Below are 56,446 nucleotides of genomic sequence, written 5' to 3' on the forward strand. Positions count from 1 at the left end.
CGGCGCCCGGGTGCCGGTCACCGATCCGGGCGGCCACCGCCTCGGCGGCCGCCGCATCGAGATCGGCCACCAGCACCCGGGCACCCGCATCGACCAGTTTCGCGGCCAGTGCCGCACCGATGCCGTTACCACCGCCGGTGACCACCGCCACCTTGCCTTCGACCTGCACATCCACTCCTCGTTGGCGGTTCACCCAGCTGCGTGAGACACTTAGGGAGTGTGTCTCACCGGAGCGGGGCTGTCAACGGGGCACCACCGACGGATCGCGCCTGCCCAGCCGGAAGTGAGGAGTCAGCGAGTGGGTGAATCTACGGAACGCCGCCGAGCAATCGATGCGGCGACACAGCTGTACCTGTCAGGCCGGGCGCTGGACATGTCGTCACTGGCCGCCGACCTCGGCATCGGCCGGGCAACGCTGTACCGCCACGTCGGCAACCGCGACGACCTCCTCGCCACCGTCCTCGCGGAAGCAACCGAACGCACCTGCCGAAGGGCGATATCGGCCGCCGCCGGCACCGGCGCCGACCTGGTCCTGGACACAATCGAGCGAATGATGCGCGGCGTCGACGGTTCCGAGCCGCTGCGGGCACTCACCCGGCGCGAACCCACCGTGTTCATCCGGCTCGCCCTCATGCCGGGCGCCATCGCCTCGATCTCCACCGACATGCTGGCCCGGCTGCTCACCGAACAGGCCGAGGCCGGACACCTGGAACTCGCCCTCCCGGCCCCCGTCCTCGCCGCAGCGATCGTGCGCATCAGCGACGTCCACCTGTACGCCCCGCTGCTCGGCGGCGATCACGCCGAGATCGACACCGCCCTCGATCTCGTCGCGCTGCTGCTCGGGCAGCCGCGGGCGCACCCGGCGGCCGAGCCCGACCCGGGTGGTTGACGGTCCGCCATCTGCGGGCCCGGTTCAAGCGAGTCCCAGACCCGTATCGGTCGGCTCGATCGGCTTCACCGGCGGTACGACCGACTCCGCCCCGGCAGCGACGGGCAGCGCGGTGTCGACGGCGAGGCCCTTCTCCGCGGCGGCGGTCCGGATCGCATCCACGACCAGGAGCAGGGCGGCACGCCGGGCCGTGTTGGTGCGATAGGCCAGCGACACGGTGCGGGTGAGGACATCGCCGAGCGCAACGATGTCCACGCCGGTCGGCCGTAAGGCGAGACCCAGATCCGACACGAGCGTCACGCCCAGGCCCGAAGCGACCATGGCCATGGCGGTCGCCTGCTCCTCCACTTCGTGATCGATTCGCGGGGCCAGTCCGGCCGATTGGAACGCCAGCCGAGCCGAGTGCCCGAAGTGGGAGCGCGCGGGCGCGAGGATCCACGGGTGGTCGGCGAGTTCGGTCAGGGTGACCGTGGCGGAGGGGACCGCTCCGGACGGAACGGCCGCGTAGATCCGCTCGACCGCGATGACTGCGCGGGTCAGGCTGTGGTCCCAGGTCATCGGATAGTTGGAGTAGTCGATGACGAAGGACAGGTCGAGAGTGCCGTCACGGACCGCCGCTGCGGTCGCTTCCGGGGCGAGCTCCTTGGTCCGGACCAGGATGCCGGGGTGGGTGCGCGCCAGTGCGGTCAGCGCGCCGGGGAGCAGGCCGGACGCGACCGAGGCCCACACACCGGCGGTGAGCTTCGCCGTGACGGCTTCGCCCGCTTCCTCCAGCGCCTGTGTGGCACGTTCGACCGAAGCGAGGATTTCCTCGGCGTGCTCGGCGAGCAGAACTCCCAGGTCGGTGAGCTGCACTCGTCGTCCCCGGCGTTCGAAGAGCCGGGTGCCGACATCCCGCTCCAGCTGCGCGAGCTGCTGGGACACCGCCGACGTGGTGTAGTGCAGAGCCGTCGCCGCCGCGGTGATCGTCCCACGCCGATGGAGCTCGCGCAGCATCCGGAGCCGGGTCAACGACAGATCCATATCCCCGAGCCTAGACGTTGCCGAAGCAACTCCCGATCGTTGTGCAGCAGCCGCGGCCGGATGGTTGTGCAGGAACCGTGAACACTGCCGTGAACGAACCGTAAATGGACGCAGCCAGGGGTTTCACCGCAGTCTGGTGGTACCGGACGCGAGCCACCGGCCGGGGGTCGACGAGGACCGGGTGAGAGAACACGCGACCCGCAGTTCCTCTCGATCACAGTGGCCCACGTGAGAACGATGAGGAGGTAGTCGCCGTGACGACGATGCAGAACCCGGCCGGGGGAACCCCGCAGGTGACCGGGCAGACCGTTCCGGCCGTCCCCGTGGCTGCGCCTGTTGCCCCGGCGGTGCGGCGCAACGAGCCGTATCTGCGTCTGCACTGGACGGACTCGGTGACCGGTGCGGTCGGCTACCTGGTGGTGCACACCCTCCGCGGCGGCCTGGCCACCGGCGGCACCCGCATGCGGCCCGGGTGCACCTTGACCGAGGTCGAGGACCTGGCCCGCGGCATGGCCAACAAGACCGCCACGTTCGATCTGCCGATCGGCGGTGCGAAAGGCGGCATCGATTTCGATCCCAAGGATCCGCGTGCCCTCGGCGTGCTGGAGCGCTTCTGTGAGGCCATGCGCCCCTGGATCGACTCGCACTGGGTGACCGCCGAGGACCTCGGTGTCCCGCAGCACCTGATCGATGAGGTGTTCGCCCGGCTCGGGCTGGGGCAGAGCTACCACGCGGCGATCAGCCGGGCCGACGACCCGGAGGCCGCCCTGATCCGGGTGCGCAACGGCCTGACCGCCGCAGTCGACGGCGGGTTCCTGCTGGGCGACGTGATCGGCGGCTACGGTGTCGCGCATGCCTGCCTGGCTGCCGCGGTGTCGTGGGGCCGGGCGCCGGCGGAGACCACCGTCGCCATCCAGGGCGTCGGCACCATGGGCGGCGCAGCAGCTTTCTACCTGCACGAGGCCGGGATGAAGGTCACCACCGTGGCCGATGCCGCCGGCACCCTGCACAGCCCCGACGGACTGGACATCCCGGCACTGCTGGACCTCCGCGACGGATTCGGGGAGATCGACCGGTCCCGGCTGCCCGCCGGAGTCCAGCAGCTGCCGCGCAACACCGTCCTCGGCGCCGACGTCGATATCCTTGTCCCGGCGGCCATCTCGTACGCGATCACGCCGGACAACTCGTTCGACGTCCGGGCACGTGTCGTGGTCGAGGCTGCCAACGCCGCCACGACTCCGGAGGCGGAAGCCATGCTGGCGGCCCGGGGAATCGCCGTCCTGCCGGACTTCGTGGCCAACGCCGGCGCGGTCGCCTGGGCATGGTGGCTGCTGCTCGGGGAGGTCGACGACAACCCGCAGAACTCCTTCGACCGGCTCCGCAGCGTCATGCACGACAAGGTGGCCCGGCTGCTGGCCGCATGGACCGATCTCGGGGCCACTCCGCGGGAAACCGGCCACCGCTGGGCCGACGTCCCGCCACCGGTCGCGGGACCGGTCCTCATCCCCTGAACAAGAAGTTCGTCCAAAGCCGCTGAGCTCGTCCGACCCGCGATGGTGCCGGGCGGAGACGATATCGACGAGGAACACCTTGCATCGAGATGTGCGGCACAGCACCGCCGGCGACGCACAACCGCGCACCTCGATGCAGGGTTACCCCGGGAACTCCCCTGGCCAGGACGGCACCGATACCCTGCCTGCAACCGGCAGGTCAGCGCAGCCGGGCGGTCACCAGGTCGGCCAGGGCGGTGGCGCCGGCCGCATTCGGGTGGTACGGGACGAGCTCGATTCCGGCTACCGAGGTGACGCCGGTCAGCCAGGGGTGCGGGGAACACGGGGAATGGCCGGCGGCCGCGGCGGCGGTGTCGACGAGCAGGGCCCCGGTGTCGGCTGCGGCGGCGCCCGTGGCCTGCGCCATCTGTTCGTAGATGCGGGCCGACGCCGCGGCGGTCCCGGGGTCGACGGGCGCCGCCGCGCAGGTGGTGGCCGCCGGGTCCAGCACCGGAAGGTGCTGGACGAGCACGATTTCGGCGCGTGGTGCCCGAGCTCGGACCTCGGTCACGGTGTCGGCCAGAGCGTTGCGCAGCGCCGCGTAGGCCGCCGGATTCGGCGTGGCGGCGGCCGGAGCGCAGAGCACACCGGCGATATCGTCGCGGAACGGCAGCTCGGCCGGCAACTGTCGCACCGGGCAGCTGCCGCGCAGCAGATGCGGAAGGTAGCCGAGGTCGTTGCTGCCGACTGTGATGGTGACCAGCGCCGTATCGGCGGTGACGGCGTCGATCTGGGGCGGTACCGGCCTCCCGCCGAGCGGTGGGACCTGCCGGTTGCGCAGCACATCGGCGGTCCTGGCGCCGGCACACGTAGCATCCACCAGGTGCAGGCCGAGTCGCTGCGCCACCTGCCGCGGGTAGCTGCGTTCCGAGCGGCCGCAGGCCAGGTCCGTGACCGGAAGGATCCCGGTACCGGCCGCGGTGGAACTGCCCAGCGCGACATAGCGGCTGCCCGGCGAAATCCCCGGCGCAGCGTGCGCTGCGACCGCCGGTCCGGCGATCAGCGCCACCGATGACAGTAGAGCGAGCACATTCCGCCAGGCCATGACGTCCCCTCTCGCGCCGTGCAGTCCACCGGCGCCGGAAAATTCGGATGCAGCACCGAGCAGACGGACCGTAGCATCACGCCCATGACCTTGCGGGCGATTCCGGCCTCGATGGATCCGGCGGTGGTCGGCACCATCGATGCCGATCTCGACCGGATCGAACGCGAGCGCGACGTGACGGTGCTGCTGGCCGTCGAAAGCGGGAGCCGGGCCTGGGGATTCCCCTCCCCCGATTCCGATTACGACTGCCGGTTCGTGTACGTGGCACGGCCGGAAATCTATTTGTCGCCGTGGTCGACGCGCGATGTCATCGAAACGCCGCTCACCGAGGTTTTCGACGTCAACGGCTGGGACCTCGCCAAGGCGTTGCGCCTGCTCGTGAAGGGCAACGCGGTGATCGTGGAGTGGCTGATGTCGCCGATCGTGTACCGCGGCGAACCCGAATTCCGGCGGCGGTTCCGGGAACTCGCCACGGAGATCGCCGACCGCGACCGGATCGCACGCCACTACCGGCATCTGGGCGAACGGCAGTGGCGGCGGCTGGGCGAGGGCGAGGTGTCGCTGAAGAAGCTGTTCTATTCGTTGCGGCCGGCCATGGCATTGCGCTGGCTGCACGAACATCCGCGCGCGGCGGTGCCGCCGATGCATCTGCCCACGCTCATGGAGCAGTGCGAACTGACACCGGAGTTGCGCAGCGCGGTCGCCGAACTCACCGACCGGAAGTCGGCCACTCGCGAAATGGGCGCCGGCCCGGTGCCGTCGTCGGTGGCCGAATTCGTCGTCGCCGAGTTCGAACGGGCAACGACCCGGCACCCGGAACGACCCGGCGATCCGGAACGGGCCCGGACAGCAGCGGACCGCTTCTTTCGTGAGTGCGGTCTCGCCGCCCAACCCGCGATCCGATCTTCGGGCGCCGCATGCCCCCGACAGTAGCGTCCGGCTCCGGATGTGCGTCGCTTCCGCGAACGGCACACCACGGTCCGGGGCCCGCCGGGTCGGATGAACGGCTACGGTCGTAGGCCGATTCAGTCCTCGGGATCACCGGTGTGACCGGCGAGCAGCCGGGCGAAGGGCGTCACCGAATCGATCGTCGTCCCGGAAGTGCGCTGCCGGACAGAGGTATCGGACAGGAAACCGGGGACGGCCACCGGTTCGGCAACGACCAGTGCCGCTAACTCGGCGGCTGCTCGCCGGACCCGCTCGCCCAGTTCGGTCGAGGCGAAATCTTCGGTGGCGGCAAAGACCCCGGTCGGCACCACGACGGCCCGGAAGTAGCCGAACAGCGGGCGCATTGCGTGCTCGAGCATCAGCGAGTGACGCGCGGTACCCGCGGTGGCCCCGATGAGCACCGGCATTCCGTTCAGTGCCTCGGGATCGAGCACGTCGACGAACATCTTGAACAGTCCACTGTAGCTCGCGGCGAAAACCGGCGTGACCGCGATCAACCCGTCGGCGGCCGAGATCTTGTCCCGCGCGGCGGAGACCGCTGGAGTCGGTATCCCACCCGCGGCCGTCGTAGTGGCGAGTTCGGCCACCAGCTCACGCAACTCGATCACGTCGAACTCCACCTGCTCGCCACGGGCGCCGACCGCCGCCGACGTGGCGGCGGCGAGCTGATCGGCGAGCAGCCGCGTCGAAGACGGCTGCGAAAGTCCAGCACTGAGGACAACGACGGTACGGGGCATCGGTCAGCCTTTCGTGGTTTCGATGAGCCGGGCACGGGCCGGTTCGACCAGGTGGTGGGGCGCTTCCGGACCGGCAGCCACCAGGGTGGGGTGGGTCGGCGGATCGCTGGGCACGTGCGCCGGCCGACGCGATTCGAACTCCTTGCGCAGCACCGGAACGACCTCGCGGCCGAGGATCTCGATCTGGTCGAGAACCGCCGCCAACGGCAGCCCGGCATGGTCAATCAGGAAAAGCTGACGCTGGTAGTCACCGGCATAGTCGGCGAACCCGAGGGTCCGGTCGATCACCATCTCGGGGGTGCCCACCGTGAGCGGCGTCATCTCGGTGAACTCCTCGAGCGACGGACCGTGCCCGTAGACCGGCGCGTTGTCGAAGTACGGGCGGAACACCCGCTTCGCTTCGGCCTCGGTTTCGGCCAGGAACACCTGCCCGCCCAGGCCGACGATCGCCTGCTCGGCGCCGCCGTGACCGTAGTGTTCGAACCGCTGCCGGTACAGCTTCACCATCCGGGAGGTGTGCTGCCGGTCCCAGAAGATGTTGTTGTGGAAGAAGCCGTCGCCGTAATAGGCGGCCTGCTCGGCGATCTCCGGCGACCGGATCGAGCCGTGCCACACGAACGGCGGGGTGCCGTCCAGCGGTGCCGGGGTCGAAGTGAAGCCGTGCAGCGGGGTACGGAACCTGCCGTCCCATTCGACCGACCGCTCGCGCCACAACCGGCGCACCAGGTGGTAGTTCTCCACCGCAAGGGCCAGTCCGTCGCGGATGTCCTTGCCGAACCACGGGTACACCGGGCCGGTGTTGCCGCGGCCGAACATCAGGTCGGCGCGGCCGTCGGCCAGATGCTGGAGCATGGCGAAGTCCTCGGCGATCTTCACCGGGTCATTGGTGGTGATCAGGGTGGTCGCCGTGGACAGGATCAGCCGCTCGGTGCGAGCGGCCAGGTAGCCGAGCATGGTGGTCGGCGACGACGGAACGAACGGCGGATTGTGATGCTCGCCGGTCGCGAAGACGTCCAGGCCGACCTCCTCGGCCTTGGCTCCGATGGCGACCATGGCCTTGATCCGCTCGGCCTCGGTCGGGGTACGCCCGGTGGTCGGATCGGTGGTCACATCACCGACGCTGAAAATTCCGAACTGCACTGCAACCTCCTCGACCCAGCTAAAACGGACCGTAGTCCGATTATTTCGTTCCAGTCAACGCAGAGCGGCCACGATTTGTTCCACGCCCTGCAGACCCCCGGTCGGTCCCTTAAAATCGCCACAGACTATTCGCCGATCCGACAACGTGTTCGGCTGTGAACCCCCGGAGCATTCGATGTTTTCTCGATGGATCACCACCGCATGCGCGGCGGCCCTGACGACCGGCATCATCCCGTTCGGCGTCGCCACCACCGCCCACGCCGACCCGAACGACTGCCCCGACCTACAGGTCGTAGCGGTCCCCGGCACCTGGGAGACCTCCGAATCCGAACCCGGTCGCGGGATGCTCGCCGCCGTCGCCGACAACCTCCCGGGTGATACCCGCACCGATTACGTGTCCTATCCGGCCACCGCATTCCCCTGGGAGGGCGAAGTCTACGGCCGCTCCAAGCAGGAGGCCCTGGACAATGCCCGTGGCCTGCTCGAATCGGTCGCCCGTGCCTGCCCCGGCACCGAATTCGCACTGCTCGGTTACAGCCAGGGCGCCGATGCCGCCGGCGACCTCGCCGCCGAGATCGGCACCGGGCTCGCCGCGGTATCCCCCGACCGGGTGGTCCTGGTCGGCCTGATCGCCGACCCTCGCCGATCCCCGGCCGACAACCTGATCGGGCCACCCGTCCCAGGCGCCGGCGCCTCCGGCCCCCGCCCGACCGGATTCGGCTGGCTGACCCCGGCCACGTTCACCTTCTGCGTCGAGGGCGACCTGTACTGCGCCATGCCGCACGGCGATTTCGCCGGCCGTTTCGCCGGGTTCTTCACCCAGCTGTCCAATCCCGATCCGGCCCGGTTCGACTCCTATCAGCGGCAGGCTTCGGAGCTGGTCGCCGACGCGCTGGCCGCCGGTGGCCTGGGCCTGCTGTCGAATCAGCTCAACCGCGAGGCCTACGAGGAACGCAAGCAGCAGATCGACGAGTTCCTGGAGTCGGGTGTGCACACCAGCTACCCGCATTACGTGATCGACTCGGGCGGTGCAACACCACTGACCTGGCTGCGTCAGCGGCTCGTCGAAGCGGCCCTGGCATAGTCGCCCGGCCGGACGTCACACGCTGCGGTCGCAGGTGAGTGCGGCTTCCACGGCGATCGGATCGCCGTCGGCCTCGATCCGGACCCGGTCCCGGCCGAAGGCATGCAGGAGCAGTTCGGCCGGGGTGCCGCTGAGCACGACCTGCTGGTCGCCACCGGGAATCGAGATCCGGTCGCCCGCCGGGTTCACCAGGTCGACCGCGACCGGGCAGTTCCGGTAGGACATCCGCGCGATCCGACCCAGCAGCTTCCACAACCGGGCCTGGTCGGAGTCGGACAGGTCCCGCGGTTCCCATTCCGGCGCCGCACGCCGGACATCCTCGTGGTGGACGAACATCTCGGACAGATTGGCCACGGCATCCACCGGCCGCAGCGGCGACCACCACGGCGGGCCGGTGCGCACCTGCTCGACCAGCTCCGAGAAGGGCCGCTCCGCGGTGGCCTGCTGCACCCGATCCAGCCGGGCGGCGAATCGGCGGATCAGGATGCCCGGTGCCGCGTCGGGCCGGCGTTCCCGCACGACGAGATGTGCGGCCAGATCCCGCACCGTCCAGTCACCGCACAGGGTGGGTGCCGCCGGACCGGCCGCGATCATCGTCTCGGCCAGTTCCCGGCGTTCCCGTCGAGCCATACTCATCGTCCGACCCTAACACCGGCCGGACGTGCACGAACGGGCCGAAGAACTCGACACCGCCGGAATCCAGCTCTTCCACGAATCCATGCCCTTCACGGCGCGACTCGGCATCGAAGTCGTCGAACACGGACCCGACCTGGTGTGCAGCCGGCTGCCCTGGGACGAATCGCTGTGCACGGTGCGCGGGGCCCTGAACGGTGGCGCCCTCATCGCGCTTGCGGACTCCACCGGCGCAGTCTGCGCCCACCTCAACCTTCCCCCGGGTACCCGGGCTACGACGACCGTCGAATCGAAAACGAACTTCCTGCGCGCAGTCCGCTCCGGATACGCAGCCGCCACCGCCCGCCCCCTGCACACCGGCCGTTCGCTCATCGTCGTCGAAACCGAGATCCACGACGCTGCAGGCGAACTGGTGGCGAAGGTGACACAGACACAGGCCGTCCGGTGAGGACCGTGCCTACACTTGCGACACCATGACCGGTGCCAGACCACTCCTCTACCTGGACGTCGACGGACCACTGATCCCGTTCGGCGCGCATTCGCAGAACCGCCCCCCGGCACCCGGGTTCTCCGCCGCGACGAATCCTCTCGTGCACCGGCTCGATCCCGAGATCGGTCGGCGGCTCGCCTCGTTACCCGTCGAGCCGGTGTGGGCGACCACCTGGGAGTACGACGCCGAGGCGATGATCGGCCCGCTGCTCGGCCTGCCGAAGATGAACGTCGTCGAGTGGCCCGAGGTTCCGGACGATCACATCGACCGATGGTTCGGACTGCACTGGAAGACCCGCCCGCTGCTGGACCACGCCGCCGGGCGGGCGTTCATCTGGATCGACGACGAAATCGGCACCGGGGACCGGGAGTGGGTGACGCGCCGGCACCGTGGCCGCGCGCTACTGCTCCGGGTGGACCCCCGGATCGGATTGCAGCCGAGTGATTTCGGAGTTCTTCACACGTGGATCACCGAGAATGGTTCGGCCTGACACGCTTCACTGCCTCCGGGCAGGATCGGCCCGCGGGGTGCGTCCGGCTGCCACTCGTGGGAGGCCGGTCGTGCCGCGCCGATGAGTGCACCGGCGCGGCACGCCGAAATCAGGCGGAGGGGTGTTTGCCGCCGCTCATCGCCTCGACGGCGAACAGCAGTGCCACGGCGGCGATCACGGCGATCACGAAGCCCCAGAAATTCAGTTCGGTGATCGAGCCGACGCCGATCAGGCTGGCGATGACGCCCGCGATCAGCGCGGCGCCCATACCGACCAACAGGGTCATACCCATGCTGATGTTCTCTTTGCCGGGCTTGAGCAGCCGGGCCAGGACTCCGATGACCGCGCCGATGATCAGGAAACCACAGATCTGGACGATGGCATTGAACATGGGTCGAACCTCCACGTAGTACCGAGGCGGTGTGCCGCGGATTCCCCTTCGATGATTTCGTCCGGAACGCTCCGGGACCAGGGGTCGAAGCACCTGCGATGCCCAACCGTGTCCCGCCCGTCATCGCATCGGTGCGAGAGCCTGCTGCCGGGGTCACGATTCGGACGACGCACAGCTGCCAAGGGACAACTCCGCCGGACCCGCATCAGGGCAGCGGAACCGTCCAGCGCAGCGTCGTACCACCGGTTTCGCCGGGCCCGACCGTGCAGCTGCCGCCGTACCGTTCGGCCCGGTCGACAAGGTTCGCCAGGCCACTGCGCCGATCCGGGTGCTCGGGAATGCCGATGCCGTCATCGGCCACCTCGACGGTGATCATGTCGCCGACCGTTACGGTCACGGCCAGTGCGGCGCCCTTGGCATGCCGGACGGCGTTGCTGGTCGCCTCCCGCAGCACCGCCTGCAGATCATCCGACAGGGGCGGGGCCAGGATGCTGAGCGGGCCGGCGAGCCGGATCGAGGTCCGCAGATCGGAGTCGGCGGTCATCTCCAGCAACATCCGGTGCAGGCGCTGCCGCAGCGACGGCGACTCCGCGGCAGTGTTGCTCTGCAGGTCGAAGATCGAGTGCCGGATGTCCTGAACGATGGCCTGCAGTTCGTCGACCGTCTCGTTCAGCCGGGTACGTACCTCCGGTGTGCGGGCACGTTGCAGTGTCCCCTGCAACGACATTCCCACCGCGAAGAGCCGCTGGATGACGTGATCGTGCAGATCCCGCGCGATCCGGTCCCGGTCGGACAGCACATCGAGTTCGCGCATGCGGCGCTGGGTATCGGAGAGCCGGATGGCCAGGGCGGCCTGTTCGGCGAAGGCGGCGACCAATTCCTGTTCGGTCGTGTCCTGTTGCGGTGCACCACATGCCCGCGCCGTGACGAGCACCCCGATCGTGTGCTGGCCGGCCCGTAGCGGGATGGCCAGAACGGGCCCGATATCGGTGCGGGCCGCGAGAATCGAGAGATCGGCGGCGGCGATCTCCATCGGTTCCGGGCCGTCATGGAACGCTGCCCCCACACCGGTGTCGTCGAGCCGGATCGTGCAGCCGAGTGACTGTTCTGCCTCGATGCCGGCCGCGGACCGGACGATCAGTGTGGTCACTTCTCCGGGCGGGGTGTCCGGGTCGTCGGGCAGCGCCAGCAGGGCAGTGCTCGCCCGGGACAGCCGCAGCACCTGGTGGGTGATCTGGTCCAGGATGTCGTCGGCAGCAGCACCGGCGAGCACTTCGGCGGCGATGTCCCGGGTCGCCTCCAGCCATTCCTGGCGTCGGCGCGTCTGTTCGTAGAACCGGGAGTTCTCGATGGCGATACCGGCCGCGGCGGCGAGCGCCTGCACGATCACCTCGTCGTCCTCGGTGAACTCCCGGCCGCCCCCCTTCTCGGTCAGGTAGAGGTTCCCGAACACCTCGTCGCGAACCTTCACCGGGACGCCCAGGAAGCTGCGCATCGGCGGGTGATGCGCCGGGAACCCGACCGAGGCCGGATGGGTCGACAGGTCGGTGAGCCGGAGCGGCTTCGGTTGCTGGATCAGCAGTCCGAGAACCCCGTGCCCACGCGGCAGGTCCCCGATCAGGCGCCGGGTGCGCTCGTCGATTCCCTCGTAGACGAATTCGGAGAGTCCGCCACCGAACCCCTCGGTCGTTTCCCGGACACCGATGGCTCCGTAGCCGGCGTCGACGAGTTCGATGGCGGCGTGCACGATGGATCGCAGGGTCTCGTCCAGGTCGAGCCCGGAGGTAATGACCAGCATCGCCTCGATGAGCCGGTCCATCTGGTCGCGCACACCGGCGATCAGTTCCAGACGATCCTGCACTTCGTCGAGCAGTTCCCGGAGCCGGGACTGCGACAGTGCCTCGCGGAGGGCCGCCCGGCTGTAGGAGCCCGGCTGCACCGGCCGACTAGCCATAGTTGCGATTGTGCCATCGCAGGGCGGTCGAGTCAGGTCTTCGTCTGCGATATTGCTGTTCCCCTGTGGTGTTGTTATTGCTCGGTGCCCGCCTCGAGCCGGGCGGCCAGCACCGCCGCCTGGGTCCGCCGCTCGACACCGAGCTTGGCCAGCAACCGGGACACGTAGTTCTTCACGGTCTTCTCGGCCAGATACATGCGTGCGGCGATCTGCCGGTTGGTCAGCCCCTCCCCGAGCAGCGCCAGCAACGCGCGTTCCTGGTCGGACAAACCGGCGAGCGGGCCGGTGTCGGCTTCGGCCTCCGAGCGGAGCTTCGTCATCAAGGCTGCCGCCGCCCGGCTGTCCAACAGTGGCTTTCCGGCACCGACCGACCGCACCGCTGCAATGAGTTCCAGCCCTTTGATGTCCTTGACGACATACCCGTCGGCGCCGGCCAGGATCGCATCCAACATGGCCTGTTCGTCGGTGAACGACGTCAGGATCAGACAGCGCAGGTCGGACCGCGCGGACAGCAGTTCCCGGCACAGTTCGATGCCGTTGCCGTCGGGCAACCGGACGTCCAGCACCGCGACATCGGGGCGCAGTGCGGGAATCCGGGCCAGGGCATGCGAGCAGGTGTCGGCCTCCCCGATCACTTCCAGGTCCGGCTCGGCGTCGAGCATCTCGCGTAGTCCGCGACGCACGATCTCGTGGTCGTCGACAAGAAACACGGTGGTCATCACTGTGTGGCCCTCCTCACTGCCCTCTTCGAGCCTACGAGCATCCGGTCCATCGTGCGATAGGCCTCAGGTCCCGGGGCCGGAGGACCTCGGTCACCGATCATCGACGCACCATCGAGCAGGGCCACAGGACCCGGGCAGCAACGACATCGGCCCCTGCTGCGGTCCGCCCGCGAGCGCGATGCTCGAACAGCAACCCACCTACTCCGCTACTCGGCAGAGGACACAGACCATGACGAACAGAACCGAACCCGAAGACCGGCGAATCATCGTCGGCGCCGACGGCTCCGCGCTGTCCTACCAGGCCGTCGCATGGGCGGCCGTGGACGCCGGTCTCCGCGGGACCCGACTGCACATCCTCACCGCGAAGACGGCCCCGGCGACGCACTGGTCCGGAGTGGTCATGGGCCCCGAGGAGATCGACTGGCTGCGGTCCGACGGTGAGCGCATCCTGGCCGAGGCCACCCGCATCGCGCGGCACGCGGCGGGCGACGAGGTCCGGATCAGCACGGAACTGGTTTTCGAACCGATCATCCGCACCCTGCTGGACCGCTCCGCGCACGCCGAGCTGATGGTGGTCGGCAGCCGTGGCCACGGCGCACTGCGGCGCGGACTGCTCGGCTCGGTGAGCACCGCGGTGACCCATCACGCCCGCTGTCCCGTCGCCGTCGTGCACGACTACCCGGCGGTGGATCCGGTATCGCTGAGCAAACCGGTGCTGGTGGGTGTGGACGGTACCGAGAACAGCGTGCCCGCCGTGGAGCTGGCCTTCGAGGAGGCATCCCGACGCAAGGTGGACCTGATCGCCCTGCACACCTGGATCGACGCCGGATCCGACGATCTACTGGTCTCCGGCGGGTGGGACGGAGTCCGAGAGCACGAGGAAGCGGTGCTGGCCGAAAGCCTGGCCGGACGGCAGGAGCAGTACCCCGACGTCACGGTGCGCCGGGTCGTACGGTGCAACCGCCCCGCCCGGTCCCTGCTGGACGAATCGCCACAGGCGCAGCTGGTCGTGGTCGGCAGCCACGGCCGGGGCGGCTTCACCGGCATGCTGCTCGGCTCGACAGCCCGGTCGCTGCTGCACTCCGTCGAATGCCCGATGATCATCGTGCGGCCTCGGTGAGGCGACGGTGATGGATGTCGGGTCGGCGCCGGCGGACCGGCCCGGCAGGCGCGTTCTCACCGTCACACCGAACCCGGCGCTCGACGTGTGCCTGGAGGTGGATCGGATCGTCGACCGAGGCAAGACCCGGGCCCGGGTCCGGTCGGTGCAGGCGGGCGGCGGCGGTATCAACGTCGCCCGCTGTCTGCGGCGGTTCGGCGGTTCGGCCACCGCGTTGTTCGCCGCGGGCGGCGATACCGGCCGACGGCTGAGCCGGCTGCTCACGGCAGAGGGAGCCGATTCGCGCGGCGTCCCGGTGGACGGCGAGACCCGGGAGGCGGTGGTGGTGATCGAGACCGCCACCGGCCGCTCGTTCCATCTGGTGCCGCCCGGACCGACGATAGCGGCGGCGGATGCCGATCGGCTCCTGGCCCATATCGACGCGGTGGCGAGCCGGTATGCCGCGGTCGTAATCTCCGGGAGCGCACCACCCGGGCTGCCCGCCGATTTCACGGCCCGGGTCGTCGCGGTGGCGCGAGCCCGAGGGACACCGGTGCTGACCGATGTCACCGGAGAGCAGTTACGTGGGCTGACCGGCGGTCAGGCATTCCTGGTCCGGCTGGACCGGGCAGAGGCGGCCCGGCTGACCGGAGAGCCGATCACTTCCTTCTCCGCGGCTCGGCAGGCCAACCGGATACTGCTCGATTCCGGCGCCGCTCTCCGTGCGGTCACCACCGTCGGCGCTCTCGGCGCGGTCTACTCGGATCGGGGCGGGCACTGGGAGATCGGTGCGCCGCCCCTGCCCGGACCGGTTCGAAGCGATGTCGGGGCCGGGGACAGCCTCGTCGCGGGGCTGACCCATCGTCTGATGAACGGCGACACCGGTGTGTTCGCCACCGAGTTCGGTGTTGCCGCCGCAGCGGCGACGGTGCTGATGCCAGGCACCGAGGTCTTCACTCCGGATCTCGTCGCTACGCTCGCCGCACACGTACAGCGGCACCGAGCCGAGCCGGAACAACCCGTTCCGCCGGATCGCCCCGCGTACTGAAGCCATGCCGGCGCGGCTGCCGGGAATCCGGCAACTCCGGGGATATCGACGACCGGACCTGCGAGTCGATGCCCTCGCCGGGATGACCGTGGCGGCATATCTGGTGCCGCAGGTCATGGCCTATGCCACCGTCGCCGGGCTGCCGCCGGTGGTCGGGCTGTGGGCGGCGTTGGGACCGCTGGCGGTCTATGCCGTGGTGGGAGGTTCCCGGCAGCTGTCCGCCGGTCCGGAGTCGACGACGGCGTTGCTCACCGCGACCGCGCTGGCTCCGCTGGCGCTCGGCGACCCGGAACGATACGCCGCACTGGCCGCCGCACTGGCGCTCCTCGTCGGGGCGATCTGTTTCGCTGGTGCGCTGGTGCGCCTGGGCGTGCTGGCGGATCTGCTGTCCAAACCGGTGCTGGTCGGATATCTGGCCGGAACCGCCGGCATCATGGCGGCCGGCCAACTCGGCCGGATCACGGGTGTCCCGGTGGCGGGCGACACCTTCGCTGCCCAGGTGCGCTCCTTGTTCACCCAGGCCGGACAATGGCAGTGGCCGACCGCCCTGATCGCCGGTGCGGTCCTGGCGTTCCTGCTGGTACTCGGACGGCGGGCACCGCGCCTGCCCGGACCTCTCATCGCCGTGGTGGGTGCGTCGGCGGCAGTCGCGGGGTTCTCGTTGCAGCGGTTCGGGATCGAGGTCGTCGGCCGGACTCCCGCCGGAATTCCGATGCCAGGAGTCACTGCGGTCTCAGCCGGTGACCTGGCACAGCTGGTACTGCCCGCGATCGGGATCGCGGTGGTCGGCTTCTCCGACAATGCCGTGACCGGCCGCGCGTTCGCCGCGCGGCACGGCCGCCATATCGATACGAATCCCGAACTCGCCGCCCTCGGTGCCACCAATCTCACTGCCGGGGTGCTGCACGGCTTTCCGGTCAGCTGCAGCGGCAGCCGGACGTCGCTGGCGGACCTGATGGGTGCCCGCACCCAGATGTACTCACTGGTCGCGCTGGGCTGTGTCCTGGTCGTGCTGCTGGGTGCCACGAATGCCCTGGCGATGTTCCCGACGGCTGCTCTCGGCGCCCTGGTGGTCTTCGCCGCCACCCGGCTGGTCGACGTCGCCGAGTTCCGCCGGATCGCCCGGTTCCGGCGCAGCGAGTTCGTCCTCGCACTGGGCACGGTCGCGGGGGTGCTGGCCCTGGGCGTGCTGTACGGGGTCATGCTGGCCGTGGCGCTGTCGACCTTCGACCTGTTGCGCCGGATGGCACGCGCGCACGACGCGATCCAGGGGTTCGTGCCCGGGCTGCCCGGCATGCACGACGTCGACGACTACCCTCAGGCGAGCAGTGTGCCCGGACTGATGATCTACCGCTACGACGCTCCGCTGTGTTTCGCCAATGCCGAGGACTTCCGGCGCCGGGCCCAGACCTCGGTCGACCAGTGGCAGCGGCACACCGGCACCCCGGTCCGATGGTTCGTTCTCAACGTGGAGGCCAACGTCGAGGTCGATCTGACCGGCCTGGATGCGGTCGAGCAACTACGGGTCGACCTGGCCGCCACCGGCATCGTGTTCGGGATGGCCAGGGTCAAACAGGATCTGCGTGACCAGCTCGACGCGTCCGGACTGACAGAATCGATCGGGACCGACCGGTTGTTCCCGACCCTGCACACCGCGGTTGCGGCGTTCCGGGCAGCCGAGGCGCACCGCACCGACCCCGGGAACAACGCACCGGGACCGCCGTCTCGGTGATCCGGGCCCGAGGTCCCAGCGGGAACAGGCGATCGACTCTGGCCGAGAAACCGGACCGGTGGTGGCATGGGAGTCGAATCCCATGTCGGTGCCGAGGCCGGCCACAGGAAGAGGTCGATCCACGATGCCCGAACACGATGCCGGTGAAACCGCCGGGCGGCGGATCGTCGACCTGGACCGCGAGGAGGCGCTGCGGCTGCTCGCCGGCGCCGCCTTCGGCCGGGTGGTGTTCAGCAGGCACGCGTTGCCGGCGATCCGTCCGGTGAACCACTTGGTCGTCGGTTCCGAGATCGTCGTGCGGACCAGGCTCGCTGCACAACTCGCCGGCACAGTCCGGGGCGACGAACCGGTCGTGGTCGCCTACCAGGCCGACGACATCGACGTCGCGCAGCGCACCGGGTGGTCGGTGGTGGTGACCGGATTCGCGCGCACCGTCACCGATCCCGTCCTCGTCGCCCGATACGAACGCGCGCTCGCCCCCTGGGTGAACACCAGCATGGACACAGTGATCGTCATCGAACCCACGCTGGTCACCGGCATCCGCCTGGTCACAGCTGGTGAGGCGCGAGATGAGGGCGTAGGTCCCACGAAGGTGCTGCCGTAGGTCTCTGCCCCCGCCGGGCCCGGCACGCGATGCTCGTTGTACCGGTGCCGACCCGGTACCGGCCGCCGACGAGCGGCGCCATCCGGCACCGATTCGCCGAACAACACGGAGAGGCAGCACCAATGACGAACGACCATGGGATCGTCGCCGCGGTCGACGGATCCGCCATCTCGTACCAGGCCGCAGCATGGGCGGCCGTGGACGCCGGGCTTCGGAATCTACCTCTGCACCTGGTCACCTCGGTGTCCACGCCGGTGATCTACGGTCCCGGAACGGTGATCGGCCCCGAGGACATGGATTGGCTACGCGCCGACGGTGAACGGGTGCTGACCGAGGCGGCTCGCGTCGCGCGCCACGCCGGCAGCGAGGAGGTCGATATCAGCACCGAAGTGGTCACGGTGCCGATCATCCGAGACCTCATCGAACGGTCGAAGCATGCCGCCCTGGTCGCGGTCGGCAGCCGCGGTCTCGGCGCTTTCCAACGTGGCCTGCTCGGCTCGGTGAGCACGGCGGTGACCCACCACGCGCACTGCCCGGTGGCCGTCGTCCATGACACCGCAGCCACCGACCCGGTCTCGATGGACAAACCGGTGCTGGTCGGCGTCGACGGCACCGAGAACAGTGTGCCCGCTGTCGATGTGGCCTTCGACGAGGCATCCCGGCGCAAAGTCGGCCTGATCGCGGTGCACACCTGGCAGGACACGACTGCGTCGGCGGCCCCGCTCGCACCCTCCTGGGACACGATCCGCGACCACGAGCAAGCGGTGCTGGCCGAAAGCCTGGCCGGACGGCAGGAGCAGTACCCCGACGTCACGGTGCGCCGGGTGGTCCGCCGACACCGGCCCGCCCGGGCACTGCTCGAGGAGTCGGCGGCGGCCCAACTGGTGGTCGTCGGCAGCCACGGCCGGGGTGGCTTCACCAGCATGCTGCTCGGCTCCACGAGCAATGCCCTGCTGCATACCGTGGAATGCCCGATGATCGTCGTCCGCGAACGCTGATCGGCGACGTGCTCACCGCATGGTGAGCACATCACTCACCGGCCGGCGTGGCGACGGCGGGGCCGGCGGTTCGTCCGCCGCCGGCACGCCGCCGACTCGGATGACCACCTGTGGGGCAGCGGCGTGGCCGAGCAGGCCTCCGATGACGTTGCGGCAAGTGGGTAGTTCGGTGACGTGGGTCAGCGGGCAGGTCGCCAGCCCGACTGCGGTCCAGTGCACCAGCGCCTGCGACAGCAGTTCACCGGTGAACAGCCAATCGGCGGGCGAGTTGTGCGCGGACGAGAGTACGAACAGCGCAGCCCGGTCACGAAGATGGTCCCGCCGCGGGGGATGCGATGCCGGAGGGTACTCCCGGCGCACCGGCACCCGGTCGGCCTCCGATTCCGACGGCAGCGAGGCCGGGGACAATCCCTCCGGCGAGCGGCGGGACCGTTCCGACCACCAGCGCATCTCCTCCTGGTATTCGCCGTCGTAGCGACGCAGCGCGGCAGCGCGCTCGGAGATGACCGCCAGCCGGGTTCGGGCCGATTCGTTCAGTTCGTCGAGGATGAGGCCGCGCAGTGCCATTCGATCCCGCAGGTCACTCATCATCCCGGGGTCGATCGCAGGCGCCGTCATCGGCAGCCGGTCGGTGCGCCGGCGGGTGATTGCGGCGGCCTGCCGACGTGATTCGGCCGATGGCTCGGTCCAGGGCCGGAAGGTGATCGTCGCCAGGTGCTCCGGCCGGTCACGATCCGGCAGCCGAGCGATATCGGTGTGCCGGCCGTGCGCCGCGAATGCGATCCGGATGTGGTCCAGCAGCACGCCGCAGCTGATCACCAGCTGCCGACCGGCGGGATCGGCCGCGGTGAGCCGACGGTTCTCGTCGCGGAACAGCCGCAGCGTCGTTCCGTCGCAATCCAGCGACCAGGGCTGGGTGTTGTGCACCGAAGGGGCGCGAATCGCCAGTCGGAGAGCGGATTCCACGGTGTTCCGGGGTAAGGCGACCGCGTCGGTCTGCGCATCGTTTCCGGTCATGCGTGTGAGTGTGCGCCACCGGTTCCGACCCGGGTACGGCCGACCGGGACTCGGCCGGGGACCGTTGGTCCCTATCCTCGCGCAGCGAGACGATGCCGCCGACACCCGTCGGAGGGCGGATTCGGCAGCCCGAGGACCCAGGGATCCGGGTCCTCGGGCCCTGCCCCGGGCCGCCGTGCCGCATGACGATCGATACAACCGCACGATGCGGACGAATGATCCGGCCGCGTCGGTATACCCCGGAGGAGGTGGTACGCCATGTCGTACTCGCCGTCGACGACAGCCCGCCTGTGGCAACGGCGACCGTGGAATCCGAACCCCGTGATGCGAGTATCCGACCGCGTGGAATCGGCGTTGCGGATGGTCTTGATCGTGGTGTCCCTGATCGCCGTGCCGATCGCCGGCGCAATCGGAACCGCCACGTACACCACGACCGCAGCAGACATCGCCACCGAGCGCAGCCAGCGGACCTCGGTCTCCGGCACGGTCACCGAGCAGCCCGAACGCGTTGTGACGGCAGACTACCGCACCACCCGGGCGCACTACCGCGCGGTCGCCTCCTGGCGGCACGGCGTAGAGAGCGGTACCACCACGGTAGACGTGCCCGAATCCGCGGCACCGGGGGACCATGTAACCGTATGGCTCGGCCCCGACGGTGAGCCGACCACGCCACCGCGGCCGTCGAGTACCGCGGCAGCCACCGGGGTCGGCGCCGCGTTCACCGTTCTGGTCGAGGTCTGGCTCGGCGCGCTGATCCTGGCCTGGTGGATGCGGCGGTCCCTGGACGCTCATCGCAGCGCGGTCTGGGAGCGGGAATGGCGAGCCGTGGACCGTCCGACCGGCCCGGAGTACCCCGGCCCCGAGATACGGTGACGACCGCGTTGCAAATGCGAGTGGTTGCTCGTATTATTTCTTGCGAGCAACCACTCGCATTTTTGTCCGGCACTCGTGGGCACGATTCGACCGCGTTCCCGGCCGGCCGATCGACACAGGAGCGACCTATGAGCCATCGGGTACTCGTCACCGGTGCCACCGGATTCGTCGCCGGGCACTGCATCTCCGAACTGCTCGACCACGGCTACGAGGTCCGCGCCACCGTGCGCGACCTCGGCGACACCGCACGCCGGCGCCACCTCGAAGAACTGGCCGCCCGGCACCGCACGGCCATCGAGTTCGTCCGGGCCGATCTCGAACGCGAGGAGGGCTGGCGGGCCGCCGTGGCCGGCTGCACCTACGTCATGCATGTGGCCTCCCCTTTTCCGGCCGAGCCGGTCGACGACCCGCAGGTTCTCATCCGTCCGGCGGTCGACGGGACACAGCGGGTGCTACGCGCCTGTGCCGATGCCGGCACGGTGCGGCGGGTGGTGCTCACCTCCTCGATCGCGGCGATATCGGCCGGCCGGGAGCGCGGCGACAATGCCGTACGTACCGAACGAGATTGGTCGGTACTCCCGCGCAGCACCGCCTACCAGCAGAGCAAGACCCTGGCCGAGCGCGCCGCCTGGGACTTCGTCGAAGGTTCTGCGCCCTTCGAACTCACCGTCGTCAATCCGGGCATGATCCTGGGCCCGGTGCAACGCGCTGCGGCCGCCACCTCCGTCGACGCGATCGCCCGGCTGCTGCGCCGCGATCTGCCCGGATCACCTCGCCTCGGCTTCGCTCCGGTCGATGTCCGCGACCTGGCCTCGGCGCACCGGCTGGCCATGGAGTCTCCGGTGGCGGCCGGGCAACGCTATATCTGTGCCGGCCAGAACATCTGGATGCAGGAGATCGCCCGGATTCTCGCCGCAGAGTACAACCCGGCCGGATTCCGGGTGCCCACCCGTACGATCCCCGACTGGATCCTGCGGGCCCGCGCCCGATTCGACCCGTCGGTCCGGCTCGTCGTGCCTTGGCTCGGACGGCACGAGCGGGTCGATGCGGACAAGGCGAACAGCGAGCTCGGCTGGACGATGCGGCCGATCCGTGACACCGTTCTGGACACTGCGGCCGCCCTGCTGGACCACCGCGTCGTCCCGTTTCCGCGCTCGGCGTCGGCCGCGTGACACGGCCGTGCTGATCGCAAGCGCTCTCCTCACGATCCTGGCCGTGCTCCGGCGGCGGCGCGGCGCCGAACGCCGGGCTCGGCAGCGGACCCGTTCACGACACCTCCACCGCACCGTACCGGTCGCGGTGCTCGGGATGGTTGCCGTCACCATGGTGTGGATGGCAGTCGACGGTGAGCAGTTGCTCTGCTGAACCCACCATCCGGTCCGGAACCACGCTGTGGAATGCCTGCTACCCGATCCTCCCCTCGATCCTCAGAATCTGGTTCACCGGACGACGCGGAGTCGGCGGTACGGCTTCGGGCAGTGGTGCCGTACCCACTCTGACCAGTACTTGCGGCGTCCGATGACCGTCGAGTAGCCGCCGCACCGCAGCACGGCTGCGGGCGAACTCGGTCAGGTGGGTGAGGGTGCAGGTGGCGTAGCCCGCGATGGTGCATTCGAGCAGAACCGCCGACAGCGCCTCGCCACACCGGACCCACACTGCCGCCGTATCGTCGGCGGTGGACAGCACCAGGACCACGGAGTGGTCCTGGTCGTACTCGGACCGGCGGCACGAATCGGCGGTCGCCGGGAACCGGCGGCCCACCGGGACCCGACGCTGTTCCTGCGCGGATGCCAATGCTTCTGGTGGCACCCCCGAATCGCCGATGCTGTGCCCGGTCCACCATCTCAGCTCGGCGTGATACGCGGCGTCGTAGCGGCGTAGCGCCGCGGTCATTTCGGTGGCCTCGGCCAGCGCCGGCCGACTGTCGTCGCCCAGCACGTCCACGGTGACCTGCTCCGGATCGAACGAGGCATGCAGGAGCATCTCGAAACTCGCCCACCTCGCCGGAGCAGCGAACGGCAACCGGTCGGTACGGCGCCGCGAGATCGCCTCCGTCCGCTCCCGTTCGGCGTCGGTGACGATGTCCGCCGGCCGGAAGGTCAGCAAGGCGAGGTGGTACCGATCGGTGGGGTCGGGGAAGTACGACACATGCGGCCGCCATCCGGCGGCAGTGATCGCCGCCCGGAAGTGGTCCAGCGCTGCGCCACAGCTGATCATCATCTGCCTGCCGGTCGGGTCGGCTTCCTGCAGACGGCGTCCGGGAACCGCGAACAAGGACAGTTCGCCGCGGTCGTACACCCAGCGCCACGGTTGACTGTTGTGCAACGACGGTGCCCGGCCGGCGAGCGCCACTGCCTGCTCGATGACAACGCCGCTCGGTCCTGTGGTCATGTCAATCGACGATAGGGGCGCAGCGGTGCATTGACACGGGCCCTAAGTCCCCGGTCCGCCTGCCGATGGCCCTTCTCTCCGCTCAGCAGGTGCAGGTCCGAGACGATCAAGGGAAGGAATGCCCCGGTCACCGCCGCCATGGTGGCCGCCATCGCCACGCCGCCGACCACGCCGATGAGCACCACCAGCAGCCGGGCCTGCCCGGGCTGCCACAACGGCGAGGTGATCGCGACGAACACTGCGAGTCCGGCCACCCAGCCGACAGCGGTGGCCCACACCCACATCGCGGCACGATCCGTCCAGCGCCGCAACACGATCCATTGGGCAGTACCGAGTGACAGGAGCATGGCTGCGGCACCTGCGGTCGTGACCACCACCTGAATCACGGCCGGAAGAGTTCGGAGGTTGCCGGCATACACGAACGCCAGCCCGACCGCCCAAGCGAACACCGCAGCCGACGCGGTCGCCCCGATCCACGCTCGCACACTCAGTTGCGGCAGTACCGAACGCAACACACGGGCTTGGCACCAGCCGAGGATTGCCCCCTCCACGGCGCCGGCGACGAGGATCGCAGCGGCCGTCACGATGACGGATTCATCCGCCACCCAGGCCACCGTCGCGGCGGGTGCCACGAACCCCGCACATGCTCCCGCGGTAACCGTGAGGAACCAGCGACTGCGCAGCGTCGATTCCGGTCGTCCCCGCCGATCGTCTTCCGTCGCCACCCCGTTGTGGCGACCCTGCCCAGGTGGACGACCACGCTGTCGTCGACGGCAACTTCCGGGGCCGGCGGGGCAGGATGCCGACCCGAGGTCGCTGCGGAAAACCGGCCCGGTCCTGTTCGAACCCGGGGCCCGGTCCCCGCCGATCTCTGCCATGTATCGATGCTGCACCGGCAACATCCCCGGGTCACAGGTCCGGAAGTCACCGGACCGGATGCCGTTCGCACCGGTGTACCGGAGCGAGGGACCGAACCGTGGGCAGCGGGAACCGCCCGCAGACCTCTCCGACCGGTGATCCGGTCGGCGGAGGTCGGGCCGTTCGGCCCCGAGGAACGAGCCCCTCGCCCCTCCACCGATGCCCGGACCACGAGCGACGCTGAATCCATGGAACCGAACACCACCCGAATCGCCGTCGTGTACGCCTCCGAACAGGGCTCCACCCGGGAGATCGCCGAATTCGTCGCCGAGGATCTGCGGTCCCGGGGCGCTCACGTCGAACAGGCGGACGTCGAGCATGCGCCCGACCTGTCCCGGTTCGATGCGGTAGTCCTGGGCAGTGCCATCCACGATATGGACCTGCTGCCCGCCGCCGGGGCCTATATCCGGCACAATGCCACCGAACTGCGCGGGACTGATGTCTGGTTGTTCAGTGTGGGGCTCGGGCCTGCCCTGCGGGGGCCGATCGGGCGCCGGGCAGCCGCCATGACACCGGAGAAGATCACCGCCCTGTGTGCGCTGTCGGGCGCCCGCGACTACCACGCGTTCGCCGGGTACTACGGGCGTGCCGGAGTGTCCTGGAAGGCGCGACTGCTGTACCGCCTGCTGGGCGGCGGCCGATACGGGGATCTGCGCGACTGGGCCGACATTCGCGGCTGGTCCGCGTCGATCGCCCGGGAGCTCGGGCTGCCCCGGCCGCAATCGGATGTGGTCCGCCCGTAGCGGCGGCCGACCGGGACTCGCCGATGTCCGCCCGGATACACGAGACGCACACCGCCGTCGTGGTGCTGTGCGGTGATCGCGCCTACAAGGTCAAGAAGCCGATCCGCACGGATTTCCTCGACTTCAGCACGCCTGCCGCACGGGAAGTGGCGTGCCGGCGGGAAGTGCAGCTCAACCGCCGGCTCGCCCCGGATGTCTACCTGGGCGTCGCGCGGCTGTCCGGGCCCGACGGCGGGCCGGGCGAGCCGATCGTTCTCATGCGACGACTGCCCGACGACCGGCGATTGTCGACATTGCTGAATGATCCGAAGGTCGGTCGCTCCGAACTGTCCGCGCTGGTCGAGATCGTCGCCGCGTTTCATGTGCGGGCCCGGCGCGGGCCCGCAGTGGACGAGGCCGGGCAGGTATCGGCGCTGCGGGGGCGGTGGGCCGCCTTGTTCACGCCGCTGACGCAGCGAACCGACGATCTCCTCGATCCGGGACAGTTGAAACGTACCGAGGCCCGTGCCATGCGCTACCTGGACGGCCGCGGGCCACTGTTCGAGCGCCGCATCGCCGAACACCGGATCGTCGACGGCCACGGCGATCTACGCGCCGAGGACATCTTCGATCTTCCCGATGGATTCCGGATTCTGGACTGCCTCGATTTCGATGCACGCCTGCGCTACGTCGACTGCGTGGACGACGTGGCCTTCCTCGCCATGGACCTGGAATTCCTGGTCCATGGCGGGTTCGCCGATCGGCTGCTGTCCGACTATCTGCGGCTCACCGGAGACACGGCCCCACCCTCTCTGTGCGATCACTATGTGGCCTACCGCGCCGTGGTGCGCGCGAAGGTGGATGCGATCCGCTTCGACCAGGGTGATCGGTCGGCAGCGCACCGGGCCCGCCGGCACCTGCAGATCGCCGAACGCCGACTCGACCGAGCCGCGGTTCGCCTGGCCCTGGTCGGAGGCCGGCCGGGTACCGGGAAGTCGACGGTGGCCGCGCGGCTGGCAGCGGCCACGGCAGCGGTGGTGCTCGCGACCGACGACATCCGTGACGAACTGGTTTCGGCCGGTGAACTCGCCGGCCACTCGAACCGCTACGACCGCGGCCGCTACTCGGCACGATCCCGCACCCGGGTGTACTCGGAAATGCGGCGTCGAGCGCAGGAACTGCTCGGGGCCGGCATATCGGTGGTCCTGGACGCCAGCTGGATCGACGATGCCGAACGCGAGCGCGCCGTCGAACTGGCCCGCCGGGCCTACGCCGACGCTGTCCAACTGGAGTGCCGGTGCCCGCCGACGCTCGCCGACCGACGGCTGCGGCAGCGCACGTCCGGAACTTCGGAAGCGACTCCGGAGATCGCTTCGGCCATGGCCGAAGCCACCGTACCCTGGCCTGAGGCGACCGTTCTCGACACCAGCCGTTCTCTGGACGAGACCGTGGCCGACGCAGTCCGCCGCTGGCATGCCGGCCCGGCCGCGAATGAAGGTTCGGACTAACCGGATCCGATACAGCCCCGGCCCGACAACCGGATGGTTTCCCCCGGCCGCAACTGTGCCGCCTGCTCCCGGCAGCCGACGAGGATCGGGGGCGCGGTGCCGGGTTCGGAATACAGCTCGACGGAGTCGCCGTCGACTCGCACGGTCAGCCGATGCCCCCGATACATCATCGGAAACGACATCGTTCCCAACGGTTCCGGCCAGTACGGTCGGAAGGTGAGCCGATCATCGCGCATTTCCATCCCCGTATAGCAGCGCTGAAGCAAGTCGATGCTGCCGGCCATGGCAGCCAGATGGATACCTTCCGCGGTGGTTCCGCCCTGGACGTCGGCCACATCCGATTCCAGAACCAGATCGAAGAATTCCAGTGCCCGATCCCGATTCGCGCGCGCCAGGACCCAGGCGTGCACGAGGGCACTCAACGTCGAACCGTGCGAGGTGCGCGCCCGATAGTAGTCCACGGTGCGTGGGATCATCTCGCTCGGTAGCTCGTAGCCGAGCGCACCGAGCAGCTCACGCAGTTCTGCCGCGGAGAAGAGGTAGAACAGCATCAGCACATCGGCCTGTTTTGCGGCCCGGTAGCGGTTCACGTCATCACCCTCGGCTTCCAGGATGCGGTCGAGCCGGGCGATGTTGCCGTAGCGGCGGCGGTAGTCGTCCCAATCCAGTTCCCACAGCCGGTCGTAGCCGTCGAACTGGCTGATCACCCCATCGTGGAAGGGCACATACATCCGCCTCGCCACCTGCCGCCACTGCACCGGATCGGCCGGGGTGACGCCCAGCTTCTCCATCAGCTCGAATCGGGTGTGCGGCGGTAGAGCCGCCAGTGCGTCGAGGGCACGCAGGATCGTCCAGGCCGCCATGACGTTGGTGTAGGCGTTGTTGTCGATCCCCTGGTCGGGCGCGTCGGGATAGCCGGAGTGGAATTCGTCGGGACCGATGACGCCGCGGATGACATAGCGGTCGCGGGTGCTGTCGTACTCGGCCCGCGCGGCCCAGAACCGGGCGATCTCGACGAGCAGTTCGGCGCCGCATTCGGCCAGGAAGTGCGGATCGACGGTCGCCTGGTGGTACTGCCACACAGTGTAGGCGACGGCCGAACCGATGTGCTGGGCACGGCTGCTCACGTCGGGAACCCATCGGCCCGACAGGGGGTTCAGGTGGTACCGCTGGCTTTCTTCCCGGCCGTCACTACCGGACTGCCAGGGAAACATCGCGCCGGGCAGCCCGGCGGCTGCTGCGGCCCGCCGGGCCTGCGGCAATCGCCGGTACCGGTACCGCAGCAGGGCTCCGGTCAACTCCGGGAGTCTCGGGTTCAGCACCGGGAAAACGAACAGTTCGTCCCAGAAGATATGCCCTCGGTACGCCTCACCGTGGAGTCCGCGGGCCGGCACACCGACGTCCAGTTCGGCGGTGTTCGGCGACAGAGTCTGCAGCAGATGCACCATATGGAAGCGGACGATCCGTACCGAACGCGCTCCGCCGTCGAGATCGATTCGTGCGTGGGCCCACAACTGATCCCAGGCCCGGCGATGGCCTTCGAACAGGTCCGCGTAGCCGGGCGCGTCGGTGAGCAGATCCGCCGCCTCGGCCGCCGGTCCGGCGCAGGCGTGATCGCGGCCGGTGCACAGAGCCACCACCTTCGTCACGGTACGACACTCCCCCGCAGCGACCGTCGATGTCAGCTCATGGCCGATTCCGTGCTCGAGGCGGAACAGTTCGCGTTCGACACCGGACCGGGCTTCCGGCGGGTCCATGGTGGTCCGCATCGCTACCGCCACCGGAATCCCGGATGCGTTCGTGCGGGCCGACAGCACAACGGAGTCCGAGGTGAGTGGTGCGGCCCGGATGTCGGTCAGATGGTCACCGGCCAGTTCCCGATAGCGTTCCACGAGGTCGTTGCGCACACCCCCGTCCATCGCGGCCCGAACCTGCAGGCGGCCCGACCAATTCTCCGGTGTGACGGTCATCGACATCGCCCCGAGGTGCGGCCGGTGCATGGCCGCGAAGCGGCGCTGGATCACGGCGGTGGTGCGGCCTGCGTCGTCGCGCACCCGGAACCGGCGGACGAATTCGGCGTGCCGCAGATCCAGCCACTGCCGATGGTCGAGCAGTTCGGCGTTGTCCACGTCGAACCAGTCCCCGCCCTCGATCCGGAAGGTCAGCGGAAGCCAGTTCGGCAGGTTGACCAGACTCTCGTCGACCACGTCGTGTTCGGCGACCCGGGTGTGCAGCCGGTTGTAGGTACCGGCAACGTAGGTGCCGGGATAGTGGTGGGCATCGGCCCGGCACTCCGGGGCGGCGCCGCGAGTGGCGAAGTATCCGTTGCCGACGGTGCACAGCGCCTCCCGGAGTTGTTCGACCGCCGGGTCGTAGCCATCGAAGACCACGGACCAGCTCTCCGGTACAGCCGCGGGCTCGCCGCCGAGCAGTTGCTGCAACCGAGACAGCAGATCGTGCACACGGCCCGGGCCGGAGATGGCGAATTGGGCTGCGGTGCAGCGTTCCCGGTTCTCGTCGTGCCGCACCACGACCGAAACTCCCTCGGCGGCTACGACATCGAATGCGTCCTCGTCGCTCGTGTCGTCGCCGAGGTAGATCGCGCAGGACGCCGCCGTGCCCCCGTCCGGCATGGTCGCCTGCTCCAGTACAGCCCGGACCGCACCGCCCTTGTTCCAGGCCACGTCCGGCAGCAATTCCACGACCTTGCGTCCTTCCCGGACCCGCAGCCCGGCGGACCGACCGACCTCATCCGCCACCGCGACGACCCGACCGGCCGCGCCCACCGGGACCGTCCGGTAGTGGACGGCCACCGCGAAGGGCTTGATCTCGATGCGCACACCGTCGATGTCGCGCAGCCGAGCCCGGATCTCGGCGCCGGCCCGGTCGATCCCCTGCTGGATGCCGGGTGCAGCGTGCCGGTGCAGTGCACCGTCCGGCGACCGGATCTCGAAGCCCAGACTGCCCGCGTACCAGACTCCGGGCACTGTGAGCCGCGAACGGATATCGTCGAGCGCCCGTCCGCTGATCACGGCTACCGGGCACCGTGCCGCAAGGTCGGCCAGTATCTCGGCCGCCCCGGCCACGGGGCGGGCGCTGCCGGGGTCGTCGACGATCTCGGACAGAGTTCCGTCGAAATCGAGCAGCACCGCGAACTTCCGGCCCACGAGGCGGTCGGAGAACCGGGACCAGAAGTCGAAGACATCGGGGACTTCGGATACCGGCCGGAACCCGTATCGCAACGGAATCGGCGTCCCGGCGCCGACGATCGTGTCGGCGCCGGCCGACGCGAGCCGGTGGCCGTGCTCGGACGGTCGCGCGGCACCGTCCCGGTCGATCCCGACGATGAACGCGAAACCACCGGCCCGCGCCGCCGTCACCCCGGCCACCGAGTCCTCGACCACTGCGGTCCGCCCGGGCGGGACATCCAGTCGCCGTGCCGCTTCGAGCAGCACCGCCGGGTCGGGTTTGCCGGCCAACCGCAGCCGGTCGGCGTCGGAACCATCGAGGCGTACGTCGAACAACCCGGTGAGACCGGCCCGGTCCAGTACTTCGGCGCCGTGCCGGGAGGCCGAGAAGACCGCGGTGCCCAGTCCGGCCGCTCGCAACCGGCGTACCGACGCGACCGTCGCAGCGATCACCGGGACTCCGTCGCGGGCGAGCCGTTCCCGGAACCGCTGGTCCTTGCGAGCTGCCAGACCAGATATGGTTTCGGCGGACTCGGAGTCGGACGGAGCACCCCACGGAAGAGTGATTCCCCGAGCGGCGAGGAAGTCGGCGAGTCCGCGAATGCGGGGTTTGCCGTCGACGTAGCGACGATAGTCGGCAACCGTGAACGGTGAACAGTCGTGACCCGCGCGGGCGGGTTGCCCGGCAAGGAATTCATCGAACAGTTCGGTCCATGCCGCACGGTGGATCTCGGCGGTATCGGTCACGACACCGTCCAGATCGAACAGCACCGCGTCGTGCCACCGAGTGTCGATTTCCGGCGGCTCGGTTCCCGGCAGCAGCCCGGTCACCGACATCTCGGACTCGTTCAACTCGGTCACAGCGGCCGCACCATCTCGTCGAGCGGACGCCGCGGCGCCTCCGGTACCGTCCCGGCGCTGGTCGCCGCCCAGCCGACCCGGACGAGCAGCTGTGGATAACCGCGGTCGCGCAGTACTTCCGAACGAATCTGCTGCCGGGTCGGAACAAGTTCGAACGGCTCGCTCAGCGGGCACGTCGCCAAGCCCAGGACCGTCGCCGACAGCAGCATCGCGCTCGCGGCCTCACCGGCGAGCAACCGGGACGTGCGGTCGTCGACGGGCGTATGCACCAGCAACAGGATTCCGTCCTCGGAAACATCCCGGACCACTGCTTCGGGCAGCGTCGCGGCCGCGAACTCGCGGGTCTGCGGTTCGGTGGCCGCTACCGCGCTGTGTGCCGGGACCCCGTCCGGGGCCGCGTGCCGGCCGCTCCACATCTTCAGCTCCGCCTGATATCCGGGATCGGTGCGATGGTGTTCGGCAGCGCCGATGAACGCATCGGCCAGCACCGCCCGATGCGCCCCGCCACTGATCCGGTGGACGCCGGCGCCGATGTCGGCGCCGGCGTCCACGATGAAACGCACGTGTGGTTCGGGGATCTCCCAAGATGTGAAATGTCGCCGGTCGGTACGGCGGGTGGTAATTGCCCGGGCCAGCTCCGCCACCTCGGCGGTCGGAGCCGCGCGGATGAACTCGACGGCCGCCAGATGCTCGGGACGAGCGGGATCGGGCAGCCGGTGCACGATCGTCTGCCAGCCCAGCGCAGCGGCAGCCACCCGGAAATGGTGCAGCGCCGCACCGCAGCTGATCACCAGGTCCCGGCCGTCTGGATCGGCATGGTGCAGCTGCCGCTCGCCATCGGCGAACAGGTGCACGGTGGTCGGTCCCACCCGCCATATCCACGGCTGGGTGTTGTGCACCGACGGGGCCCGGGCAGCCAGGGTCAGTGCGGTGCGTACCGTGCCGGTATCGGGAGTCTCAGCGCTCATGACGGCTCCTCGGAATTCAGATCGTGCCGGGCAGGTCGAGCACCTGCCCGGCGGTGGCGCCGCCGTCGAGCACGAACTCCGAGCCGGTGGAGAACGTGGCCTCGAAGACCAGGAAGCGCACCAGGGCGGCCACTTCCTCGGGCTCGCCGAAACGCGGCAGAGCCTGTGCCGCTGTGACGGAGTCGTCGAATCCGGCCGTCATCGGCGTCCGGATCGGTCCAGGATGTACCGAGCACACCCGCACACCCGCCCGGCCCAGTTCCAGGGCGGCCGTCTTGGTCAGCCCGCGCAGGCCCCACTTGCTGGCCACATAGGCACCGATTCCGGCGTACCCCATCAGGCCGGCCGTCGAGGAGACGTTGACGATCACACCGCCGCCGGCAGCGCGGAGCCGCGGCGCAGCCAGGTGCATGCCGAGCCAGGCACCGAACAGGTTCACGTCCAGAACATGGCGGAACATGGCCGGTGACTGTGTCTCGACGGCTCCGACGTCGAGGATGCCCGCGTTGTTGATCAGGATGCCCAGTGGGCCGCGGGCTTCGGCGGCGGCAAGGACCCGTTCCCAATCCGGCTCGGCGGCGACATCGAGCCGGCGGAATTCCACGCCCGGCCCCGCCGACGCGGCCAGCTCGGTACCCTCACGTTCCAGTAGATCGCCGACGACGACGTCGACACCTTCTTTCGCCAGCGCGTGCACGACGGCCGCGCCGATGCCGCGCGCGCCACCGGTGACCACGGCAGTTCTTCCGGTGAATGCATTCATCTCTCGCGCCTCTCATCACTGGACTGGTTCGGCGGTTGCCCACCTTCAGCCTGGGCGGTCCCGTCCCGGACATCGACCGCCGAACGTCCCCACTCCGGATGCCTTCGGTCCGCAGCGCGGTCCCCCACAGGGCCCACCGTCCCTCCTGTCGGGGCACCACGGCCCTGCCCCGCGCAGCCTCGACGCACGACGCTGGAATCGATACGCGCGGGTGCGAGAGGAGCCGAGATGGGTCGCTATGTGGCCGGATTCGACAAGTTGCGGCTCGGCGATGCCGACCGGGCGGGCGGCAAGGGCGCCAACCTCGGCGAGCTGGTGGCGGCCGGGTTCCCGGTGCCGCCCGGCTTCGTCGTGCTGGCCGCCTGTTTCGAGCAGCTCATCATGCAAGGACCGCACGGCACGGAACTGGACCGGCTGTACCACGCGGCACTGCGTTCGGTGGACGACGAAGCGGTGGTCACCTCGTTCTGTCGGTCGATGCGCGAACTGGTGCACCGGACGGTCCTGGACGGCCCCGCCCGACATGCCGTCCTGGCCGCCTATCACGACTTGGGCTCGGAAACATCAGTGGCGGTACGGTCGTCGGCCGTCGGTGAGGACAGTGCGAGGGCGTCGTTCGCCGGGATGAACCTCACCCGCACCAACATCTCCGGCGATGCCGAGCTCCTCGATGCGGTGGTCGACTGCTGGTCATCGCTGTTCACGCCGCGGTCGGTGGCGTACCGGGCCCGGCAGCACCTCGATGCGGACCGGCCCGCCATGGCAGTGGTGGTCCAGCGCATGGTGACGGCCCACCGTTCCGGAGTGGCCTTCACGGCCGATCCGGCGACGGGTAACCCGGATCGGGTCGTGGTCGAAGCAGCACGCGGGCAGGGTGAGGTGGTGGTGTCCGGCGCGGTCGAACCGGACACCTATGTTCTCGACGCCGCCGGACCGGCCCTGCTTCGATCCCACCGCGGCCGGCAGCAGCATGCCGTGCTCGCCGGACCCGGCGGTGACCGGACCGTCCAGCTGAACGAGTCCGATACCGCGGCCCCCGTGCTGTCCGAGACCGAGGCCGTGGAAGTCGCCCGGCTCGCGCTCGCAGTGCAGAAGCACCATGCCGGTACACCGCAGGATGTAGAATGGGCGATCGACGACGACCGGCTGTGGCTCGTCCAGGCGCGGCCGATCACCATCCTCCCCCGGCCCGGGGCGGTTCCCCGACCCACCCGCGACGCCGGGAAGATCCTGGTGCAGGGATTGGCTGCAGCTCCCGGGACGGCCACCGGGCGGGTACGGGTGCTCGACACGCCCGCCGAGGGCGGCAACCTGCAGGACGGTGAGGTCCTGGTGGCACCGATGACCGACCCGGACTGGCTGCCCGCGCTCGGCCGGGCGGCAGCGGTGGTGACCGACAGCGGCGGGGTCACCTGCCACGCCGCCATCGTCGCCCGCGAACTCGGCATTCCGTGCGTGGTCGGCACCCGGACGGGAACCACCACCTTGTCCGACGGAGCCGAGGTGACCGTCGACGGATCGGCCGGACAGGTGCTCGCCGGAAGCGCCCCGCGGCGCAGGTCGGTGACCGGCACGGATCGTCCCGGGCCGGCCGGTCCGGTAGTCGGCGCGGACCATACCGCGACCCGGGTGTACGTGAATCTGGCATTGCCCGAGGTCGCCGAACGAGTCGCCGCGACAGATGCCGACGGGGTCGGGCTGCTGCGCGCGGAGACCCTGTTGACCCGGGCGCTGAGTGGCCGGCATCCACGCGCGGTGATCGCCGCGGGCGAACAGCAGGAGTTCGTAGCTCGGATGGCCGAGGCGCTGCGCCGGATCACCCGGGCGTTCCACCCACGCCCGGTCGTCTACCGGACCGCCGACTTCCGCAGCAACGAGTTCCGGGCCCTAGCCGGTGGCGAGCGGTACGAGCCGACGGAACGCAACCCGATGATCGGCTACCGAGGCTGCTACCGCTACATCCGCGATCCGGAGGTGTTCCGGCTCGAACTCACGGCGCTCGCCGTGGTCCGCGAGGACACCCCGAACCTGCACCTGATGCTCCCGTTCGTCCGGACCCGGTGGGAGCTGGAGGCCTGCCTGCAACTGGTGGACGACGGGCCGCTGCGGGGCGCACACGGCATGCACCGGTGGGTGATGGCCGAGGTGCCCTCGGTCTTGCACTGGCTGCCGGAGTACGTCGGCCTCGGCATCGACGGGGTATCCATCGGCAGCAACGATCTGACCCAGTTGGTGCTGGGTGTGGATCGCGATTCCGAGTACTGTAGTGAGCTGTTCGACGAATCGGACCCGGCCGTGCTGGCAGCGATCGCCGGGATCGTGGGCACTGCCCGGCGAATGGGGATCACCTCGTCGTTGTGCGGTCAGGCACCGTCGGATCGACCCGAGTTCGCCGAGCACCTGGTACGGATGGGAATCACCTCGATCTCGGTGACACCCGATGCGGTGCCCGCGGCCCGGCACGCCATCGCTGCCGCGGAACGCCGGTTGCTGCTCGATCGGGCGCTGCGCCCGGACGCCCAGTGATCACTCCGGTGATCAGAGCACCAGGACAGCGGCGCCGTCGAACCGGCCGTGCTGCAGATCCGACAGCGCCCGATCGGCCGCGTCCAGGGGGTATCCGTGGGTCCGCACCTGTAGCCGGTGCCGGGCGGCGAAGGACAGGAATTCTCGCGCATCGTCGCGGGTGTTCGATGTGACGCTGCGCAGTTGCCGTTCCCGGAACAGGTGGTTCTCGTAGTTCAGAGACGGAATGTCGGAGAGATGGATGCCCGCGACAGCGAGCGTGCCACCGGCATCGAGCGCGGCCAGAGCGGGCAATACCAGCTCGCCTGCGGGTGCGAACAGAATCGCCGAATCGAGAGGTTCGGGCGGCGGCGCGGCGGCCGACTGGGCAGACGCGGCGCCCAGCTCCAACGCGTGGGCGCGAGCCGCGGGATCCCGGGTCATCACATGTACGCGCGCACCGTGCACCATGGCCACCTGGGCGGTGAGATGCGCGCTACCACCGAACCCGTAGATGCCGAGGACACCGTCGTCCGGCAGGTCGGCCCGGCACAGCGCCCGGTAGCCGATGATGCCCGCGCAGAGCAGCGGCGCAAGCTCGGCATCGCTGTACCCGGTCGGCAACGGCAACGCGAAATCGGCCGGAACAACCGCATATTCGGCATACCCACCGTCGGCGTCCCAGCCGGTGTACCGCGAATAGGGGCACAGGTTCTCACTACCGCGCCGGCAGAACCGGCAGGTGCCGCAGGTGTAGCGCAGCCACGGGATTCCGACCCGATCACCGGTACCGACCACTTCGGCCACGATCTCGTGCCCCGGTACGACCCGATCACGATGCACCGGCAGGTCGCCCTCCACCACGTGCAGGTCGGTCCGGCATACACCACAGGCGAGCACTCGTACGAGTAGCTCATCCGGCCCCGGCACCGGCAGCGGTGCGCGATCCAGAGTGATCGGGGCGTCGTCGATCGGCCGGGGCTCCCGCAGGCGCCAGGCGCGCATCGTCTCGGTCGACATATCGTCACGCTCCTGGTCCCACGGTCCCATCCCGATCCGGGATCGTCCACCACACGAGGCAACGGACCGACGAAGGTCACCGCTACAGGTGCGGTCCGGCACTGGGCTCGGTCCGCGCCCGAACCTAGTGTCGGCTCATCCGCAGGTGCACAGAACCGCTGGTTACAGGGAGGCAGACGGATGGACTACCGAATCGACCTCGAGGAATCCGCGCCGCAGACGGTGCTCGAGCTGCATCGCACCCTGCGCACCGACCGCGCCGGGGAAGACATCCCGGCCGGAATCACCGAGCTGTATCGCCTGGCCGAGGTGTTGGGGCTGGCCCCCGCCGGGCCGGCGGCGACCACCTATCGTGGTGATTTCGCGCCCGGCACCGAGATAGACGTCGTCTTCGGACTACCGGTCGATCCGAGGTTGCCGGATATCGAAATCGGGACGGTCACCGTGCGGCAGACCGAACCCACGCGCTATGCCCGCACCACACATCGCGGCGACTACCGCCACATCGGCGCGGCTTACGCCGCGCTCGAGGGCTGGGTGCACGAATCCGGCCGACCGGCAGCAGGACCACCGACCGAGGTGTATCTCGTCGCCCCCGGCGAAGGGGTCGCACCGACCGAATTGGTCACCGAGATCCGGCTCCCGGTCGCCGAACCCGCGCTGACCGTCCGCGTACCGGCGGATTTCGACGAGACCGCCCAAGTGGTCCGCCGGGTACTCCCGGAACACGGGTTCGGCATCCTCACCGAGATCGACGTCCGGGCGACGCTCGCCGAAAAACTCGGCACCGACATCGAGAACTACCTCATCCTCGGCGCGTGCAATCCGCAACTCGCCCATCGCGCACTGAACATCGATCGCCGGATCGGGCTCCTGCTCCCCTGCAACGTGATCGTGCGTTCCGACGGTGACGGCACTGTCGTCGAAGCCGTCGACCCGGATCTGCTGATCCGGGTCGACGGCCGGGCCGGCCTGCAGCCGGTCGCCGACGAAGCGCGCGACCGGCTTTCGGCTGCCCTCGACGACATCGCTGCGGAACGGGCGCCGGCAGAGGCCAGTTCCTCACTGAGCGACCGGTGAGACCGACCGCGGCAAGACCTCTCTCCGGCAGACCTTCCTTCGACTGCGCCGGCGGACGGACACCGGCCGCACAGCCCGGCTGCCGTGAACCCGCCATGCCTGCGGCAAGGTAGCGGCCCCGATGGCGCTGCCCGGAAGCCGGACCACCACCGATCGGCGCGACCGGCCCGGCGTCACGCCGGGCCGGATGCGGTGACCGGCAGTTGTTCCGCGCAGATCACCTCGACGAACTCTCCCGCCGTCCGGTCCGGCAGATGCCGGGCGATGTCGGCCTCGGTGACGATACCGACCAGGCGGCCGCCGTCGGTGACCGGTAGCCGGCGGATCCGGAAGTGCTCCATCACTTGCAGGGCGTCCTCGACACCCGTGCCGATGTCGGCGGTGTGCAACCGATCGGCACCCTGCGCGAACTCACCGGCGGTCGAAGTCGCCGGGTCACGGCCGAGCGCGATGCAGCCGACCACGATGTCTCGATCGGTGACGATACCGACCGGGTACCCCTCGCCGTCACAGATCGGCAGGGCACCGATATCGAGGGCGCGCATCCGCTCGGCGGCGTCGGCCATCGTGTCGCGCACTCCGATCGATACCACTTCCTGGTGCATCAGTGTTCCCACGGTGGGCATCCGGGACTCCTTTCGTGGTTCGGATTCTGCGGACCATCCTCGGCGTCCGGCTCTCGCCCGGTCAGGGTCCGAAGTCACCGGGTCGAGGTGCTTTGTGACCTGACCGATGCCGACCGGCCACCGACCTGCGCCTCTGCCGGGTGTGCCGGATCGCCCCGAGAATCGACCGGGTAGCCGAACGAGGAGCGACTATGGCGGCCACGAAGTCCCGGAGTTATGCCGTGCACCACGGCCTGACCGCGCACGACGTGGTCCTCCGATGGGAGACCGACCCGCACCGGGGGCTGGACGCGGCGACGGTGCGGGAACGCCTGGACCGGTTCGGCCCCAACGAGCTGCCCGCCCCGAAGAGCGCCGGTGTGGTGCTGCGGATGCTGCGCCAATTCCACAATCCACTGATCTACGTCCTGCTGGCCGCGGGCACCGTCACCGCGATCCTGGGCCAGGAGATCGACTCGGCGGTGATCTTCGGTGTGGTGGCTGTGAATGCCGGCGTCGGTTTCGTCCAGGAGAGCCGGGCCGAGGGCGCGCTGGCGGGGTTGCGCCGACTGGTGCAGACCCGTTCCACCGTGATTCGCGACGGCCGGAAACAACAGGTCCCTTCCACCACACTCGTTCCGGGCGATCTGGTCGCCGTCGAGGGCGGCGACCGGGTCCCCGCCGATCTGCGACTGCTCGGCAACGCCCGGTTGCAGGCGGACGAATCCGCGTTGACCGGCGAATCCCTGCCGGTGGCCAAGTACGATGCGGCGCTGCCCGTCACCACGCCGGTAGCGGACCGACACAACATGGTCTACTCGGGGACCCTGGTCACCGGAGGCAGCGGCACCGGAATCGTGGTGGCCACCGGGGCCGAGACCGAGGTGGGCGAGATCCACCGGCTGGTCGGCGCCGCCGACACACTCGCGACCCCGCTGACTCGCAAGCTCGCCCGGTTCGGTCGGATCCTTACGGTCGCTATCCTGGTCTTCGCCGCGGCGACCTTCACGGCCGGCGTCCTCCGCGCACAGCCGACTGACGAAATGTTCACTGCCGCAGTCGCACTGGCGGTCGGCGCCATCCCCGAGGGACTGCCTGCCGCCGTCACCATCGCCTTGGCCATCGGGGTGACCCGGATGGCCCGGCGCCGCGCGGTGGTCCGCCGATTACCCGCTGTGGAGACACTGGGCAGCACGACGATCATCTGCACCGACAAGACCGGCACTCTCACCGAGAACCGGATGGCTGTGCGGACGCTGTGGACGCCGGGCGCCGGCTCGGTCGACGTCCCGGTCGCCCCGAAGGCCGCGCCGGACGAGACCGTAGACAGCGGCGGCGCACCGGGCTCGGTGGCCGACGACGCCGCCGTGCGCTGGACGTTGCTGGCCGGTGCCGCGTGCAACGACGCAGAGCCGACGAGAAACCACCGGGCGCTCGGTGACCCCACGGAAGTAGCCATGCTCCTCGTGATCTCGTGTGCCGGCCTCGCCCCGGAGGCCGTCATGGCACGGTTCCCGCGGATCGCTACCATCCCGTTCAGCTCCGAACGCAGCTATATGGCCACCCTGCATCGGGACGTGGAAGAGCCGGCAGCCGGGCCCGTCGTCATGGCCAAGGGTGCTGTCGAGCGGGTGCTCGACCTCTGCGGTACAGCTCTCGACGTCCGGGGAAAGCCACAGCGGCTGGACCGGGCCGCGGTGCTCCGGGCGGCCGACGAGCTGGCCCGGCAGGGACTGCGGGTGCTGGCCACGGCGATCCGAACGGACGCCGAACCCGGCCTGGGCACGGACATCACGCCCGGCTCGCTGACCTTCACCGGGCTGCAGGCCATGGCCGACCCGCCACGCAGCTCGGCGGCCGCCGCGGTCGCCGCGTGCCTGCGGGCAGGCATCGAGGTCAAGATGATCACCGGCGACCATGCCGTCACCGCGTGCGCTGTGGCCGCACGGGTCGGCATGCTCGACTCGGCCGACCCACCGGCCGGCACCGTGCTGACCGGGCGCGACCTCGCGGCACTTCCGGAACGGCAGTACCCGGAAGCCGTCGAACGGGCCCGGGTCTTCGCCAGGGTGTCACCGGAACAGAAACTCCATCTCGTCGAGGCACTACAGAGCCGCGGTCAGGTGGTCGCGATGACCGGTGACGGGATCAACGACGCTCCGGCGTTGCGGCAGGCGGATATCGGCGTCGCCATGGGCGACGCCGGGACCGATGTCGCCGAGGACGCCGCCGACATCGTGCTCACCGACGACAACTTCGCGACCATCGAAGCCGCCGTCGAGGAGGGACGCGGCGCCTTCGACAACATCACCAAGTTCATCGCCTGGACACTGCCCACGAACATCGGCGAAGGCCTGGTTGTCCTGGTCGCCATCGCCACCGGCACGATCCTGCCGATCCTGCCGACCCAGATCCTCTGGATCAACATGACCACCGCCGTGGCGCTCGGTCTGATGCTCGCTTTCGAACCGAAGGAACCGGGCATCATGATGCGCCCGCCCCGGCGCCCGGATCAGGCCCTGCTCAGCCGCGCACTGCTGATACGCACCATCCTGGTCGCCGGTCTGCTGGTGGCGGGAGCCTGGTGGGTCTTCCACTGGGAGTTGTCGGCCGGCGCCGGGGAAGCCGAGGCCCGTACCGCAGCATTGAACCTGTTCGTCGTGGTGGAGGCGTCGTATCTGTTCAGTTGCCGTTCGCTGACCCGCCCGGTCCGCAAGAGCGGGTTCTTCGGCAATCCGTGGATCCTCGCCGGTGTCGCAGCGCAGGCGGCCGCCCAGCTCGCGATCACCTACTTGCCCGCCATGAACCGGATCTTCGACACGACCCCGATCACCGCCGAGACCTGGTTGCGAATTCTCGCGATCGCGGCCATCGCCACCATCGTCGTGGCGATCGACAAGCACTTCCGGGGTGCCGCGGGCGACGAGAGCCGCCGCGCCGCCGAACTGCGTCGCGCCGGCTCCGGAGCAGATCTATTCGCCGACGGCCCCTCCGGCCGCCGGTAGGGTGAGCGCGTGAGGTACTTCAACACGGCAGGTCCGTGTTATCCGGACCTGCACTACATGCTCCCGGCCGAGGAGCGCCTACCGGATGCCCGGATGTATGTCGAATTCGGCTTCTATTTCGTCGTGCACGCACCACGCCAGACGGGTAAGACCACGACCTTGCTCGGGCTGGCGCGGGAGTTCGCCGGAGACGGTCACTATCTGGCTCTGCCGATCTCGTGTGAGATGGCGGCAGCGTTCGACGACGATATCGGTGCGGTCGAGGAAGCGCTGCTGGCCACGATCAGTCAGGCGGCGGACCTGCACGATCTGCCCACAGAGCTGCGCCCACCGGATCCGTGGCCGGCTGCCGCACCCGGCAGCCGCCTGTACACCGGCCTGAGCACCTGGGTGGCGAAATGTCCCCGGCCTCTGGTGCTGCTGTTCGACGAGATCGATTCCTTGCGCGGAGCCGGTCTGATCAGTGTGCTCCGGCAGCTCCGTGCCGGGTTCACTCATCATCGGCAGCAGTTCGTGCACTCGGTCGTGCTGTGCGGATTACGCGACGTGCGTGACTACAAAGCCGCATCCGGTGGCGATCCGGCTCGGCTCGGCTCGGCGAGCCCGTTCAACATCGCGGTGGAATCGATCCGGATCGGTGACTTCACCCGTCCGGAGGTCGCCCAGCTGTATGCCCAGCACACGCGGGAGACCGGCCAGGAATTCGACGACAAAGCCATCGACCTGGCGTACTACTACACCCAGGGGCAACCCTGGCTGGTCAATGCCATGGCCTGGCAGATCATCGGCAAGATGCGGGTGCGCGAGACGATCACCATCGACCACGTCGAACGGGCCAAAGAACGGCTGATTCTGGCCCGGGCCACCCACCTCGATTCGCTCATCGACAAACTCGACGAGCCGCGGGTGCAACGCGTCATCGAACCGATCATCGTGGGCACCGAACCCACCGCCGACCTGACCTTCGACGACGACGCCGTATATGTGCGCGATCTCGGCCTGATCGCACAGGACAAACAACTGCGGTTCGCCAACCCGATCTACCAGGAAGTCATCCTCCGCGTGCTCGGTGGACGCACCGAGGCCGTGATCACCGCCCGGCCGGCCGCGTTCCGCCACCCGGACGGCCGCATCGATTTCGGTCGCCTGCTGAAGGAATTCGTGGCGTTCTGGCTGCAGCACGGCGATGTACTCGCCGCCCGCGACAATTACCACGAGGCCGCCGCCCAGCTGGTGCTGATGGCGTATCTGCACCGGATCGTGAACGGAGCCGGAACAGTGGAACGGGAGGTAGGAATCGGCCGCGGTCGAATCGATCTGCTGATCCGGCAGCCGTTCGCCGACGCCGATGGACACGATGCCGAGCAGCGTGAGGCGCTCGAACTGAAGGTCTGGGCCGCGGGCCGGCCCGACCCCCTCGACGACGGCCTCGCGCAGCTCGACGGCTACCTGGACCGGCTCGCCCTGCCCACCGGCGTTCTCGTCGTCTTCGACCGCCGCCCGCAGGCTGCTCCGATCCCCGAACGCACCGGTTTCACCGAGGTGATCTCCCCGGCCGGGCGTACCATCACGCTACTGCGGGCGTAGCCGGCTCCGTGCTCACAGCAATGCGCTCGGATATACCCGGTGGCGGCAGCCGACACCGGGCGACTGGCAGGGCTACGGCGTCTCAGCATCGGGCGGCGCACCCGGCAGCGGGCCGACCGGAGCCGACGCCGCCGAGGCAAGGTGCCGGACGAACCAGTCCCGCGCTCTCAGGGCCACTTCTTCCAGGGCGCCGGGTTCCTCGAACAGGTGGGTGGCGCCCGGGACGACGGTGATCTTGGTTTCGCACGGCATGCGGCGGGCCGCCCGGTAGTTCAGCGTCAGCACATCCCGGTCGTCGCCGCCCACGATGAGCAGGGTCGGGGCGTGGACCGAGGCGAGGCAATCCGCTGCCAGGTCGGGGCGGCCGCCGCGGGAAACCACCGCGGCGATCCGGTGGTCCGTCTCGGCGGCGGCGCACAGGGCCGCTCCGGCCCCGGTACTGGCACCGAAATAGCCGACCGGCAGGCCGGCGATCTCGGACACTCCGGTCGACCAGTCCGTAACCGCGGCCAAGCGACGGGCCAGCAACGCGATATCGAATACCTGCACCCGGTCGTGTTCCTCGCCCGGCGTCAGCAGATCGAACAGCAACGTGGCCAGCCCGGCTCGGTTGAGCACATCGGCCACGTACCGATTCCGCGGACTGTGCCGGGAGCTACCGCTGCCGTGCGCGAAGATCACCAGCCCGGCCGGGTCGACCGGAACCGTGAGCTTCCCGGGTAGGTCGACGGCACCGGCACGGACCCGGACGGGCCGATCCAGCACCGGTTCCGGCATACCGGCACCCACCGGTTCCGGCAGATGCCCGGCCGCCCGGCGAAGCAGTTCGCCGGCTTCCGCATCGGTCACATGCCCGAACCGGTGATACCAGCGCCCCACCGCCCCGAGCTGGTCCGGCTTCTCCGGACAGACCACCTCGTCGACATCGGTCCCCGGCTCCGGCAACGCCGCCCGGGCGCCCACCGGCACCGCGGCCACGATCCGCCGGGCGCCCCGCGCCCGGGCATCCCGGCAGGCGGCCCGGATCGTCGCCCCGGATTCGACGCCGTCGTCGACGACGACCACCGTCCGGCCGGCGAGCCGTAGACGAGGGTGCGACCGGCGTACCCGTGCGGACTGTCGAACCACTTCCCGCCGCACGTGCCGCTCCACCTCGGCCATCTCGTGCCGGGTCAACCGCGCGCCGGTCACCACCCGATTGTCGATCACGACGACCCCGTCCTCGCTCAGGGCGCCGAAGGCGAGTTCCGGCTGATGCGGAACGCTCAGCTTCCGCACCACGATCACATCGAGCGGGGCACCGAGGGCGGTGGCGACCTCGTACGCGACGGGTACGCCGCCGCGTGGTAACGCGGTGACCACCACTTGCCGGCCACGCAGATGCATCAGATTCTGCGCCAGCCGACGCCCGGCATCTCGGCGATCGTCGAACACCACCGCCGAACCTCCTCGCTCCGGCACCGTCACCGGCCCGGGCTCCGGACCACCATCATCGGGCACTCCACCGAATGCAACAGGGCGCTGCTGGTCGAGCCGAGCAGCATTCCCGAGAAACCGACCCGGCCGTGGCTGCCGGTCACAAGCAGTTGCGCATTCTCCGATTCCTCCAGCAGCGAGCGCACCGGACGGTCCCGGACGATCGTCCGGCGGACCGGAACGTCCGGGTACTGCTCACCGAGCCCGGCCAGGCTCTCGGCCAGCAGCATCTCCTCTTCCTTGCGGATCGCCTCCCAGCCGGTCAGCGGCAGCCCCATCCAGTTCATATCGGACCAGGCGTGCAGTGCGATCACCCCGACTCCACGCCAGGCGGCTTCCGCGAAGGCGACTTCGATGGCGGGCAGGCTGTTCGCAGTGCCGTCCACACCGACCAGGACGGGTTTGCCTGCAGACAGGGCGTCGGTGGCCGAGTTGGTGTGGATCACCGCCACCGGGCAATGGGCGTGCTGGGTGAGCGCGGTGCTCACCGAACCGAGCAGGTTCCGGCGGAAGGCGCCGAGTCCGCGGCTGCCGACGACCATGACAGCCGCGTGCTTCGACCGGTCCAGTAGATCCGGAACGACGAGTTCCGAACTCACCTCGGTGGTGACCGACAAGACCATTCCGGACGCGGAATTCCGCGCCACCTGCACCGCGTCGTCGAGTACCCGTTCGCCACCGGTCCGCAGCCACGCCCGGTCCTGATCGGTCAGCACCTCTGCCGGGCCCGTTCCCGCCGGTACGGCCACCGACGTCACGATGTGCAGCGGCCGCCGGCGCAGCCCCGCGTCCTTGGCCGCCCACGCCACCGCGTGGTAGGCCGTGGGTGAACCGTCCACCGCCACGACTACGGGCAGGCCCGTCTCATCGGCAGCCCCAGACACCATCGCCGACCCCTTTCCGGCGAGCAGACCGGGCCGCCGCCTGTTCGGTGTATTCGTCCTACGTCGAGCCTGGCGCCGAGCACCGCGCCGGTACAGAGCCGAACGTCACCTGCCCACCCGGCCGAGGACTCTCGGCACCGGAACGGTCCCGGTGGCCTCCGGGCCCTGTGGGGAGACCGGATCGCGCCGTATGATCGGCAGTATCACCAGCGCATCGGACCGGCCACGGAAGGCAGGTACCACAAATGACGCATCACAACGATCCACTCGCCGCCGGTATGCACAACGCGCACATCTGGCTTCGCAATGTCGCCGACGACCTGGGCACCGATGATCCGACCTTCGCGTTGCGCGCTCTACGCGCGTGGATGCACACGGTCCGGGACCGAATAGGCGTGGCCAACTCCGCGCACCTCACCGCCCAACTGCCCGACTATCTGCGGGGCATCTGGTACGAGGGCTGGGTCCCCAGCCGGGTACCGATGGGGCACGGGGTGCCGGAGTTCCTCGACGACTTCGCCGACCGGGCGGCCATCACTCCCGGTGAGGTGCCGTTCACCGCGGGGAGCGTGACCAACGCCCTCGACCGGATGATGTCGCCGGGGCAGATGGACCACATCTTCGCGGTCTTCCCGGAACGGCTGTGCGGCGTGTTGCGGGGCGAGGAGGTGCTCGCCGGGACGTGACTCCGGGCGGCGACGTTCAGGCGCGCAGCGACCGGCCGGACTCGGCCAGCGCCGCGCCGAGGGCTCGCACGGCCTTCGGGCCGACACCGTGCATCGCCAGCAACTCGGATTCGGTCAGCCCCGCCACCTGGTCCAGGGTGGTGATCCCGGCCCCGGCCAGCGCTCGGGTCGCCGGACGGCCGATACCGGCGGGCAGGTCGCCCACCGTGCCCGGTTCGGCGGCGGCCGCCGCGGCCACCACATCGGTCAGCGAGCGGGGTGCCCGATCCAACCACGCCCGCCGTACCCAGTGGTTGAGCTGCTGCCCATCGATCTCGGCGAGCGGGACGGCCACCGCATCACCGCCACCACCACTCGGCCCGGCGGCCGGGACCGCAGACCGTAGCGCCTCGGCATCGGGCTCGGCAAGGTACAGGTGCACGACACCGTCCGGGCCGCATTCCGCGAACGGCGCCGGACCGATGCCGAACACGACGGCGCCGGAATCGGTGCGGGACTCGGACGATCCGGCCATTGCCAGCGCGGCTTTACGTAGCTGAGCCAAGGTGGTCACGCGGTCAGCCTATGCCGGACCGCCGGCCCGACCGGGGACCGCCGCCGGTGTGAATGCCGCTCAGCTCACGAAGCATTCGTCGTAGAGCACCTTGCCGAACTCCGACAGCTCGACGCCCTTGCGGTGGTGCCGCAGCCGCACGAACAATCCACTCGGTGGCACCAACCCGGTGACCTCCGGCTGGAACGCCAGCATCTCGTATTGCTGTTCGCTGCGCATCTGGAAGTCGTGGATGTGGACCAATCCCAGCCTCAGCAGGTTGTCCAGGTAGATGGACGCATGCTGATACCGGATGCAGCCGGCCTCCCGGGCCACCATCGAGAAGTTGTGCAGCAACTCCCGGTATTTGCGGGTCATCGGATTGAACGCGACCACATCGATCACCGCCCGGGCACCTTCCTCGCCGAGGAACCGCACGATGCGCGCCTCATCGGGGCTCAGCATCCGCAGAATCCCCTGCAGAGCCGGGAACTCGACGGGGTCGTCGAGGGCGGCCGAACGCCACAGCAGCGCCTGGCCCTCGGCGCGGAGCGCGGCCCGCCAGTCGTCCACGGTGCTGCCGGCGAAATCGGTGACCGCATGCACCGGTACCGCGGAAGCCACCCGACCGGCCAGGGAACGCACCTGGTCCGGCACCTCACCCACCGGACCGGCGACGTCGTCCAGCAGGCGTGCGGCCCGACGCAATGCCGGGCCGGCGCCCAGCGCATCGGCGGCCGCGCCGACCGTGTCCCGACCCAGCCGGAACGCCGAACCGGCCATTTCACCGGCGACGTAGCGGGCCAGCCCGATCACCGAACCACCCTCATCCGGTAGCTCCGGCGGTCGTTCCGGATTCATCTTCTCGGAACTCATCGCAAACCTCCTCACACCAAGGTGATCAGGGCCTGTGCGGTACCGACACACAGGCCGAGAACGGCACCGATCAGCGTGAGCATCCATTCGTCCTTCTTGATGCCGGCGCGCAGCATGGCGCAGAACTCGTTGCCGGGCAGCGCCGTCATCCGGGTCTCCATGAAATCGGCCAGATGCTGTTGCCGGGCGCGCAGGAAATCGTCGTCCTGCATGGTCGCGGTGACCATGACGTCCATGGTGCCGCCGGCGGCCGTGAAATCCGCGACCATATGGTCGATACCGCGGCCGGCCACCGCATCGAGCATCGGCGCGACCACACCGACCGCGCGTACCACCACCGGCCGCACCGAGTCGTAGATCAGCCGCCGGGTCCGGTCCCGGTCCGGGCCGGTGAACATCTCGCCGACCAGCGTCGGGATGGTCAGTACCCGGTGCGCGACGATCTCGGCGAACACTTTCGACACCTCGGGCTGCCGTTTGATGAACAGGCCCAGCAGTTCGAATCCGAGGATCCGCTTGGGCACATCGGGTTCGAAGATCCGTTTCAGCGCGATCCAGTTGGTCAGATATCCGACAACGGCGCTGCCCACCGGAACGGTGATCAACGCAGGTAGCGGCACCCACAGGTAGATCGCCAGCGGCAGCAGTCCCAGCGGGACACCCCACACGAACCCGGCGCGGACGATGTAGGAGAACTCCTTGCCCCCGGCATCCTCGAAGATCCGGCACACCATCTCCGGGTTCTCCTCCATGAACCGGATGACCAGGAGTTTCAGATCCACCAGCTTCTCGATATTCGAACCGAGATCGTCGAGAACCCCGCCGATGACGCCGGGCAGTTCCGCCTCCACACGCAGGTGGATGGCCCGTTTGACCCGCTCGGGCAGGCGAGCCCACAGGTCCGGGTACTCGCGCTGGATGATCTCGTCGGTCAGCCGGGCGATATCCGGCCGGGCGAGTTCGGTCATCCGCGTCGCCAGTGTCGCCGGTTCCAGGGCCCGGTAGAACTCCTCGAGCCGGCCCAGCTTCATGATCGCCGTATCGCAGATGACGCTGGCCATCAGCCCGGCGCGCAGCGGGAAGATGCCCTGCCAGCCACCCAGCGGCAACCCCTTCACCGTGAACGGCAGCCGGATCCCGAGGAACTGCATGGGGTGGAACATCATCTGGACACACACCCAGTTGGTGAGCAGGCCGATCAGACCGCAGGCGAGCGGAATGGTCAGCGACCCGAGGGTCAGGTCGTTGCCGAAGAAGACGGGTTCCCCGAGGCCCATCGCCACAACAACTCCCATATCCATCGTTCGCGCACTCCTACGGGCATGGCGGGCCGGCCGGACCCGCCGTCGCCGAAATTCTGTCATGCCGACAGCCGGAAGCGGTGCATATCGGCCAAACCGATGCCCAGGCGTGTACCACCGCACACGCCGACGACTCCCGGGCCAGCAAGTTGTCAGCTATCCAGATCTCCACGCTCCGGCCACCGAGAATCAGCCGGGGCGACCTCTCCGGCGACGTCGGTGACCACGCCATGACCCGGACGGCCCGTCGCCGGTGGAATCGACGCCGAGCGCAGCATTTCTGAAACCAGAATAGGAAATCCCCACGAATACATCGTCTGTCAATTTCCCGTCCCGTTCGATATCGATTTCCGATCGCCCGATATATGCCACCGATCGAACCGGCGCTCATTGTTGTCGGAAACGTCACCGAGCCTTGACCGACTCCTGTCCGGCGGGCAACCTGTTCAGTATCGAGACCGCTCGCCACTATTCGACAATCCCCGAAACGAGAACGGAGTCCCCGTGCGCACACCCGTCACCACGGTGTGTCGGGCGATCCGGGACCACGGTGCCGATTTCGACCACCTGCCGGCGCTCCGGGTATTCGCGGGGCTCGCTGTTCCGGGACTGGTGCTCATCGCTGTGGGTCGCACCGATCTGATTCTGTACGCAGTATTCGGTTCCTTTACCGGGATGTACGGGTTCGCCGAGTCCGCACGGCAACGGCTGACCCACCAACTGGAAGGCGGCGCTCTGCTGCTCAGCGGCGTCGGCGCCGGAATCCTCACCGCCCGGATGGGTGGGCCGCCGTGGCTCCTCATCGTGGCGGTGGCGTTGTTCGCGGCGCTGTGGTCACCGGTCCTGGACCGACTCGGACTCCGGCCCGCCGGCCCGTTCTTCGGCATCTTCGCCTTCGGTGCCGTCGCCATGGTGGCCCACACGCTGCCGGACCCGGGGACGGCGTTCCTGGTGTGCGCCGCCACGGCGCTGCTGTGCCTCGGAGTCGGCTATTTCGATGCACTCCGCCTCCCCCGGGACAACATGCGACGCAGGCAACTACCGCCCCGGCCGGCACCCCGCACCGGGCGAGCGGCGGCCACCCAGGCGGTTCGCTACGCACTGGCCATCGCCCTGTCCGGGGCGGCCGGACTGGCACTGGGCGTGGGCCACGCGAACTGGGCCATGGCCGGAGCCGCGGTTCCCCTTGCCGCGGACCGGAACCGGGACCGGGTGCGGCGGGCGGCGCACCGGATCGTCGGCACTTTCGCGGGCCTCGCGGTGACGGTGCCGCTGCTCGTGCCGCAACCGGAGCCCGCGGTACTGGCGCTGGCGATCATCGCCCTGCTCTATCCGACCGAGTTGTTCATGGCCCGGCACTACGCCGTTGCGCTGGGCTTCTTCACGCCACTGATCATGGCGATGACCGTCCTCGCCGAACCCGCGGAGCCGTGGACCATGCTCGGCGACCGAGCCGTCGATACGGTGCTCGGGGTAGCCATCGGCGTCGCTGTCGCGTTCGGGGTGCCGGAGCCGCGAACACGGCAGCCGAACCCGGTCGAGGACCGGCCACCGAACGCACCGACGGTGCATACTCGAGCCATGACTTCTGATGACGACAACGCGTGGTACTTCGACCTGAAGACACACCGAGCCGTACAGGGAAAGCAGGGCTGGGTCGAGGACCGGATGGGTCCCTACCCGGACAAGGCGACGGCCGAGCGCGCCCTGGAAATCGCCCGGGAGCGCAACGCCGCCGCCGATGCAGACGAGGACGACTGACCGGCCTGCCTGCCACCGTCGCATCCGGTGGCAGGCCGACCGGCCGTCGACGACCGGAGATCAGCATGCACCCGGGACACACTGCCGAATTCGGTTACGAGGTCCGCGAGCCCGATACCGCCCTCGCCCTCGGCAGCGGTGACGTCGCGGTCCTCGGCACGCCCCGCGCACTGGCACTGGCCGAACAAGCGACCGTACAGGCCGTCCGGCACCGCCTGACCCCGGGTGAAACGACGGTCGGGGTGCAGGTGGCGCTGCACCACCGCCGTCCCAGCCCGGTCGGCACGGTCCTCACCGTCGCCGCCCGCCTCACCGACGTGGACCGCAACCGCTTGACCTTCGCCGTCACACTGCGGGATGCCCTTGGCGCCGTGGCCGAGGGCACGGTGCACCGCGTCGTCGTTCGGCGCGACGAATTCCCCGGTGCACACTCCTAGCGAGCCCACAGCGGCTTCCGACCAGCGTGTCCCGGGCGACCCCGGCCGACAGCAACCTAAGGTTCGAGCATGCTCGCCAGGCTTGCAGTCTCCGCACTCGTACGACTGATTGCATCGATACTCACCGGAATCGCGGCCGGAACCGCCGTTGGCCTTTTCACTGGGCTACCACTGGGCATCACCGCTGGGATCGCTTTCGCAGCGACCGCCTTCGTAATCAGCGGCTGGCTGGTGCTGTGGCCGATGGACAGCGCCCGCACGCGGGCCGATATCGCCCGGGAGGACTTCCGCCCGCTCGTCGAGGAGCTCGCGGTCGTCGCAGCCGCTTCCAGCGGACTGGTCGGAATCGTGGTCGTTCTGGTGCTAGGCCGTTCCACGGCAGCCCATGCGGCCGCAGCAATCGCTCTCGGTGGTGTCTTCATGGCATGGGCGGCGCTGCATCTGATGTACGCGACCAGATACGCAGACCACTACTTTCACGACCCGACCGGCGGGATCGATTTCAACGACAGCACTCCGCCGGCGTATCGGGATTTCTTCTATTTCAGCTACAACCTGGGGATGACGTATCAGGTGTCCGATACGAATGTGACCGAACCGACGCTGCGTGCGGTGGTGCTCCGACACTGCCTGCTTTCGTATGTGTTCGGAACCGTCGTCCTCGCAACCACAATCAATCTGGTAGCGGGGATCGCCACAGGTTGAGCGACGAAACCGAACTCTACGAGTACGATTTCCGCCATGGCCTACATTCTCGCTCTCGTCGCCGACAATTCCCCGGGATCGACCGCTGCGAAACTGGCCGCCGAAGCGCAACAGGCCGCCGTACGCAACTACACCGACGTCGTCGTATTCGACGGAATCGCCGATCTTCCGCCGTATCGCGCCGACATGGATACCACCGAGGACAGGCCCCTGTCCGCGAATCAGCTCCGCCGTTCGGTTCTCGAATCGGACGGAATCCTGCTGTTCGTACCGGATGGTGCCGGCCGAATCGGAATCGCCGAGGACGTCGTCGATTGGATCTGCCATCCGGCCGATGCAGCTCCGGTGTCCGGCCTGATGACAGCAGTGATCACGGCCGGACCGGATACGGACGGAGCCGCAGGCCTGGTGCAGCGCTTTTCCCGGGCAGGCGCCGGCTCACTCTCCGGTCCGGTCGGGATCGCCCCGGCCGACGCGCCCGACGCCCGAATGGAACGACTGGCCGACACCGTGGTTGCCGTGGCATCGGGTGTCTGAGGGCCGGAAACCGTCCGCATCAGGTCGCGGCAGTGAGTTTCTGCGCCTCGGCCTCCAGTTCCGCGTCATCGGCCGCACTGAGGTCCACATCGGCTACACCGGCCAACTGTCCGGCCAGTTGGTGATGCTTCGCTTCGAGCCGGTCCACGAACTCGGCAGCAACATCCGATTTGCCGTGGCCGTGGCCGAGAACCACAAACCGGTCGCCGCCGGTGACCGTAGCCAGCTCGGCTGCGACGCTGTCGAAATAGTGCACCAGGTCCTGCACGTCTTCGCGTCCGGTGTGGCGTTCCACGGTACGCAGGTGCCGCGACCGCGGATCGGTGTCGCGGACATCGGTTTCGGTGTCGGTGACCTTCTCGGTGTCCAGATCGAACCGGAGGATCCGGGCCCGCTCGGCGTCCAGCGCGACAGCGACCACCGAGCCCGATCCCTTCGGATCCGGCGTGGCGCGGAGCAGATGCCGCGCGTCCTCGATCCCCTGGATGGACACTTTGCCGTCGTGCGGGCGCCGGAAGACCACTCGATGCCCGTTCATGCGCACGGCGAGCCGGTCACCGGACTCCTGCTCCACCGATTCGGCGATGTCCTCCCAGAGGTCGACGAACTTGTCCCACGCCAGATCGCGCGGTGCCGGGTGGCCCAGAATCGCCGCATAGGTCCTGCGGGTGTGCGCGTTCACTCGTTACCTCCAGTCGCCATAGTGGTCACCGTCCGGTGGGCGGTCGCGGGCGCCGATGGTTCGATCGTCACCTTCAGGTTCTTCATGATCGGCTGATCGCTCTGCGTGCTGTAATCGCCGATGGCGCAGAGGACGTTCATCTCCGGCATGTACCCGGCAGCGCAGCCTGGTGGGATGTCGTACGGGATCACCTGGTAGCGCTGCAGGGATCGGGTACTGCCGTCCCGGGCGATGCTGGTGATGTCGACTTCGTCGAATTCCTGCAGCCCCCGATCGCGCATATCGCTTTCGTTCATGAACACCAGCGTGCGGAGGTTCTTCACACCGCGGTAGCGGTCGTTGTCGGAGTAGATCGTGGTGTTCCACTGATCGTGCGAGCGCATGGTCGCCAGGGTCAGCGTGCCGGGGTCACGCGGGAGCTCCGGGAACGAGGCGTGTGAGAATTCGGCGCGCCCGGAGGGCGTGCGGAAGACGAGTTCCCGGGCGGGCTGTTTGATCCGGAATCCGAGCGGGAGCCGTACCCGCCGGTTGAAGTCCTCGAAGCCGTCCAGAACCTCGGCCATGGTGTCGCGGATCCGGTCGTAGTCTTCGATGTAGTGTTCCCACGGTGTCGGGCTGTCGGGCAGTGCCGCCCGCGCGATTCCGGCCAGAATCGCCGGTTCGGACCGCAGATGTGGCGAGGCCGGTTTCTTCATCCCCACCGAGAGGTGCACCATCGCCATCGAATCCTCGACCGAGGTGGCCTGGACCCCGGAACGCTGGTGGTCCTTTTCGGTCCGGCCCAGGCACGGCAGGATCAGCGCCCGTCGACCGTGCACGAGGTGACTGCGGTTGAGTTTGGTACTGACTTGGATCGTCATCTCGCACTTTCTCAGCGCGGCGTAGGTATAGGCGGTGTCCGGGGCGGCCAGGGCGAAGTTTCCCCCCATGGCGAAGAAAACCTTCACCCGCCCTGCGTGCATCGCCTCGATCGTGCCGACCACATCGAGGCCGTGCTCGCGGGGCGGATCGATACCGCACACCTCGGCGAGCCGATCCAGGAACTGCGGCGCCGGCCGATGGTTGATTCCGCAGGTGCGATTGCCCTGCACATTGCTGTGCCCGCGAACCGGTGACGGCCCGGCTCCCTCGCGCCCGAGGTTCCCCCGCAGCAACAACAGATTCACGATCTCCCGGATGGTGTCGACGCCGTGTTCGTGCTGGGTCACCCCCAGACACCAGCTGATGATGCTGCGATCTGCCCGGCAGTACACCTCGGCGGCCTTGCGGATATCGCGCACCGACAGCCCCGACTGTTCCTCGATCTCGGGCCACGGGGTGGCGGCGCACAGTGCCCGATACTCCTCGAACCCGGTCGTATAGCGGTCGATGAATTCCCTGTCGAGGGCCTTCGGATCGGTTTCGGCGGCCTCGAGCACCGCCTTCGCCATCCCTCGGATCACGCCGAAGTCGCCGCCGATCCGCGGCTGCAGGTTCAGCGTGGAGGTCGGGGTCGCGTGGAAGGTGGCCATCTGCAGGAATTCGTGCGGGATGATGGTCCGGCGCGCGCCTGCTTCGACGAGCGGATTGATGTGCACGATCTGCGCACCGCGCCGGTGCGCCTCGGCCAGCGCCGTCAGCATCCGGGGCGCATTGGAGGCGGCATTGACGCCCATGATGAACAAGGCGTCGGTGGTTTCCCAATCCTCCAGATCGCAGGTGCCCTTACCGGTTCCGAGCGCAGCCTGCAGGGCCCGGCCGCTCGCCTCATGACACATGTTGGAACAGTCGGGCAAATTGTTGGTGCCCAACTCACGCACCATCAACTGGTACAGGAAGGTTGCCTCGTTACCCAGCCGTCCCGAGGTGTAGTACGAGGCCTGGTTCGGGTCGTCGAGTTCCCGAAGCGTACGCCCGGCGAGTTCGAAGGCGTCCGACCAGCTGATCGGGACATACTTGTCGGTATCCGGGTCGTAGACCATGGGTTCGGTCAACCGACCCTGGTCCTCCAGGTCGAATTCGCTCCACTCGGACAACTCGGTCACGGTATGTTCGGCGAAGAACTTGCGGTCGACCCGCTTGTGGGTCATCTCCCAGGTGACATGTTTGATGCCGTTCTCGCAGATATCCAGATGGATGCCCTTGAGCGAATCGGGCCAGGCACACCCGGGGCAGTCGAAGCCACCGTTCTCGTGATTCATCTTCAGAATCGCGCGGGGACCGTTGATCGGTTCCTTCTCCCGGCCCAGCATGAACGCCGTGACCGCCTTCGCCGCACCCCAGCCGGCCGCCGGATGGTGGTACGGATGGAATTCCGGTTGCTTCGCAGCATCCGTTTCCCGGCTGGGCCCGGAGTCCGGGTCGAAATCTTCGGGTGAACCTGTTGCCATGGCGCGCTACCCTTCGACGATCCGGCGTCACCGCCGGCACACGAATTCGTGATGTACTGGCAATCCTCACGGGTGGACGCGGTGAGCGTCCAGAACGCATCTCCGACTACGCGATAGGCGGCACCGATCGATCGAGCAGCAGCCGCCCGGCACACGCGCCGATCGTACTCCGTGTTCGAATGAATCATGCTCTTCCGCCAGCTCGAGTATTTCGTCGCACTCGCCCGCGAGCAGCATTTCGCCCGGGCCGCCGATGCCTGCTACGTCTCCCAGCCGGCGCTGTCCGAAGCGATCCGGAAGCTGGAGAACGAACTGAAGGTGCCACTCGTCCATCGGGGCCGGTCCTTCGAAGGGCTGACGCCGGAGGGGGAACGGCTGGTGCACTGGGCGCGCCGGGTGCTGGCCGATCGCGACGCCCTGGAACAGGAGGCCGCCACGTTGCGGACCGGCCTCACCGGAGATCTCCGGCTCGGCGTCATCCCCGCCGTCGCCGGCACCGTCGCCCTGCTCACCGACCCGTTCTGCACCGACAATCCGCTGGTGCGGGTACGGCTGGAGACCAGCCTGCGGTCCACCGACATCATCGACCGGATCCGGCGGTTCGGACTGGACGCCGGGGTCGTCTACACGGACGGGCTGGACCTGGGCGGGCTCACCGCCACACCCCTCTACCGGGAACGGCAAGTGCTGGTCGCCGGTCGGGAACTGGTCCGGGACCGACAGGACACCATCACCTGGATCGACGTCCGGCAACTACCGCTGTGCCTGCTGAACCAGGGCATGCGGGGCCGCCAGCTCATCGACGAGGCCCTCGCCGTCCACGACCTCGCGGTGACCCCGCAATTGGAGACGGATTCGGTGATCTCGCTGCTCGCGCACGTCGGCACCGGACGCTGGGCAGGCATCGTTCCCGACACCTGGTTGCGTACCGTACGCCGGCCGGAAGGAGCTCGGGTTCTGCAATTGCAGAACCCCGCGATCTCGGCCGGGATCGCACTGGTCACTCCAGCCGGTGAGCCGGCCTCCGCGTTGACCCGGGCGCTGATCCACACCGCCCGGACCGCAGCGATCGACGCCCGCCACCCGGCGGGCGCCGCCTCCCCCTCCGGATCCGCCGGTGTTGCGTGATCGGCTCCGATCAGCCGATCGGTATCGTGTCTTGGACAGCAGCTGCGCAACCGTCGCACACTGAATTCGCCGTGACTCGGCAGCGTCCGCACGGCGCGGTGCCGAGGCCGCAGCGCAGCAATCCGATGGCCGAGTGGAGACGACGATGAGCCGGGTCACCGCACGACGCAACACCACCCGCCTGACTCCGGCGGGCCTGATCCGGCGCCCCGACACCCTGGCCGTCGAGGAACCCCTGGAGCTGCGGATCGGCGGCCGGTCGTTGACCGTCACCATGCGTACGCCCGGCGACGACATCGACTTCGCCCACGGCTTCCTGTTCGGCGAGAACATCATCCGGCAGGCCGACGACATCGTCTCGGCCCGATACTGCAGCGGCACCGACGACCAGGGCCGCAACACCTACAACGTGCTCGACCTGCAGCTGCGCACCCCGGTACCGGTCAGTACCCGCCCCTTCCTGACCACGGGCGCCTGCGGCCTGTGTGGCAAGACCGCCCTCGACGAGGTCCGGACCCGGCTGCAGTTCCCGATCCCGGCAGATACCGGCAGCGTCGCCCCGGCGGTGCTGGCCGAGATGCCGGCGACGCTCCGGAGCGAACAGAAGGCCTTCCGGGCCACCGGCGGAGTACACGCCGCCGGACTGTTCGCTCGCGACGGCACCCTCCTCGTGGTCCGCGAGGACATCGGGCGGCACAACGCCGTCGACAAGGTCATCGGCTGGGCCCTGCGCAACGGCCGGCTCCCGGGGCACGATCTGGTACTGGTGGTCAGCAGCCGGGCATCGTTCGAGCTGGTCCAGAAGGCCGCCGCCGCCGGTATCCCCTTCCTCGCCGCGGTGTCGGCGCCCAGTTCGCTGGCCGCGGACCTGGCCGACGACGTCGGTCTCACCCTGGTCGGATTCCTGCGGGGCGAGACGATGAACATCTACACCGGGGCACACCGATTCGCCCCGGCTGTCCCGGTGCCCGCATCGGGCTCGACACCCGTGCACGGCGAGCCGGTCGCATGATCACAGCGGACGCCGTGCGACCACCACGACGAAAGGACAGCCGATGCCGGGATTCGTGTACAACGGAGCGCCGGTCGCCGTCGGCGCCGACGAGGCCGACATCAAGTTCGTCGCCCATCTCCAGCTGGTGACCGAGATCCGCTTTCGCAGCGAAGAAGGGTTCCAGGTCGGCCTCACCGGAACCGACGAATCCGGTCGAGCTCGCCGCAACTACTTCTGGTTCCACCCGTCGATCCCGCTCCAGTTCTTCTACGACGATGCCGCACAGGTCGCCTTCGATCAGGACTACTACGACGCCATGCTGGAGATGTCGCGTGGGCCGTTCGGCGTCTTCCTCGGTGAGGTGAGCGATCTGCCGGTGGCGTTCCCCGACGAACTGGACTACGACCTCGACGAGGATCCGGCCGGGGTGACGCCGGACTGATCGGGTCGCCACTCACGGCGCCACCAGGCGCCGAGCCGCCAGTACAAC

The 56,446-nt window shown here is 68.9% G+C and carries 52 protein-coding genes (2 of these 52 only partly in view); 27 read left to right on the forward strand and 25 right to left on the reverse strand.

What is annotated here, in order from left to right; translation table 11 throughout:
- Positions 1 to 169 carry the 5' end (the start) of an SDR family oxidoreductase gene (locus tag AC1HFH_RS16970; protein WP_480243763.1) on the reverse strand. The gene continues 653 nt to the left of window position 1, outside the view, so 169 of the gene's 822 nt are visible here — the first part of the coding sequence; its start codon is at positions 167 to 169; its stop codon lies beyond the left edge, outside the window.
- Between the two features lie 129 nt (positions 170 to 298).
- Between AC1HFH_RS16970 and AC1HFH_RS16975 the strand changes: the two genes are divergently transcribed.
- Positions 299 to 889: a QsdR family transcriptional regulator gene (locus AC1HFH_RS16975; RefSeq protein WP_480243764.1), complete on the forward strand. Its 591-nt coding sequence runs from the start codon at positions 299 to 301 to the stop codon at positions 887 to 889.
- Positions 890 to 913: 24 nt separating this feature from the next.
- On the opposite strand, the gene AC1HFH_RS16980 is transcribed toward AC1HFH_RS16975, so the two are convergent.
- Positions 914 to 1,912: a LysR family transcriptional regulator gene (locus AC1HFH_RS16980; protein ID WP_480243765.1), complete on the reverse strand. Its 999-nt coding sequence runs from the start codon at positions 1,910 to 1,912 to the stop codon at positions 914 to 916.
- A gap of 254 nt (positions 1,913 to 2,166) precedes the next feature.
- Here AC1HFH_RS16980 and AC1HFH_RS16985 point away from each other — a divergent pair, with 254 nt between their 5' ends.
- Positions 2,167 to 3,423, forward strand: a complete 1,257-nt coding sequence (locus AC1HFH_RS16985; RefSeq protein WP_480243766.1) for a Glu/Leu/Phe/Val family dehydrogenase — start codon at positions 2,167 to 2,169, stop codon at positions 3,421 to 3,423.
- 199 nt (positions 3,424 to 3,622) lie between these two features.
- Here the strand turns inward: AC1HFH_RS16985 and AC1HFH_RS16990 are convergent, their stop codons facing one another.
- Entirely contained in the window at positions 3,623 to 4,507 is an 885-nt protein-coding gene (locus tag AC1HFH_RS16990; protein ID WP_480243767.1) for an SGNH/GDSL hydrolase family protein, read from the reverse strand.
- An 84-nt stretch (positions 4,508 to 4,591) separates the two neighbouring features.
- Between AC1HFH_RS16990 and AC1HFH_RS16995 the strand changes: the two genes are divergently transcribed.
- Positions 4,592 to 5,440, forward strand: a complete 849-nt coding sequence (locus AC1HFH_RS16995; protein WP_480243768.1) for a nucleotidyltransferase domain-containing protein — start codon at positions 4,592 to 4,594, stop codon at positions 5,438 to 5,440.
- Between the two features lie 92 nt (positions 5,441 to 5,532).
- On the opposite strand, the gene AC1HFH_RS17000 is transcribed toward AC1HFH_RS16995, so the two are convergent.
- Entirely contained in the window at positions 5,533 to 6,192 is a 660-nt protein-coding gene (locus AC1HFH_RS17000; RefSeq protein ID WP_480243769.1) for a CE1759 family FMN reductase, read from the reverse strand.
- A 3-nt stretch (positions 6,193 to 6,195) separates the two neighbouring features.
- The gene (locus AC1HFH_RS17005) at positions 6,196 to 7,332 is read right to left on the reverse strand and encodes an LLM class flavin-dependent oxidoreductase (protein WP_480243770.1); all 1,137 of its coding nucleotides are present in this window, start codon (positions 7,330 to 7,332) and stop codon (positions 6,196 to 6,198) included.
- Positions 7,333 to 7,507: 175 nt separating this feature from the next.
- On the opposite strand from AC1HFH_RS17005, the gene AC1HFH_RS17010 reads away from it, so the two are divergent.
- Positions 7,508 to 8,416, forward strand: coding sequence for a cutinase family protein (locus AC1HFH_RS17010; RefSeq protein WP_480243771.1), 909 nt, complete (start codon positions 7,508 to 7,510; stop codon positions 8,414 to 8,416).
- A 15-nt stretch (positions 8,417 to 8,431) separates the two neighbouring features.
- Here the strand turns inward: AC1HFH_RS17010 and AC1HFH_RS17015 are convergent, their stop codons facing one another.
- On the reverse strand, positions 8,432 to 9,052 hold the full coding sequence (locus AC1HFH_RS17015; protein ID WP_480243772.1) for a TIGR03085 family metal-binding protein: 621 nt from the start codon (positions 9,050 to 9,052) through the stop codon (positions 8,432 to 8,434).
- A 25-nt stretch (positions 9,053 to 9,077) separates the two neighbouring features.
- On the opposite strand from AC1HFH_RS17015, the gene AC1HFH_RS17020 reads away from it, so the two are divergent.
- Both AC1HFH_RS17020 and AC1HFH_RS17025 read left to right on the forward strand, forming a co-directional pair.
- Positions 9,078 to 9,497: a PaaI family thioesterase gene (locus AC1HFH_RS17020; protein ID WP_480243773.1), complete on the forward strand. Its 420-nt coding sequence runs from the start codon at positions 9,078 to 9,080 to the stop codon at positions 9,495 to 9,497.
- A gap of 25 nt (positions 9,498 to 9,522) precedes the next feature.
- Positions 9,523 to 10,029, forward strand: coding sequence for an HAD domain-containing protein (locus tag AC1HFH_RS17025; protein ID WP_480243774.1), 507 nt, complete (start codon positions 9,523 to 9,525; stop codon positions 10,027 to 10,029).
- Positions 10,030 to 10,138: 109 nt separating this feature from the next.
- On the opposite strand, the gene AC1HFH_RS17030 is transcribed toward AC1HFH_RS17025, so the two are convergent.
- From AC1HFH_RS17030 to AC1HFH_RS17040, 3 genes are all read right to left on the reverse strand, one after another.
- A complete protein-coding gene (locus tag AC1HFH_RS17030) occupies positions 10,139 to 10,420 on the reverse strand; it encodes a GlsB/YeaQ/YmgE family stress response membrane protein (protein ID WP_480243775.1) in 282 nt (93 codons plus the stop codon).
- Between the two features lie 205 nt (positions 10,421 to 10,625).
- Positions 10,626 to 12,374, reverse strand: coding sequence for a sensor histidine kinase (locus AC1HFH_RS17035; RefSeq protein WP_480243776.1), 1,749 nt, complete (start codon positions 12,372 to 12,374; stop codon positions 10,626 to 10,628).
- Between the two features lie 74 nt (positions 12,375 to 12,448).
- Positions 12,449 to 13,093 (reverse strand): response regulator, encoded by a 645-nt coding sequence (locus AC1HFH_RS17040; protein WP_480243777.1) that lies wholly within the window; start codon positions 13,091 to 13,093, stop codon positions 12,449 to 12,451.
- A gap of 232 nt (positions 13,094 to 13,325) precedes the next feature.
- On the opposite strand from AC1HFH_RS17040, the gene AC1HFH_RS17045 reads away from it, so the two are divergent.
- The 5 genes from AC1HFH_RS17045 to AC1HFH_RS17065 all read left to right on the forward strand — a co-directional run bounded on the left by AC1HFH_RS17045 (position 13,326) and on the right by AC1HFH_RS17065 (position 18,577).
- Positions 13,326 to 14,216 (forward strand): universal stress protein, encoded by an 891-nt coding sequence (locus tag AC1HFH_RS17045; protein ID WP_480243778.1) that lies wholly within the window; start codon positions 13,326 to 13,328, stop codon positions 14,214 to 14,216.
- Between the two features lie 10 nt (positions 14,217 to 14,226).
- Positions 14,227 to 15,243, forward strand: a complete 1,017-nt coding sequence (locus AC1HFH_RS17050) for a 1-phosphofructokinase family hexose kinase (RefSeq protein ID WP_480243779.1) — start codon at positions 14,227 to 14,229, stop codon at positions 15,241 to 15,243.
- Between the two features lie 4 nt (positions 15,244 to 15,247).
- Positions 15,248 to 16,975, forward strand: a complete 1,728-nt coding sequence (locus tag AC1HFH_RS17055) for a SulP family inorganic anion transporter (protein ID WP_480243780.1) — start codon at positions 15,248 to 15,250, stop codon at positions 16,973 to 16,975.
- Positions 16,976 to 17,099: 124 nt separating this feature from the next.
- On the forward strand, positions 17,100 to 17,579 hold the full coding sequence (locus AC1HFH_RS17060; RefSeq protein WP_480243781.1) for a pyridoxamine 5'-phosphate oxidase family protein: 480 nt from the start codon (positions 17,100 to 17,102) through the stop codon (positions 17,577 to 17,579).
- Between the two features lie 122 nt (positions 17,580 to 17,701).
- A complete protein-coding gene (locus AC1HFH_RS17065; protein WP_480243782.1) occupies positions 17,702 to 18,577 on the forward strand; it encodes a universal stress protein in 876 nt (291 codons plus the stop codon).
- A gap of 12 nt (positions 18,578 to 18,589) precedes the next feature.
- On the opposite strand, the gene AC1HFH_RS17070 is transcribed toward AC1HFH_RS17065, so the two are convergent.
- Positions 18,590 to 19,594: an Acg family FMN-binding oxidoreductase gene (locus AC1HFH_RS17070; protein ID WP_480243783.1), complete on the reverse strand. Its 1,005-nt coding sequence runs from the start codon at positions 19,592 to 19,594 to the stop codon at positions 18,590 to 18,592.
- Positions 19,595 to 19,918: 324 nt separating this feature from the next.
- Between AC1HFH_RS17070 and AC1HFH_RS17075 the strand changes: the two genes are divergently transcribed.
- Both AC1HFH_RS17075 and AC1HFH_RS17080 read left to right on the forward strand, forming a co-directional pair.
- Positions 19,919 to 20,467 carry an Rv1733c family protein gene (locus tag AC1HFH_RS17075; protein ID WP_480243784.1) on the forward strand — a complete coding sequence of 183 codons (549 nt, stop codon included), beginning with the start codon at positions 19,919 to 19,921 and terminating at the stop codon, positions 20,465 to 20,467.
- Between the two features lie 128 nt (positions 20,468 to 20,595).
- On the forward strand, positions 20,596 to 21,639 hold the full coding sequence (locus AC1HFH_RS17080) for an SDR family oxidoreductase (RefSeq protein WP_480243785.1): 1,044 nt from the start codon (positions 20,596 to 20,598) through the stop codon (positions 21,637 to 21,639).
- A 232-nt stretch (positions 21,640 to 21,871) separates the two neighbouring features.
- Here the strand turns inward: AC1HFH_RS17080 and AC1HFH_RS17085 are convergent, their stop codons facing one another.
- Both AC1HFH_RS17085 and AC1HFH_RS17090 read right to left on the reverse strand, forming a co-directional pair.
- Positions 21,872 to 22,858: an Acg family FMN-binding oxidoreductase gene (locus AC1HFH_RS17085; protein WP_480243786.1), complete on the reverse strand. Its 987-nt coding sequence runs from the start codon at positions 22,856 to 22,858 to the stop codon at positions 21,872 to 21,874.
- The gene (locus AC1HFH_RS17090) at positions 22,855 to 23,463 is read right to left on the reverse strand and encodes a hypothetical protein (protein ID WP_480243787.1); all 609 of its coding nucleotides are present in this window, start codon (positions 23,461 to 23,463) and stop codon (positions 22,855 to 22,857) included. The genes AC1HFH_RS17085 and AC1HFH_RS17090 overlap by 4 nt, the downstream gene beginning before the upstream one ends.
- Positions 23,464 to 23,964: 501 nt before the next feature.
- Here AC1HFH_RS17090 and AC1HFH_RS17095 point away from each other — a divergent pair.
- Together AC1HFH_RS17095 and AC1HFH_RS17100 are read left to right on the forward strand one after the other, a co-directional pair.
- Positions 23,965 to 24,519, forward strand: coding sequence for a flavodoxin domain-containing protein (locus AC1HFH_RS17095; protein ID WP_480243788.1), 555 nt, complete (start codon positions 23,965 to 23,967; stop codon positions 24,517 to 24,519).
- Between the two features lie 23 nt (positions 24,520 to 24,542).
- Positions 24,543 to 26,006 (forward strand): bifunctional aminoglycoside phosphotransferase/ATP-binding protein, encoded by a 1,464-nt coding sequence (locus tag AC1HFH_RS17100; protein ID WP_480243789.1) that lies wholly within the window; start codon positions 24,543 to 24,545, stop codon positions 26,004 to 26,006.
- Here AC1HFH_RS17100 and otsB read toward each other — a convergent pair.
- Genes otsB through AC1HFH_RS17115 form a run of 3 tightly spaced genes read right to left on the reverse strand, consistent with a single transcriptional unit; the run spans position 26,003 to position 31,786 of the window.
- Positions 26,003 to 30,055, reverse strand: coding sequence for a trehalose-phosphatase (gene otsB / locus AC1HFH_RS17105; RefSeq protein WP_480243790.1), 4,053 nt, complete (start codon positions 30,053 to 30,055; stop codon positions 26,003 to 26,005). The genes AC1HFH_RS17100 and otsB overlap by 4 nt on opposite strands.
- Entirely contained in the window at positions 30,052 to 31,023 is a 972-nt protein-coding gene (locus AC1HFH_RS17110) for an Acg family FMN-binding oxidoreductase (RefSeq protein WP_480243791.1), read from the reverse strand. Before AC1HFH_RS17110 ends, otsB begins: the two co-directional genes overlap by 4 nt.
- A gap of 16 nt (positions 31,024 to 31,039) precedes the next feature.
- Positions 31,040 to 31,786, reverse strand: coding sequence for an SDR family NAD(P)-dependent oxidoreductase (locus tag AC1HFH_RS17115; protein ID WP_480243792.1), 747 nt, complete (start codon positions 31,784 to 31,786; stop codon positions 31,040 to 31,042).
- A 228-nt stretch (positions 31,787 to 32,014) separates the two neighbouring features.
- On the opposite strand from AC1HFH_RS17115, the gene ppsA reads away from it, so the two are divergent.
- The gene (ppsA, locus tag AC1HFH_RS17120) at positions 32,015 to 34,312 is read left to right on the forward strand and encodes a phosphoenolpyruvate synthase (RefSeq protein WP_480243793.1); all 2,298 of its coding nucleotides are present in this window, start codon (positions 32,015 to 32,017) and stop codon (positions 34,310 to 34,312) included.
- 12 nt (positions 34,313 to 34,324) lie between these two features.
- Here ppsA and AC1HFH_RS17125 read toward each other — a convergent pair whose 3' ends face one another.
- Complete coding sequence (locus AC1HFH_RS17125; RefSeq protein ID WP_480243794.1) at positions 34,325 to 35,311, reverse strand: zinc-binding alcohol dehydrogenase family protein; 987 nt, start codon at positions 35,309 to 35,311, stop codon at positions 34,325 to 34,327.
- Between the two features lie 180 nt (positions 35,312 to 35,491).
- On the opposite strand from AC1HFH_RS17125, the gene AC1HFH_RS17130 reads away from it, so the two are divergent.
- Complete coding sequence (locus AC1HFH_RS17130) at positions 35,492 to 36,391, forward strand: DUF302 domain-containing protein (RefSeq protein WP_480243795.1); 900 nt, start codon at positions 35,492 to 35,494, stop codon at positions 36,389 to 36,391.
- Positions 36,392 to 36,564: 173 nt separating this feature from the next.
- Here the strand turns inward: AC1HFH_RS17130 and AC1HFH_RS17135 are convergent, their stop codons facing one another.
- A complete protein-coding gene (locus tag AC1HFH_RS17135; protein ID WP_480243796.1) occupies positions 36,565 to 37,017 on the reverse strand; it encodes a CBS domain-containing protein in 453 nt (150 codons plus the stop codon).
- A gap of 191 nt (positions 37,018 to 37,208) precedes the next feature.
- On the opposite strand from AC1HFH_RS17135, the gene AC1HFH_RS17140 reads away from it, so the two are divergent.
- Positions 37,209 to 40,001, forward strand: coding sequence for an HAD-IC family P-type ATPase (locus tag AC1HFH_RS17140; protein ID WP_480243797.1), 2,793 nt, complete (start codon positions 37,209 to 37,211; stop codon positions 39,999 to 40,001).
- Positions 40,002 to 40,010: 9 nt separating this feature from the next.
- Complete coding sequence (locus AC1HFH_RS17145) at positions 40,011 to 41,588, forward strand: ATP-binding protein (protein WP_480243798.1); 1,578 nt, start codon at positions 40,011 to 40,013, stop codon at positions 41,586 to 41,588.
- A gap of 72 nt (positions 41,589 to 41,660) precedes the next feature.
- On the opposite strand, the gene AC1HFH_RS17150 is transcribed toward AC1HFH_RS17145, so the two are convergent.
- Positions 41,661 to 43,025, reverse strand: a complete 1,365-nt coding sequence (locus tag AC1HFH_RS17150; RefSeq protein WP_480243799.1) for a phosphoribosyltransferase family protein — start codon at positions 43,023 to 43,025, stop codon at positions 41,661 to 41,663.
- A gap of 26 nt (positions 43,026 to 43,051) precedes the next feature.
- Positions 43,052 to 43,951 carry a universal stress protein gene (locus AC1HFH_RS17155; RefSeq protein ID WP_480243800.1) on the reverse strand — a complete coding sequence of 300 codons (900 nt, stop codon included), beginning with the start codon at positions 43,949 to 43,951 and terminating at the stop codon, positions 43,052 to 43,054.
- Between the two features lie 242 nt (positions 43,952 to 44,193).
- Here AC1HFH_RS17155 and AC1HFH_RS17160 point away from each other — a divergent pair, with 242 nt between their 5' ends.
- On the forward strand, positions 44,194 to 44,634 hold the full coding sequence (locus AC1HFH_RS17160; RefSeq protein ID WP_480243801.1) for a DUF2267 domain-containing protein: 441 nt from the start codon (positions 44,194 to 44,196) through the stop codon (positions 44,632 to 44,634).
- Between the two features lie 16 nt (positions 44,635 to 44,650).
- Here the strand turns inward: AC1HFH_RS17160 and AC1HFH_RS17165 are convergent, their stop codons facing one another.
- Genes AC1HFH_RS17165 through AC1HFH_RS17175 form a run of 3 tightly spaced genes read right to left on the reverse strand, consistent with a single transcriptional unit; the run spans position 44,651 to position 47,343 of the window.
- Entirely contained in the window at positions 44,651 to 45,187 is a 537-nt protein-coding gene (locus tag AC1HFH_RS17165) for a hypothetical protein (protein ID WP_480243802.1), read from the reverse strand.
- 60 nt (positions 45,188 to 45,247) lie between these two features.
- On the reverse strand, positions 45,248 to 46,042 hold the full coding sequence (locus AC1HFH_RS17170; RefSeq protein ID WP_480243803.1) for an Abi-alpha family protein: 795 nt from the start codon (positions 46,040 to 46,042) through the stop codon (positions 45,248 to 45,250).
- 11 nt (positions 46,043 to 46,053) lie between these two features.
- A complete protein-coding gene (locus AC1HFH_RS17175; RefSeq protein ID WP_480243804.1) occupies positions 46,054 to 47,343 on the reverse strand; it encodes a hypothetical protein in 1,290 nt (429 codons plus the stop codon).
- 504 nt (positions 47,344 to 47,847) lie between these two features.
- Here AC1HFH_RS17175 and AC1HFH_RS17180 point away from each other — a divergent pair.
- From AC1HFH_RS17180 to AC1HFH_RS17195, 4 genes are all read left to right on the forward strand, one after another.
- On the forward strand, positions 47,848 to 49,104 hold the full coding sequence (locus AC1HFH_RS17180) for an FUSC family protein (RefSeq protein WP_480243805.1): 1,257 nt from the start codon (positions 47,848 to 47,850) through the stop codon (positions 49,102 to 49,104).
- Between the two features lie 65 nt (positions 49,105 to 49,169).
- The gene (locus AC1HFH_RS17185) at positions 49,170 to 49,541 is read left to right on the forward strand and encodes a thioesterase family protein (RefSeq protein WP_480243806.1); all 372 of its coding nucleotides are present in this window, start codon (positions 49,170 to 49,172) and stop codon (positions 49,539 to 49,541) included.
- A 69-nt stretch (positions 49,542 to 49,610) separates the two neighbouring features.
- The gene (locus AC1HFH_RS17190) at positions 49,611 to 50,246 is read left to right on the forward strand and encodes a DUF1345 domain-containing protein (protein WP_480243807.1); all 636 of its coding nucleotides are present in this window, start codon (positions 49,611 to 49,613) and stop codon (positions 50,244 to 50,246) included.
- Positions 50,247 to 50,282: 36 nt separating this feature from the next.
- The gene (locus AC1HFH_RS17195) at positions 50,283 to 50,783 is read left to right on the forward strand and encodes an NADPH-dependent FMN reductase (protein ID WP_480243808.1); all 501 of its coding nucleotides are present in this window, start codon (positions 50,283 to 50,285) and stop codon (positions 50,781 to 50,783) included.
- Positions 50,784 to 50,802: 19 nt separating this feature from the next.
- On the opposite strand, the gene AC1HFH_RS17200 is transcribed toward AC1HFH_RS17195, so the two are convergent.
- Together AC1HFH_RS17200 and AC1HFH_RS17205 are read right to left on the reverse strand one after the other, a co-directional pair.
- A complete protein-coding gene (locus AC1HFH_RS17200) occupies positions 50,803 to 51,465 on the reverse strand; it encodes a hypothetical protein (RefSeq protein WP_480243809.1) in 663 nt (220 codons plus the stop codon).
- Positions 51,462 to 53,834 (reverse strand): FdhF/YdeP family oxidoreductase, encoded by a 2,373-nt coding sequence (locus tag AC1HFH_RS17205; protein WP_480243810.1) that lies wholly within the window; start codon positions 53,832 to 53,834, stop codon positions 51,462 to 51,464. The genes AC1HFH_RS17200 and AC1HFH_RS17205 overlap by 4 nt, the downstream gene beginning before the upstream one ends.
- Before the next feature lie 186 nt (positions 53,835 to 54,020).
- On the opposite strand from AC1HFH_RS17205, the gene AC1HFH_RS17210 reads away from it, so the two are divergent.
- The 3 genes from AC1HFH_RS17210 to AC1HFH_RS17220 all read left to right on the forward strand — a co-directional run bounded on the left by AC1HFH_RS17210 (position 54,021) and on the right by AC1HFH_RS17220 (position 56,398).
- Entirely contained in the window at positions 54,021 to 54,962 is a 942-nt protein-coding gene (locus tag AC1HFH_RS17210) for a LysR family transcriptional regulator (RefSeq protein WP_480243811.1), read from the forward strand.
- A 145-nt stretch (positions 54,963 to 55,107) separates the two neighbouring features.
- Positions 55,108 to 55,974 (forward strand): formate dehydrogenase accessory sulfurtransferase FdhD, encoded by an 867-nt coding sequence (fdhD, locus tag AC1HFH_RS17215; RefSeq protein ID WP_480243812.1) that lies wholly within the window; start codon positions 55,108 to 55,110, stop codon positions 55,972 to 55,974.
- Positions 55,975 to 56,017: 43 nt separating this feature from the next.
- Positions 56,018 to 56,398 (forward strand): DUF7882 family protein, encoded by a 381-nt coding sequence (locus tag AC1HFH_RS17220; protein WP_480243813.1) that lies wholly within the window; start codon positions 56,018 to 56,020, stop codon positions 56,396 to 56,398.
- A 12-nt stretch (positions 56,399 to 56,410) separates the two neighbouring features.
- Here AC1HFH_RS17220 and AC1HFH_RS17225 read toward each other — a convergent pair whose 3' ends face one another.
- On the reverse strand, positions 56,411 to 56,446 hold the final stretch of the coding sequence (locus AC1HFH_RS17225) for a TetR/AcrR family transcriptional regulator (protein ID WP_480243814.1). It continues 525 nt past the right edge of the window; 36 of the gene's 561 nt are visible here — the last part of the coding sequence; its start codon lies beyond the right edge, outside the window; it ends in the stop codon at positions 56,411 to 56,413.

Source organism: Nocardia sp. KT25-26 (genome assembly GCF_056627695.1).

Bases quoted from the DNA above. Each gene is read 5' to 3' on its own strand.
- AC1HFH_RS17040 (WP_480243777.1), bottom strand. From the start codon at position 13,093: ATGACCACCGTGTTTCTTGTCGACGACCACGAGATCGTGCGTCGCGGA.
- AC1HFH_RS16980 (WP_480243765.1), bottom strand. From the start codon at position 1,912: ATGGATCTGTCGTTGACCCGGCTCCGGATGCTGCGCGAGCTCCATCGG.
- AC1HFH_RS17085 (WP_480243786.1), bottom strand. From the start codon at position 22,858: ATGACCACAGGACCGAGCGGCGTTGTCATCGAGCAGGCAGTGGCGCTC.
- AC1HFH_RS17045 (WP_480243778.1), top strand. From the start codon at position 13,326: ATGACGAACAGAACCGAACCCGAAGACCGGCGAATCATCGTCGGCGCC.
- AC1HFH_RS17160 (WP_480243801.1), top strand. From the start codon at position 44,194: ATGACGCATCACAACGATCCACTCGCCGCCGGTATGCACAACGCGCAC.
- AC1HFH_RS17015 (WP_480243772.1), bottom strand. From the start codon at position 9,052: ATGAGTATGGCTCGACGGGAACGCCGGGAACTGGCCGAGACGATGATC.
- AC1HFH_RS17095 (WP_480243788.1), top strand. From the start codon at position 23,965: ATGGAACCGAACACCACCCGAATCGCCGTCGTGTACGCCTCCGAACAG.
- AC1HFH_RS17060 (WP_480243781.1), top strand. From the start codon at position 17,100: ATGCCCGAACACGATGCCGGTGAAACCGCCGGGCGGCGGATCGTCGAC.
- AC1HFH_RS17220 (WP_480243813.1), top strand. From the start codon at position 56,018: ATGCCGGGATTCGTGTACAACGGAGCGCCGGTCGCCGTCGGCGCCGAC.
- AC1HFH_RS17080 (WP_480243785.1), top strand. From the start codon at position 20,596: ATGAGCCATCGGGTACTCGTCACCGGTGCCACCGGATTCGTCGCCGGG.
- ppsA (WP_480243793.1), top strand. From the start codon at position 32,015: ATGGGTCGCTATGTGGCCGGATTCGACAAGTTGCGGCTCGGCGATGCC.
- AC1HFH_RS17065 (WP_480243782.1), top strand. From the start codon at position 17,702: ATGACGAACGACCATGGGATCGTCGCCGCGGTCGACGGATCCGCCATC.
- AC1HFH_RS17175 (WP_480243804.1), bottom strand. From the start codon at position 47,343: ATGGATATGGGAGTTGTTGTGGCGATGGGCCTCGGGGAACCCGTCTTC.
- AC1HFH_RS17025 (WP_480243774.1), top strand. From the start codon at position 9,523: ATGACCGGTGCCAGACCACTCCTCTACCTGGACGTCGACGGACCACTG.
- AC1HFH_RS17035 (WP_480243776.1), bottom strand. From the start codon at position 12,374: ATGGCTAGTCGGCCGGTGCAGCCGGGCTCCTACAGCCGGGCGGCCCTC.
- AC1HFH_RS17110 (WP_480243791.1), bottom strand. From the start codon at position 31,023: ATGAGCGCTGAGACTCCCGATACCGGCACGGTACGCACCGCACTGACC.
- AC1HFH_RS17115 (WP_480243792.1), bottom strand. From the start codon at position 31,786: ATGAATGCATTCACCGGAAGAACTGCCGTGGTCACCGGTGGCGCGCGC.
- AC1HFH_RS17170 (WP_480243803.1), bottom strand. From the start codon at position 46,042: ATGAGTTCCGAGAAGATGAATCCGGAACGACCGCCGGAGCTACCGGAT.
- AC1HFH_RS16995 (WP_480243768.1), top strand. From the start codon at position 4,592: ATGACCTTGCGGGCGATTCCGGCCTCGATGGATCCGGCGGTGGTCGGC.
- AC1HFH_RS17185 (WP_480243806.1), top strand. From the start codon at position 49,170: ATGCACCCGGGACACACTGCCGAATTCGGTTACGAGGTCCGCGAGCCC.
- fdhD (WP_480243812.1), top strand. From the start codon at position 55,108: ATGAGCCGGGTCACCGCACGACGCAACACCACCCGCCTGACTCCGGCG.
- AC1HFH_RS17050 (WP_480243779.1), top strand. From the start codon at position 14,227: ATGGATGTCGGGTCGGCGCCGGCGGACCGGCCCGGCAGGCGCGTTCTC.
- AC1HFH_RS17010 (WP_480243771.1), top strand. From the start codon at position 7,508: ATGTTTTCTCGATGGATCACCACCGCATGCGCGGCGGCCCTGACGACC.
- AC1HFH_RS16990 (WP_480243767.1), bottom strand. From the start codon at position 4,507: ATGGCCTGGCGGAATGTGCTCGCTCTACTGTCATCGGTGGCGCTGATC.
- AC1HFH_RS17030 (WP_480243775.1), bottom strand. From the start codon at position 10,420: ATGTTCAATGCCATCGTCCAGATCTGTGGTTTCCTGATCATCGGCGCG.
- AC1HFH_RS17075 (WP_480243784.1), top strand. From the start codon at position 19,919: ATGCGAGTATCCGACCGCGTGGAATCGGCGTTGCGGATGGTCTTGATC.
- AC1HFH_RS17055 (WP_480243780.1), top strand. From the start codon at position 15,248: ATGCCGGCGCGGCTGCCGGGAATCCGGCAACTCCGGGGATATCGACGA.
- AC1HFH_RS17205 (WP_480243810.1), bottom strand. From the start codon at position 53,834: ATGGCAACAGGTTCACCCGAAGATTTCGACCCGGACTCCGGGCCCAGC.
- AC1HFH_RS17000 (WP_480243769.1), bottom strand. From the start codon at position 6,192: ATGCCCCGTACCGTCGTTGTCCTCAGTGCTGGACTTTCGCAGCCGTCT.
- AC1HFH_RS17190 (WP_480243807.1), top strand. From the start codon at position 49,611: ATGCTCGCCAGGCTTGCAGTCTCCGCACTCGTACGACTGATTGCATCG.
- AC1HFH_RS17125 (WP_480243794.1), bottom strand. From the start codon at position 35,311: ATGTCGACCGAGACGATGCGCGCCTGGCGCCTGCGGGAGCCCCGGCCG.
- AC1HFH_RS17130 (WP_480243795.1), top strand. From the start codon at position 35,492: ATGGACTACCGAATCGACCTCGAGGAATCCGCGCCGCAGACGGTGCTC.
- AC1HFH_RS17195 (WP_480243808.1), top strand. From the start codon at position 50,283: ATGGCCTACATTCTCGCTCTCGTCGCCGACAATTCCCCGGGATCGACC.
- AC1HFH_RS17100 (WP_480243789.1), top strand. From the start codon at position 24,543: ATGTCCGCCCGGATACACGAGACGCACACCGCCGTCGTGGTGCTGTGC.
- AC1HFH_RS17070 (WP_480243783.1), bottom strand. From the start codon at position 19,594: ATGACCGGAAACGATGCGCAGACCGACGCGGTCGCCTTACCCCGGAAC.
- AC1HFH_RS17135 (WP_480243796.1), bottom strand. From the start codon at position 37,017: ATGCCCACCGTGGGAACACTGATGCACCAGGAAGTGGTATCGATCGGA.
- AC1HFH_RS17210 (WP_480243811.1), top strand. From the start codon at position 54,021: ATGCTCTTCCGCCAGCTCGAGTATTTCGTCGCACTCGCCCGCGAGCAG.
- AC1HFH_RS17140 (WP_480243797.1), top strand. From the start codon at position 37,209: ATGGCGGCCACGAAGTCCCGGAGTTATGCCGTGCACCACGGCCTGACC.
- AC1HFH_RS17155 (WP_480243800.1), bottom strand. From the start codon at position 43,951: ATGGTGTCTGGGGCTGCCGATGAGACGGGCCTGCCCGTAGTCGTGGCG.